Genomic DNA, 56,983 nt, shown 5'->3' on the forward strand with positions numbered 1-56,983 from the left:
CCCCATTTTGTTCCCCAGATTTACCCGGCGGGGGGTGGGGGGGCCCCGGGGGGGCGGTTTCGGGCCCCCCCCCGGGGGGGGGCGGGGCGGGGGCCCCCCCCCACGCCCCTGGGCGGAGACGGACCGGATCAGCCGTACTGCGCACGCAGCCTCTCGTGCACCGAGGCGCCCGCCCCGGTGTGGTCCAGGCCGAGCAGCGCGGCCCCGAGCACCGGTGGCTCCGTCACCACCCGGATCACCGCCTTCGGGGCACGTACCGCGAGGAGTTCGGCGATCCGGTCGTCCAGCTGCGGGTGACGGGCCGCCAGCACCCCGCCGCCCAGCACCACCGGCGCCTCCTCGTCCAGCAGACCGAGCCTGCCCAGCGCGACCGACGCCATCGCGACGACCTCCTGCGCCAGCCGGTCCACCAGCGCGCCCGCCACCGGGTCACCGGCCGCCGAGGTCGCGAAGAGCACCGGAGCCAGCTCGTGCCGCCGTTCGAACTCGACATGCCCCAGATGCAGCGCCTCGATCAGCGCGTACATCGAGCCGAGACCGAAGTGTCCGGGCAGCGTCCGGGCCAGCTCGGTCGGCTCACCGCGGCCGTCCTCGGCCCGCGCGGCGAACCACATCGCCTCCTCGGCCAGCCCCGCACCGCCGCCCCAGTCACCGGATATCCGGCCGATGGCCGGGAAGCGCGCGGTCCGCCCGTCCGGCACCATGCCGACACAGTTGATCCCCGCGCCGCAGACCACGGCCACCCCCCGGGGCTCGTCCACCCCCGCGCGCAGGATCGCGAAGGTGTCGTTGCGTACCTCGACCGTGGCACCCCAGCCACGCGCGGCCAGCGCCCGGGCCAACTGCTCCTCCTCCACCGGGAGGTCGGCGTTGGCGAGACAGGCCGACACATGTGTGACGGCACCGGCCGGCACGCCGGACAGCTCCAGCGCCTGCCCGACGGCCGCGCCGAGAACGTCGACGGCCGCCTCGATCCCGACGGCCGGCGGCTGGAAGCCACCGCCGCGTCCCGTCGACAGAATCGTTCCGTCCGCACCGATCAGGGCCACATCGGTCTTGCTGTTCCCCGCATCGATCGCGAGGACCGAAGCGTTCACGCCCACGCCAGGTGCTCCCGGTTGTGCGCGACGAGCTTGTCCGTGAGCGCCTCGGCGTACTCGAACTGACCGATCAGCGGGTGCGCGAGCAGTGCCTTGAACACCCGGTCCCTTCCTCCACGCAGCGCCGCCTCCAGGGCGAGGTCCTCGTACGCCGTCACGTTGGCGATCAGGCCGGCGTACAGCGGGTCCAGCTCCGGCACGGCGAGCGGCGTGGCACCCGTCCCGTCGACCCGGGCCTGCACCTCGATCACGGCGTCGTCCGGCAGGAAGGGCAGCGTCCCCTTGTTGTACGTGTTGACCACCTGCACCGGGCTGCCGCCCGAGCCGAGCAGTGAGGACGCCAGGTCGACGGCCGCCTCCGAGTAGAAGGCGCCGCCGCGCTTGGCGAGCAGCGCGGGCTTCTCGTCCAGCGCCGGGTCGCCGTACATGGCGAGGAGTTCCTTCTCCATCGCGGCCACCTCGGCCGCCCGGGACGGCTTGGTGCCGAGCTCCCGTACGACCTCGTCGTGCGCGTAGAAGTAGCGCAGGTAGTACGAGGGGACGACGCCGAGCCGGTCGACGATCGCGCGCGGCATGCGCAGATCGCCCGCGATGGTGTCGCCGTGCTCGGCGAGCAGCCTCGGCAGGACGTTCTCGCCGTCCGGGCCGCCGAGGCGGACACCGAGCTCCCAGGTCAGATGGTTGAGCCCGACGTGGTCGAGATGCACCTCGGCGGGCGTGACGTCGAGGAGCCGGGCGAACTTCCGCTGGAAGCCGATCGCCACGTTGCACAGGCCGACGGTCTTGTGCCCGGCCTGGAGCAGCGCCCGGGTGACGATGCCGACCGGGTTGGTGAAGTCGATGATCCAGGCGTTCGGATTGGTGCGGCGGACCCGCTCGGCGATGTCCAGGACGACCGGGACGGTGCGCAGCGCCTTGGCGAGGCCGCCGGCCCCGGTGGTCTCCTGGCCGACGCAGCCGCACTCCAGCGGCCAGGTCTCGTCCTGGTTGCGGGCGGCCTGGCCGCCGACGCGCAGCTGGAGCAGGACGGCGTCGGCGTCGGCGACGCCCGCGTCGAGGTCCGAGGTGGTGACGATCCGCCCCGGGTGGCCCTGCTTGGCGAAGATCCGCCGGGCGAGGCCGCCGACGAGTTCGAGGCGGTCGGCCGCCGGATCGACGAGCACGAGCTCCTCGATCGGCAGCGTGTCCCGCAGCCGGGCGAAGCCGTCGATCAGTTCAGGTGTGTAGGTGGACCCGCCACCAACTACTGCGAGCTTCATAGGTCAGCCCTTTACTCCGGTCAGTGTGACGCCCTCGACGAAAGCCTTCTGGGCGAAGAAGAAGACGAGGATCACGGGGGCCATGACCAGTACGGTCGCGGCCATGGTCAGGTTCCAGTCGGTGTGGTGTGCGCCCTTGAAGGATTCCAGGCCGTAACTGAGCGTCCAGGCGGCCGGGTTCTCGGAGGCGTAGATCTGTGGGCCGAAGTAGTCGTTCCAGGCGTAGAAGAACTGGAAGAGGGCGACAGCGGCGATGCCCGGCCTGGCCATCGGCACGACGACCTTCATCAGCGTGCGGAACTCACCGCAGCCGTCGACCTTCGCCGCGTCGAGGTACTCGTTCGGGATGGTCAGCAGGAACTGCCGCAGCAGGAAGATGGAGAACGCGTCGCCGAAGGCCATCGGGATGATCAGCGGCCAGAGCGTGCCGGACATGTCCAGCTGCTTCGCCCAGAACAGATACATCGGGATGACGACGACCTGCGGCGGCAGCATCATCATCGAGATGACGAGCATCAGCGACAGATGCCGCCCCCGGAAGCGGAACTTGGCCAGCGCGTACGCCACGGGCAGCGACGACACGACGGTGAGCACCGTGCCGAGCCCCGCGTACAGCAGGGTGTTCTTCCACCAGGTCAGAAAGCCCGGAGTGTCGAACACCTTCTTGTAGTTGCTCCACTCGAAGGGGTGCGGCCACAGATCGCGGGTCAGCGCCTGCTGGTCGCTCATCAGCGAGGTGAGCAGCAGGAAGACGAACGGCAGCACGAAGAAGAGTGCGGCGGCGACGCCGAGCGCGTGCACGGCGATCCAGTTCAGCAGCGCCTTGCGGCGTGCCGTGCGCTCGGCCGGGGTGGCCGGTTCGGTCGCCGGGTCGGCCGCCTTCAGGGTGTCGAGAGCCTGCGCCACGTCACTCACCTGCCTGGATCAGCCCGCTGCGGCGCCGCATCAGCAGTGCGGTGAACGCCATGGCGAGTACGAAGAGAACGAGCGCGACCACGCAGGCGGAGCCGTAGTCGAAGCGCTGGAAGCCGAGGTTGTAGACGAGCTGCGGAAGCGTCAGTGTCGACTTGTCGGGGTAACCCGGCTCGAACTGCTGCCCGGATCCGCCCATCACACCCGAGGCGACCTTCCCCGCCACGAGTGGCTGGGTGTAGTACTGCATCGTCTGGATGATCCCGGTGACCACGGCGAACATCACGATCGGCGAGATGTTCGGCAGGGTGACGAAGCGGAACCGCTGGAACGAGGACGCCCCGTCCAGCTCCGCCGCCTCGTACTGCTCCTTCGGTACGTCCAGCAGCGCGGCCATGAAGATCACCATCAGGTCCCCCACGCCCCACACCGCGAGCGCGGTCAGCGCCGGCTTGGACCAGGTGGCGTCGGTGAACCAGCCCGGCGTGGGCAGCCCCAGATCGCCGAGGATCGAATTGACCGGCCCCGTTCCCGGGTTGAGCAGGAAGACGAAGCCGAGGGTCGCCGCGACCGGCGGGGCGAGATACGGCAGGTAGAACAGGGTGCGGAAGACCCCGGTACCCGTCTTGATCCTGGTGATCAGCAGCCCGACACCGAGGCCGAACACCACCCGGCAGGTCACCATGACCACGACCAGCCAGAGCGTGTTGCGCAGGGCGGGCCAGAACAGCGGATAGTCGTTGAAGACGAACGACCAGTTCTTCAGCCCGCTGAATTCAGGGGCCGCGAAACCGTCGTAGCTGGTGAAGGAGAAATAGAGCGTGGAGATCAGCGGGTAGGCGAAGAAGACGCCGAACCCGATCAGCCACGGCGACATGAAGGCCGCCGTCCGCAGCGCCGACCGGCGGCGCTTCGAGCGGAGTGTGTATGTGCTCATCGCTGGTCTACTTCGCCTGGGCGATGGCCGCGTCGATTTCCTTGGCGGTCTTCTCCAGACCCGCCTTGATGTCCGTCTGCTTGCCCTTCTCGATGTCGAATCCGAGGTTCTGCAGGGACACCAGGTACGCGCCGCCGTTCACCGAGGGCGGGGTGGTGGTGCTGTTCGGGTCCGCGGCGATGTCCAGGAACGTCTTGAACCGCGGGTCGTACTTCAGCTTCGGCGACTTCAACGCCTCCAGCGTGGACGGCACATTGTGAATGGCGTTGGCGAAGCCGACCACCGCGTCGGTGTCGGTCGTCATGAACTTCACCAGCTCCCACGCCGCGTTCTGCTTCTGCGAGGTGGTGGCGATGCCGGCGATGGTGCCGGTCAGATAACCCTTGCCGTAGGTGTCGGCCTGGTCGTCGGCGACGGGCATCGGGGCGACCCCGATCTCGAACTTCGGCTTGGTCTCCTCGGCCATCCCGAGCCGCCACTCGCCGTCCAGCTGCATGGCCACCTGGCCGGTGTGGAACGGGTGCTTGGCGCCCCACTCGTCACCGAACGCCGTGCGGTAGGTCTCCAGCTTCTCGTAGCCGCCCAGGTCGTCGACCAGCTTCTTCTGGGCGGCGAGCATGGTGGCGAACGCCGGGTCCTCGGTGATGTTCGACTTGCCGTCCGCGTCGAAGTACTTCGGGTCCCAGCTGCCGAGGTAGTGCTCGGTCGTCGACTCGTAGCCGTGGTAGTTCGGCATGAAGCCGAGCTGCTCGTACGAGTCGCCCTTGGTCTTCGTCAGCTTCTTGGCGTCCCTGGCGAACTCCGACCAGGTCTTCGGCGGACCGCTGATGCCGGCGGCCTCGAACGCGTCCTTGTTGTAATAGAGGCCGTACGCGTCACCGAGCAACGGCACGGTGCAGCGCACCCCGTCGAACTGCGTGTACTCGTTCATCGCCTTCGGGAAGGTCTTGTCCGGGTCGATCCCGTCCTTCTTCAGGAAGGGGTTCAGATCGACGAACGCCTTCGACGAGCAGAACTTGCCGACATTGTTCGTGGTGAACGACGAGACGACGTCCGGGGCGTTCGAACCGCCCGCCCGCAGTGCCTGGTTGATCTTGTCGTCGGTCATGTTTCCGACGATCTTCACATGGATGTTGGGGTGCGCCTCGGTGAAGGCGTCGACCGTGGCCTTGATTCCCGCGACCTCGTTCGGGGCACTCCAGCCGTGCCAGAAATTGATGGTCGTCTCCTTGGACGCGTCATCATTGGCACCGGAGTTGCTCTGACCTGTACAGGCGGAGGCGAACAGCGATAGCGCGGCGGTCGCGGCGAGCGCGGCGGCCGACTTCCGGCGGTTTCCGGACATGGCGGTGTCTCCCGATGAAGGTGGGGAAGGAGCAGGGCGAGAGGGAAGGAAGCGGTGGAAGGGGGGTCAGCGCGACGTGTCGAAGACTTCGTCACGGGTGGTGGCGAGCGCGCTCTCCAGCGCGCCGCGCAGTACAGGGCGGTGCGTCACCTCACCGGTGATCAGCCGGGGCCGGGAGGCGGCCAGCTCGACGAGTTCCGACTCGACCCGCCCACGCAGCTGTTCCCCGCCGGCCGCGAGCAACTCACCCGACAGCACGACGAGTTCCGGGTCCAGCACGGCGATCATGGAGGCGAGGCCGGTCGCGAGTCCGGTGGCGAACAGATCCAGCAGCCGGGGGTACGGGCCGTCCTCGCCCGACTCCGCGGCCTCGGCGGCCCGGGTGACGAGCCGGGCCGCGACCTCGTGATGCGTGCCCGAGGCCCGGCTCAGCTCGTCGTCGATGCCGAGCTCCCTGGCCAGCCGGGACAGCACCTGGGCGCCCGCCAGCTCCTGGAACCCGCCCGCGTTCACCTTGGTGACCTGGCGGACCAGCGGGGCTCCCGGCACCGGGAGGAAACCGACCTCGCCGGCGCCACCGGTGAAGCCGCGGTGCAGCCGCCCGTTGATGACGAGGGCGGCACCGAGCCCCTCCTCGTTCCACAGCAGGACGAAGTCGTCGTGCCCGCGCGCCGCGCCGCGCCGTTGTTCGGCCACCGCGACCAGGTTCACGTCGTTCTCGTACTCGACCGGCATCGGCAGGAAGGCCGCCAGCTCGTTCAGCAGCGCGGGGGAGTGCCAGCCGGGCAGGTGCGAGGCGTAGCGCAGCCGCCCGGTACCGGGGTCGAAGGCGCCCGGAGTGCCGATGACGACCCGGTGCACATCGGAGCGGGTGAGCCCGGCGTCCTTGACCGCCCCGTCCAGCGCGTCCGCCACCTGCCGCACCACGGAGTCGGCGCGCCGCCCCGGGGTGCGCAGCTCGAACTCCCCGACCGTCTCTCCGGTCACATCGGCGACGGCGGCCACGATCCGGTGGGCGCTGACATCCAGCCCCGCGACATGGGCGGCCCGCGCGTTCACCGCGTACAGCTGGGCATTGGGCCCCGGCCGCCCCGCCACGGTCCCGGTCGCGACGACCAGGCCGGCCGCCTCCAGTCGCGCCAGCAGCTGCGACGCGGTGGGCTTGGAGAGCCCCGTCAGCTTCCCGATCCTGGTCCGGGACAGGGGCCCGTGCTCCAGCAGCAGATCGAGGGCGGCCCGGTCGTTCATGGCGCGCAGAACGCGAGGGGTACCCGGTGTGGTTCCGGCCATGAGCACTGCACCCGCCCTCTGTTAGGAAAGTTTCCTATTCGGTGAGAGGACGGTATGCGCACGTCACCGGGCCGTCAATGGGCAGCGCTCCGGTGGCTACCAAAGCGTTACCTGGGGCGCGTACGGAATGCGGGGGTTCTTGCCGATGCCTTCCCAAGCAGGGTGTGGGGGAACCGAGTTGCGGTCACGCCGCCTCGCTCACGGGCATACGGGCGAGGGGCGCTCCGCGCGAGGGGCGCCCCTCACTCGCCCGGCCGAACGCGCACGGCCCGGCCGGTCCTACTTCGAGAGGTTCGGCGGGGGGATCGGAGTCGCGGCCAGGGACTGCGGGGAGGTCGCCGAGGCGTACGCCGACGGGGCCGCCATCGCGGCCGTCGGATCGGCCGCCGAAGGCTCGTCCGCCGGGGCCGGGACGCCGCCGACCATCCGGATGCCCGCCTCGTCGAAGGCACGCTTGATCCGCCAGCGCAACTCGCGCTCCACGCCCAGCGCCTTGCCCGGCATTGTCTTCGCGGTCAGCCGGACCGTCATCGAGTCCAGGAGCACGGAGTCCAGGCCCAGGATCTCCACGGGGCCCCACAGCCGCTCGTTCCACGGGTCCTCCTTGGCCATCGCCGCAGCGGCCTCGTCGATGACCGTACGGACCTTGTCGAGGTCCTCCGTGGGGCGCACCGTCACATCGACGCCCGCCGTCGACCAGCCCTGGCTGAGGTTGCCGATCCGCTTCACCTCGCCGTTGCGGACGTACCAGATCTCGCCGTTGTCGCCGCGCAGCTTGGTGACCCGCAGACCGACCTCGATGACCTCGCCGGCGGCGACGCCCGCGTCGACGGTGTCGCCCACGCCGTACTGGTCCTCCAGGATCATGAAGACACCGGAGAGGAAGTCGGTGACCAGATTGCGGGCACCGAAACCGAGCGCCACACCGGCCACACCGGCGGAGGCGAGCAGCGGGGCCAGATTGATCTGGAACGCGCCGAGGATCATCAGGGCGGCCGTGCCGAGGATCAGGAACGACGCGACGGAGCGGAGTACCGAACCGATCGCCTCGGAGCGCTGACGACGACGTTCCGCATTGACCAGCAGCCCGCCCAGCGCGGTGCCCTCCACCGCCTGGGCGCTGCGGTTCATCCGGTCGATGAGCTTGGTGAGGGCACGGCGGATCGCGATGCGCAACACGACCGCGACCGCGGCGATGAGCACGATGCGCAGACCGGTGCTCAGCCAGGTGGACCAGTTCTCCTCCACCCAGCCCGCGGCGTTGCCGGCCTGCTCGGCGGCCTCGTCCAACGAGGTCCCGGCCCCGGGTGACGGAGTTGCGGCCAACAGGGCGGACAGGGACACGGTGGAACCTCCAGGTGGGCGACGGCGGACCAACCACACTAACGGGGCATCGGGAGTGCTCCGTTGCCGTGAGCAAGGGGGACACACGTCCAGGAAGGGTGAAACGGGAGCGGGGAAGAGGTAGGGGGCGGGGCCCGTACGGGTGGCGTGTGGCCGATCGCACACCGGGCCGGGCCGCCCCGGCCTGGGCCCCGAAGCGCCTGTTCCGCCGGGCAGGGACGGTGCCGGCCCCGGCGAGCGGGGAAAAATCCTCCCGGCCCGTTACCTGCACGTGGTGGCGCTTCGACCAGGCGTGAGGAGAAACTGAGATCGGATCGTCCCGGCGCGAGCCACGCGCCGCCGGCGTACAAGGAGGCATCCACCGTGCCGCATGTCCTGGTTCTCAACGCGTCGTACGAGCCGCTCGGCGTCGTACCGCTCCGCCGCGCGCTCGTCCTCGTGCTCGAAAACAAGGCCGTCTGTCTTGAGGAGTCGGGCGCCTTCATGCACAGTGCCACCCGGGCCGTTCCGGCCCCCAGCGTCGTCCGCCTGAAGCGGTTCGTACGGGTTCCCTACCGGGGGCCCGTCCCACTGACCCGCAGGGCGCTGTTCGCCCGGGACGGGGGGCGCTGCATGTACTGCGGTGCCACCGCGACCAGTGTCGACCACGTCATTCCGCGCAGTCGCGGCGGACAGCACGCCTGGGACAACGTGGTGGCGGCCTGCCGCCGCTGCAATCACGTCAAGGCGGACCGGCACCTGCCGGAGCTCGGCTGGCGGCTGCACCAGCAGCCCGCCCCGCCGACGGGCCTCGCCTGGCGCATCATCGGGACGGGACATCGCGACCCGCGCTGGTTGCCGTACTTGCAACCCTTCGGCGCGGACGACGCCATGGCCCGGATCGACGGCATATCAGCCTGAGGATCCGGGCCTCTGTCGTCCCCGGGGCCGTACCGGGGCCTTCGGGGACGACAGAGGGGCGCCGCCGGGGCGGTCCGTCCCGGCGGCGCCCCAGCGAGCGGGCTTTCGACGCCCTGCGGCCCCGCCTCGGACGCCGCGTGAGGCCGCTCGCCGGTCCGCCCTCCGTCGTGCGCCGGGGCGTTACTCCGTCGCGGCGACGGCGTACGCCTGGACCGACCAGAGGGAGTAGCCGAACTCGGTGGCCCGGCCGTCGCCCTGGATCCTGAGGTAGCGGGTGTCCTTCGCGTCCATCCGGACCGACTCGCGCCCGCCCCGTCCGTCGCGCACGGTCGCCGCCGTGCGCCAGTTGCGGCCGTCCGCGGAGACCTGGACGCGGTAGCGGGAGGCGTACGCGTCCTGCCAGTGCAGCACCACCTGGCCGAGCCGGGCCGGCCGCGGCAGTTCCGCCTGCCACCAGGCGCCGTCCTCGACCGGTGAGGACCAGCGGGTCGCCGGATCACCGTCGGAGGCGGCCGACGCCGGGAAGTCCGGGGTCTCGTCGCCGGACGAGGAGGCGGTGGCGGTGCGCACCAGGTCGGGGCCCGCCGTGCGCGGGTACGCCCGGACGGTGAGTGTGCTGCGCTCTTCACCGAAGCTGAACGGCACCTCGTACTCACCGGCCGGGGTGTCCGCGGGGACCGTGATCTCGACGGGAACGTCCGTGCGGGAGCCACGCGGCACCCGCGTCTGCTTCGGCACGCTCACCTCGATGCCCTCGGGCGCCCGCGCGGTGAGCGCGCCGCGCACCTCGGCGGGGCGCCGGGCGGCCAGCCGCGCCTCGACCCGCTGCGGTGCGCCACCGATCTCGACGTCCGTCTCGTCGCGTGCCAGGTCGAGCCGGGCGGCGGGCTCGTCGCCGAACCACGGCACGAGCGCGCGCACCTGCGGGGGCCGGGCCGACGCGTTGCCGGGAGTGCCGGTTCCCGTCCGGCCGCCCGGGACGAACGGCGACCTCGGGCCCGTGACCACCGACGGCACGGACGGGCCGCCCACGGGCCAGCTGATCCGGATCGCGTCGGCCCGCAGCCCCCTGGCCGGCGTCTGGGTCCAGCCGGTCGCCGACAGGTCGCCGAGGCGGCGCCAGCCCTCGCCGGGCACATGGGCCTCCAGCGTGGCACCGGCCACCGAGCCGCCGGGCACGGTCATCGCCGTCACGGTCTCCACCGGGCGCGAGCGGTTCAGCCGGACCGTATGGCTGCCCGGGGCCTCGGTCACCGTACCGACGCCGCGGTCCGCGCCCGTCCAGGCATCCGCCTCCTTGCGCACCCGGTCCAGGAACGGGCCCAGCACGCCCTCGCCGACCGTCGCACCGCTCGCCTTCGTGGCCCCGCGCACCGGCTCCAGCGCCAGCGAGGCCCGCCAGGCGGCGGCACCGTCACCGCGCGACTGGGCCTCCAGCAGATCGACGGCCAGTCCGCCCGCCCGGCCGTACCGGGACAACTGCTCCGTCCACGGCCGCACCTCGTCGTCGAGGCGGCCGTCGCCCACCGCCTTCAGACGCTGCGGGGTCTCCCGCATCACGGTGAAGGCCTCGCGCAGCGCGCGCGCCGCACCGGCCCGCGCCGTGGCGTCGGTCGTCGCACGGGACTTCCAGAACGCGGCCAGCAGCGGCCGCAGATACGCCGACTCGTCGCCGCCCAGGACGGACGCCGCGCTGTTCCCGGCCAGCGCGCGCAGCGCGTCCCCGGTGCGGGCGTCACCGCCCGCCAGATCGTCGATCGCCGCCTGCCAGGATTCCCGCGGCCGGTAGCCCTGAGGGTTCCAGGCGAAGTCGGCGGCGGTGAACAGCGGAATGCGGGACGCGGACGACTGCTCCATCGCGTTGGCCAGCAGCGCCGCGGAACCCGCCGCCACCGCCGGGTCGCGGCCGGTGTACGGGCCGAGGAAGATGCGGTCCTGCGCGTAGTCGTTGACCGGGTAGTTGTCCATCGTGACCAGCGGATGCCGGAACGCGGCACGGGCACCGCCCAGTTCCTCGCCGGTGATGGTCCGCGGCACGACCCCGACACCGGTCCAGGCGATCTGGACCCGGTCGTCCAGTTCCTCGGCCAGCGCCGTGCGGTAGTCGGTCGCCCCGTCCTGGTAGAACTCCGTCGGCATCACCGACAGCGGCTCCGCCCCCGGATGACGGTCCGCGAGATGCCGCGCCACCTCGCTCGCCACCCGTGCCTGCGCGCGGGCCGCCGCCTCGGGGCCGCTGCCGAAGGCGTCGGCGTCGCCGCCGCAGTGCCACTCGCTGTAGCTGACGTCCTGGAACTGCAGCTGGAAGGCGCGCACCCCCAGTGCCCACATCGCGTCGAGCTTTCGCGTCAGCGCCTTCACGTCGGAGGCGGACGACATGCACATGGCCTGTCCGAGGGCGACGGCCCAGCCGAGCGTCACGTGCTCGGCGCGGGCCCGCTCGGCCAGCGCCCGGAAGTCGGCGCGCCGGTCGGCGGGGTACGGGTCGCGCCAGCGGGCCTGCCGGTACGGGTCGTCGCCCGCCGCGTACAGATACCTGTTCTGCTTCGTACGCCCCATGAAGCCGATCTGCGCCAGCCGTTCCGCCCGGGTCCACGGCTGCCCGTAGAAGCCCTCGGTCATCCCGCGGACGGCGGTGCCGGGCCAGTCCCTGACGGTGACCCCGGCGACGCCTCCGTCCCGGATCAGCTGACGCAGCGTCTGTACACCGTGGAAGAGGCCGTCCTCGCCGACGCCCTCCACGGCGACGGTGTCCCGGCCCGCGAACCGGCCGACCGCGAGGCGGTAGCCGCCGGGGGGCAGATCCCCGCGCGCGGGGGCGCGCAGTGTGCGCAGGGCGTCCCGGGCGCCGTCGCCGTCGAGCCGGATGACGGGGCCGCGGCCCGGCAACGCCTCGTGGACGGTCCGTACGCCCGCGTCCCGCAGGACCTGCCGCAACGCGTCCACGGCGTACGGATCGACGTGCGCGTCGGCCACGAGCGTGACCTCGCCGGCGAGCGGCACGGACGGCCCGGACGCCTTGATGGACCGGGGGCGGGGCCACACCGGGGGCACGGCGCCGTCGTCGGCGCGGTCGGGCGTGGTGACGGTGGGGGAGCCGGGCGCCGACGGGGCCGCGACGGCGGCCGGGGTGCCCGTGGAGAGCAGACCGCCGAGTACGGCGACCGCGACGGCCGTTGCCTGCTTTCCGCGCCTGAGCCGCATCGCTCTTCTCCCTCGCTTCCCTCGCACGGGCTCCGAGCCCACCACCCGCGCGCGAGGGTGTCAATGCGGGTGGTTGTTGTGCCGCAAATGCCCGATGCGGCAGATGGGGTGAGGGATGACCGGGAGTCGGCGGCGACGCCAAGGATGACGCCGAATGGCCGAAAAGAGCGGACAACTTACGGAGAACCGGCCGCCGGGGAACGGAATGTGACCCAGAGCACGTTGAACTCGTTGTGGTAACGCCTACGTCTGCGGTCGAGCCCGCCGGGTAGGCGCCCTGTGTCCTGTTCCGCCACGGCCAGGAGGCCGCCATGCCCGCTGCCGCGCAGCTCCTGCTCTCCGCCCTCTCCCGACAGGTGTCCGCTCCCGCCCCGCCGCCCGCCGCCTTCCCGGGCCCCGCGACCGGCCCCGGCCCGCTGACGAGCGAGCCGCCGCTCGCCGACGCGATACCTCTCACCAGCGAGCCGCCGCTCGCCGACGCCACCCCGCTGACCAGCGAACCTCCTCTCGCCGTCAACGCCCCGCTGACCAGCGAACCGGCCTTGTCCGGCAACGCGTGGGGCATGGAGTCCCCAGGAGTCTGAATGGGCCTGTCCCGGCTCGCCGCACTGCACGGCGTCGCCACTTCCTACTCCCCGTCCGCCGATGCCACGGTGGCCGTTGCCGACGACACGGTCGTCGCCGTGCTCGCCGCGCTCGGGGTGGACGCCGCCACGCCCGAAGCCGTACGGGAATCACTCGCCGCCGCCGAGTCCTCGGCCGCGGCCCGGCTGCTCCCGCCGACGCTGGTGGTGTGGGCGGGGGAGCCGCTGCCCCGGGCCCTGACCGCCCTGCCGTCCGGCACCGTGCTGCACATCGGACTGGAGGACGCCGGATCGCCCCCGCTCCCGCGGATGAGTGTCCGGCCCGACCGGCCGGAACCGGCCGTTTCGGGACGAGCCGCCGTCGACGCGGGTGCGGGCATGGGCACGGGCGGGAACACGGCCGCGGACGTGGGCGCCGGGGCAGGTGCGGGTGTGTCCCCGGCCCCCGCCTGGTGGGTCGAACCGCCGCTCGGGGTGCACCGGTTGAGCGTGCGCGTCCCGGACGGCCGGGACGCGAGCTGCACGCTCGTCGTCGCCCCGACCCGGGTGCCGCAGCCGCCCGCCCGCACCCATGGTTTCCTAGTCCAGCTCTACTCCCTGCTCTCCGCCCGCTCCTGGGGCATGGGAGACCTCGGGGACCTCGCGGATCTCGCCGCCTGGTCCGGGCGGACCCTGGGTACCGGATTCGTCCAGGTCAACCCGCTCCACGCCGCCGTGCTCGGCGACCCCACCGACCCGTCCCCGTACCGCCCGTCGTCGCGGCGCTTCCCCGACCCCGTCCATCTGCACGTCGAGTCCGTCCCCGAGTACGGGCACGTGCCGGACCGGGGCGCGCTCGACGATCTGCGGCAGGACGCGGCGACCCTCGGCGACACCGTCCTGAACAAGGGCGCCCTGATCGACCGGGACGCCGTCTGGGAACTCAAGCGCCAGGCCCTCGAACTCGTGGTGGACGTGCCCCTCACACCCGGCCGCCGCGCCGCGTACTGCGACTTCCTGGCCGAGCAGGGACAGGCCCTGGAGGACCACGCCCTGTGGTGCGCCCTCGCGGAGCTGCACGGCTCCGACTGGCACAGCTGGCCGGCCGCGCTCCGCGACCCCCGCTCCCAGGCGACCGCCCACGCCCGCCGCGAGCTGATGGACCGGGTCGACTTCCACTGCCGGCTCGCCTGGCTGACCGACAGCCAGCTGGCCGCCGCCCAGCGCGCCGCCCTGGACGCCGGAATGGCCGTCGGCATCGTCCACGACCTCGCCGTCGGAGTGCACCCCGGCGGCGCCGACGCCTGGGCCGAGCAGGACGCCCTCGCGCACGGCATGTCCATCGGCGCACCCCCGGACGCCTTCAACGCCCGCGGTCAGGACTGGGGCCTGCCGCCCTGGCGCCCCGACGCCCTCGCCGCGTCCGGCTACGCCCCGTTCCGCGGGCTGCTGCGCGGACTCCTCGCCCACGCGGGCGCCCTGCGCATCGACCACGTCATGGGGCTGTTCCGGCTCTGGTGGGTGCCCGAGGGGCGTCCGCCCACCGAGGGCACCTACGTCGGTCACGACGCCGAGGCGATGCTCGCCGTCCTCGTCCTGGAGGCGCACCGGGCCGGCGCGGTCGTCATGGGGGAGGACCTCGGCACCGTCGAACCGGGGGTGCGCGAGGCGCTGGCGCGGCGCGGCGTGCTCGGCACCTCCGTGCTCTGGTTCGAACGCGACTGGGCGGGCTCCGGGCGCCCCCTGCCTCCCGAGGAGTGGCGCGAGGGCTGCCTGGCCACCGTCACCACACACGATCTGCCGTCCACCGCCGCCCGGCTGACCGGCGACCACGTGAGACTGCGCCATCGCCTCGGCCTGCTCGCCGGCGGCCTCGCGGAGGAAGTGACGGCCGACGCGACCGACACCGCCGAGTGGCTGGGGTATCTCGCCCGGCTCGGTCTGCTGCCGGAGGGGGAGGGCGACGAGGAGGGTGCCGTCCGCGCCGTGCACCGCTTCCTGCTGCGCACCCCCGCCCGCATGGTCGGGGTCTGGCTGCCCGACGCGCTCGGCGACCGCCGCCCGCAGAATCTCCCCGGAACCTGGGACCAGTACCCCAACTGGCGTCTGCCCGTGGCCGACGCGGAAGGCCACCCCGTCGCCCTGGAGGAGCTGGCCGTCGCACCCCGTCTCCACCGGCTGATGGAGGCCCTCGCGCCCCGCGAGGCACCCCCGGAGTCCCGACCGGAACCCCGCCCATGACCTCGTACAGCACCCCCGGGCGCGCGCCCGTTCCCGGCGTTCGCTACGTTTGCACCGTGGACAAGAAGAACGCTATGCGCGCCGGCGCCGTCGCGGCCGGAACGACGCTGATGATGCTGCTCATGTCGTCCCCCGCGCTCGCGCTCACCCGCGACGCCGGTGACGACCCCGGTCCGGGCCTGAGCGCGATGGAGACCATCGGTCTGTACGTCGTGGCCCCGATCGCCCTGTTCGTGGTCATCGCGGGCCTGGTCATGATCTTCGACAAGTCCAAGAAGCAGGCCTGAGGGCAGTCCCTCAGGGAGAAGCCGGAGATCCCGGCCGGGCTCGCGCCACACTCTGCGGCACGCCCCCGGCACCGGGGCCCGCACCGCGTGCGCCGCAGGTACCCCGTACCGTGCGGCGCACAGGCGTGTCCGGGCCCGGGTGCCCCGTCCCGGGGCCCGGGTAGGTTGCGGCCATGATCGAGTGGGACGTCAAGAAGCTCCGCATCCTCCGCACCCTGCGTGACCGGGGCACGGTCACCGCGACCGCCGAGGCCCTGCTGATGACCCCGTCCGCGGTCTCGCAGCAGCTGTCCAACCTGTCGGGACAGCTCGGCGTACCGCTGCTGGAGGCGCAGGGCCGACGGGTCCGTCTCACCGACGCCGCGCATCTCGTGCTGCGTCACGCCGAAGCCGTCTTCGCCCAGCTGGAGCGCGCCGACGCGGAACTGACCGGCTACCTGCGCGGCGAGGCCGGAGAGGTGCGGATCGGGGCGTTCTCCACGGCGGTACCCGCCCTCGTCGTGCCCGCGATCCAGCGGCTGCGCGCCGAGGAACGCCCGGGACCGGACGTACGGGTGCGGGAGGCGGAGGCCGCACAGGCGTACGAACTCCTGGTCGCCGGTGAGGTGGATCTCGCGCTGTCCCTCGCCGCGCACGCCCCGACGGCCCGCGATCCCCGGTTCGCCGTGCTGCCCCTGCTGGCGGATCCGCTGGACGTGGCGCTGCCCGCGGATCACCACCTCGCCGCGGCCCCCGCCCTCCGGCTGGCGGACCTGTCCGGCGACCCCTGGATCTACGGCGGCTCCGGCCCCTGGTCGCAGATCACGACGGCCGCCTGCGAGGCCGCCGGATTCGTACCCGAGCAGGCGCACAGCGCCTCCGGCTGGACGGCGATCCTGGCCATGGTCGAGGCGGGCATGGGGGTCGCCCTGATCCCGCGCATGGCGTCGGCGGAACGGCACAGCCGGGGTGGCGTGGTGATGCGCGCCCTCGAAGCCGATCAGCCGCGACGCCATGTGGTGGCGGCCGTACGGCAGGGGGCCGAGCAGGGGCCGGCGGTGGCCCGAGTCCTGGCGGCGCTCACCGAAACAGCCAAAACGTTCAGCTCGGCTGAATAAATGATGCAAAAACTTTCGATGGACCTAATGGGTTGTTCGCCGCGACAGTGGGCCCATGACCTTCGACGAGAACGAGAACGAGAACGAGAACGAGAACGAGAACGAGAACGAGAACGAGAACGAGAACCAGCAGGAGAACCCCCACGCCAACGACGCGGCCCCGTACGGCGGTGGTGACCCGTACGCCGACTACCGCGCCACCGACCTCCCCTTCACCGAACTCGTCGACCTCGCCGACCGCCGGCTCGGCGCGGGCGTGATCGCCGCCAACGACGAGTTTTTCGCCGAGCGCGAGAACCTTCTCGTCCGGGAGCGCGCGGTCTTCGACCCCGACCACTTCGGTCACAAGGGCAAGATCATGGACGGCTGGGAGACCCGTCGCCGACGCGGGGCGGACGCGGCCCACCCGTTCCCGGCCCCCGAGGAGCACGACTGGGCCCTGATCCGCCTCGGCGCCCCCGGCATCATCCGCGGCATCGTCGTCGACACCGCCCACTTCCGCGGCAACTACCCGCAGCGCGTCTCGATCCAGGCCACGGCCGTCGAGGGTTCGCCGAGCCCCGCCGAACTCCTCGCGGACGACGTGAAGTGGGAGGAGATCGTCCCGCCGACCCCGGTACGCGGCCACGCCGCCAACGGCTTCGAGATCACCGGCGGGCGCCGCTGCACCCACGTCCGCCTCTGCCAGCACCCCGACGGCGGCATCGCCCGCCTCCGCGTCCACGGCGAGGTCCTCCCCGACCCGTCCTGGCTCGCCGCCCTCGGCACGTTCGACCTGATCTCGGTCCTGAACGGCGGCAGTTACGAGGACGCCTCCGACCGCTTCTACTCCTCGCCGACCCAGATCATCCTGCCCGGCACCTCCCGAAAGATGGACGACGGCTGGGAGAACCGTCGCCGCCGGGTCCGTGACACGAACGACTGGGTCCGTTTCCACCTCCCCGCCCAGGGCGCGGTCCGCGCGGTCGAGATCGACACGGCCTACCTCAAGGGCAACGCGGCCGGCTGGATCGCCCTCCAGGGCCGCAACGGCGAGACCGGCGAGTGGTTCGAGATCATCCCCCGCACCAGGCTCCAGCCCGACACCCTCCACCGCTTCCCCCTGCGTGCCCGGGCGATCGTCACCCACGTCCGCCTCGACGCCTTCCCGGACGGCGGAGTCGCCCGGATGCGCCTGCACGGAAGCCTGACGGAGACCGGCGCCGCCGAGCTGACCCGGCGCTACGAGGAGTCGGGCGCGTAACGGCCCGGTGCCCGTCTCCTCCCCGCATCCCCTTCTGCCCCCGCCCGTCGGACGGTTGCGCATCGGTGCCCGCCCGACGGGCGGATTCCATGCGTGCGCACGCGGCGACGGACGAAAAAAGGGGCGGGTACGGTGCCCGGCCCCGCAGGCCGCGCACCGTACCCGCCCCGGCAGTCCGGAGCCCCGGCCTACGAGGCCGCCGCCGCGTCCGCCGCCTGGGCCTTCAGGGCACGCTCCACGCCCGCGCGCGACTCGGACATCAGGCGGCGCAGGGCCGCGGTCGGCCCGGCCGAGGACAGCCAGGCGTCCGTGGCGTCCAGGGTGGCCTGCGAGACCTGGAGGGCCGGGTACAGGCCCACGGCGATCTGCTGCGCCATCTCGTGGCTGCGGGACTCCCAGACGCCCTTGACCGCCGCGAAGAACTTCTCCGTGTACGGGGCCAGCAGCTCGCGCTGGTCGGTCTGGACGAAGCCGGCGATGACCGCCTCCTGGAGGGAGTTCGGCAGCTTGTCGGACTCGACGACCGAGGCCCACGCCTCCGCCTTCGCCTCCTCCGTGGGACGGGCCGCTCGGGCGGTCGCCGCGTGGCGCTCGCCCGCCGCCGTCCTGTCGCGCTCGTACTCGGCGGCGATCTCGTCCTCTTCGAGGAGACCGGCCGCGGCGAGCCGCTCCACGAACGCCCAGCGCAGCTCCGTGTCGACGGCCAGGCCCTCGACCGTCTCCTTGCCGTCGAGCAACGACTGCAGCAGGTCCGTCTGCTGCGGGGTGCGGGCCGTCGCCGCGAAGGCGCGGGCCCAGGCCAGCTGGTGGTCGCTGCCCGGCTCCGCCGCGCGCAGGTGCGCGAGCGTGGCCTCGGTCCACTGCGTCAGCCCGGCCTCGCGCCACTCCGGCGCCGCGTACAGGTCCAGCGCCAGCTTCACCTGGCGGTGCAGCGACTGGACGACGCCGATGTCCGACTCCTTGCCGATGCCGGAGAGCACCAGGGCGAGGTACTCGCGGGTCGCCAGTTCGCCGTCGCGGGTCATGTCCCAGGCGGAGGCCCAGCACAGGGCGCGCGGCAGGGACTCGGTGAAGTCACCGAGGTGCTCGGTGACGACACGCAGCGACTCCTCGTCGAGGCGGACCTTCGCGTACGAGAGGTCGTCGTCGTTGAGCAGGATCACGGCGGGGCGGGCGGTGCCGGCCGGGAACGGCACGGTCGTGCGCGCGCCGTCGACGTCCAGCTCGATGCGGTTCGTACGGACCAGCTTGCCGTTCGCGTCGAGGTCGTAGCAGCCGATCGCGATGCGGTGGGGCCGCAGCGTCGGCTCGCCCTTCGCGCCGGCGGGGAGGGCCGGGGCCTCCTGGAGGACGGTGAAGGACGTGACGTGGCCGTTCTCGTCCGTCTCGACCTCCGGGCGCAGGATGTTGATGCCCGCCGTCTCCAGCCACGCCTTCGACCAGGTCTTCAGGTCGCGGCCGGAGGTCTCCTCCAGCGCGCCCAGCAGATCGGACAGCCGGGTGTTGCCGAACGCGTGCGCCTTGAAGTACGCCTGGACGCCCTTGAAGAACTCGTCCATGCCGACGTACGCCACCAGCTGCTTCAGGACCGAGGCGCCCTTGGCGTAGGTGATCCCGTCGAAGTTGACCAGCACGTCGTCCAGGTCACGGATGTCGGCCATGATCGGGTGCGTGGAGGGCAGCTGGTCCTGGCGGTAGGCCCAGGTCTTCTCGGTGTTGGCGAACGTCGTCCACGCGTTCGGCCACTTCGAGCCCTGTGCGTACGCCTGGCAGGCGACCGAGGTGTACGTGGCGAACGACTCGTTCAGCCACAGGTCGTTCCACCACTCCATGGTGACGAGGTCGCCGAACCACATGTGCGCCAGCTCGTGCAGGATGGTCTCCGCACGCCGCTCGTACGCCGCGTCCGTCACCTTCGAACGGAACACGTACTGGTCGCGGATGGTGACCGCGCCCGCGTTCTCCATCGCGCCGGCGTTGAACTCCGGGACGAACAGCTGGTCGTATTTGGCGAACGGGTAGTCGTAGTCGAACTTCTCCTGGAACCAGTCGAAGCCCTGCCGCGTGACGTCGAAGATCTCGTCCGCGTCGAGGTACTCGGCCAGCGACGGGCGGCAGTAGATGCCGAGCGGAACGGACTGGCCGTCCTTCTCGTAGCTGCTGTGCACCGAGTGGTACGGGCCGACGATCAGCGCCGTGATGTACGTCGAGATGCGCGGCGTCGGCTCGAAGGTCCAGACGTCGTCCTGCGGCTCGGGCGTCGGGGAGTTCGAGATGACCGTCCAGCCCCGCGGCGCCTTCACCGTGAACTGGAACGTCGCCTTCAGATCGGGCTGCTCGAAGCTCGCGAACACGCGGCGCGCGTCCGGCACCTCGAACTGGGTGTAGAGGTACGCCTGCTGGTCGACCGGATCGACGAAGCGGTGCAGGCCCTCACCCGTGTTGGTGTACGAGCAGTCGGCGACGACCTTCAGCTCGTTGGAGCCCGCGGCCAGGTGCGGGAGGGTGATGCGCGAGTCGCGGAAGACGGCCGCGACATCCAGCGCCCTGCCGTTCAGCTCGACCTCGTGCACGGCCGGGGCGACCAGGTCGATGAAGGTCTCCGCACCGGCTTCGGCGGATTCGAAGCGCACGGTGGTGACGGACCGGTAGGTGCCGCCCTCCTGCGCTCCGGAGAGGTCGAGATCGATCTCGTACGCGTCCACGGTCAGCAGGCGCGCCCGCTCCTGTGCCTCTTCGCGGGTCAGATTGGTGCCAGGCACGCGGTCATCTCCTTGGTATGTGACGTTTCCGGTCATCCTTCCATGCGACCTGTGCGCAGCGCGATGTCCGTTTTCCGCCGGACCGTTCCTGCACGGCGGGCCAGCCTGGACGCATGACCACATATGAGGCACGCCCGATCGGCCCGGACACGCTGAAGGAGCTCCGCGACACCGACGACGCGGGCCGTCCCTGCGCTCCGTACACCGCCACCGACAGCGGGCACCCGCTGCGCTGCTGCCTGCGTGGGAGCGAGGCGGGGGAGCGGATCGCCCTCGTCTCGTACGCGCCGCTGCGCCGCTGGGCGTCCGAGACGTGGGCGAGGCCGGGGGCCTACGACGAGCAGGGGCCGGTCTTCATCCACGCCGAGGAGTGCGCGGGGCCCGCGGCCGACCGGACCGGATACCCGTTCTCCCGGGCGGGAGCGCTGCGCACCGTCCGGCGCTACAACGCGGAAGGCCACATCGTCGGCGGCCGGCTGCTGGAGATCCCGGCCGACGAGGAGCGGGGGTACGACGCGGCCTTCGACGAGGCCTTCGCCGATCCGGAGGTGGCGCTGGTGCACGTCAGGGCCGTGGAGTACGGCTGCCTGCACTTCGAGGTCCGCCGCCCCTGAAAGGCTGTCGGCCGGCCTCCGAGCGGCGCCGGGGCTCGGCGGCCCCGGGCCCCGCTCCTCGGCCGCCGGAGGGGCTGAACGGGTCAGCCGTTCAGCTCGGCCGCCACCAGCTCCGCGATCTGCACCGCGTTCAGCGCCGCGCCCTTGCGCAGGTTGTCGTTGGAGACGAAGAGCGCGAGACCGTTCTCCACGGTCTCGTCGACCCGGATCCGGCCGACGAACGAGGCGTCCTTGCCGGCCGCCTGCAGCGGGGTGGGGATCTCGGAGACCTCGACGCCCGGCGCGTCCTTCAGCAGCTCGTAGGCGCGCTCGACGCTGACCGGACGGGCGAAACGGGCGTTGACCTGGAGCGAGTGGCCGGTGAAGACCGGCACTCGGACACATGTGCCGGACACCTTGAGCTCCGGGATCTCCAGGATCTTGCGGGACTCGTTGCGGAGCTTCTGCTCCTCGTCCGTCTCGAAGGAGCCGTCGTCGACGATCGAGCCGGCCAGCGGCAGCACGTTGAAGGCGATCGGACGCTTGTAGACGCCCGGCTCGGGGAAGTCGACGGCCTCGCCGTCATGGGTGAGCCTGTCAGCCTCGGCGACGACCTTGGACGCCTGGCCGTGCAGCTCGGCGACACCGGCCAGACCGGAGCCGGACACCGCCTGGTAGGTGGCGACGGTCAGCGCCTGGAGACCGGCCTCGTCGTGCAGCGGACGCAGCACGGGCATGGCGGCCATCGTGGTGCAGTTCGGGTTGGCGATGATGCCCTTGGGGCGGTTCGCGATCGCGTTCGCGTTGACTTCGGAGACGACCAGCGGGACCTCGGGGTCCTTGCGCCAGGCGGAGGAGTTGTCGATCACGACGGCGCCCTGCGAGGCGACCTTCTCGGCGAGCGCCTTCGAGGTCGCGCCACCGGCCGAGAACAGCACGATGTCCAGCCCGGTGTAATCGGCCGTCGAGGCGTCCTCGACGGTGATCTCCCGGCCCTGCCATTCGATCGTGGAGCCCGCGGAGCGCGCGGAGGCGAACAGCCGCAGTTCGTCGGCCGGGAACTTCCGCTCGGCCAGGATCCTGCGCATGACTGTGCCGACCTGACCGGTGGCGCCGACGATTCCGACCTTCACAGGGACTCCTTCGAACGTACGAACTGGCACGGTTGCCGCTCCATGATGCGTATGTCCACGGCTTCCTTGTCCAATCCATTGTCCGCGCTGCGGACACCCCCCGCGCGGCCGGGCGGACAGAGCAGTGGGGCGGGCGCTCCACTGAGCACCCGCCCCACTGTCGTACGGATCACACGGTGACCGCGGTCACCGCGGCGATCACGGGCTCCGCTACGGCGTGACCTTCTCGATCACGACGCTGCCGGTGCCCGCCGCGGTCCCGTGGCTGTTCACCAGGTGGACCTCGCCGAAGAACTGCCGGCCCTCGGGGGCCGCACCGGCGACCGAGACCTCGGCGCCGATCTGGGCGGAGGCGCCGTTGGCCAGGTTCACGGCCTTCGACTCGTCGACCTTGATCGTGCCGAGCGACGGCGCGTAATACACGTCGCGGTAGTCGTACGTGGTGGTCCCGGCCGGGACGTCGTAGCCGTCGATCACGACGGTGTACGTACCGGCGGCGGGCTTCACCAGGCTGACCGACTCCTCGGAGCCGGCCGTGGTGGACTTGCCGACCTGGGTGTTGCCCTTGAAGACGTACAGGTCCAGGTCCGCGTTGGCGTCCGACGTACCGCCGATGGCGACGTCCAGCTTCTCGACGCCCTCACCGATGGTGACCTCGAACTCCTGCTCGTCGCCCGTCTTGATCGACGGCTTGGCGACCTTGGCCGAGCCCAGCGAGCCGCCCTTGAGGGTGCCCTCCAGGTCGCCCGCGTTGTTGGTGGCCTTCCAGCTCACCGGGGCGGGCGTGCCGATCTTCGCCTCGGCGATGGTCTGCACCGCCGGGTCGAAGGTCGCGCCGAGCAGCGAGACATCCAGCTTGTACGGGTTGTCCAGCAGCGGCGACGTACGCCGTGCCTCGACCTCGATCTCCCAGACGCCCGGCTGCGGGTCCTTGTAGGAGCGCACGTCGGGGCGGCAGGTGTTGTTCGGGTTGTCGTAGTTCGGGTAGCAGAACGGCGTTCCGCTGTCCTCCATCTGCACCCCGTACGGGTGGATGGAGATGAAGCGGGTCTGGCTGCCCGAGCGCAGCGCGCCGAGGGAGACCTCAAGGGTCTTGGCGCCCTCCGGAACGGTCACGAAGTACGACGTGGTGCTGTTGCGCTGCACCGAGCCGGACGCCTTGAACGCGTAGGCGGGCTTCGCGAGCTCCTTGGAGACGATCACCGTGGTGAGGATCTGCTGGTCCACACCGACGGTCTTGCTGTCGTCCACCTTCAGGATCGCGCTGTGCACGCCCGCGCTGCCCGGCTTCGCCTCGACCTTGACGGTGACCGGCTTGCCCAGCGGCAGGGAGACCGTGCCCGGACCGGCCAGCTTGAAGGTGCCGTCGTTGTTCTTCCACGACAGCTGGTGCTTGACGGCCCTGTCCGGTCCCGTGGTGCGGGTGATCGTGACGTCGTACGACTTCTTCTGGCCGACCTTCAGACCGCCCTCGCGGTCGTACAGACCGGTGCCGAAGCCAGGGGTCTTGAGCGCGAAGTCGATCGCGGTGTCGACCGGAGCCTTCACCGAGTACTCGTGCGCCGGGGCGCCCTGCTTCTCGATCTGCTTCCAGGCGCCGACGATGTTGATCAGACCGGAGCCCTGGGCGTGCGCGGGCACGTCCTTGATGTGGGTGGCGGTGCTGGTCAGTGCGGTGCGCAGATCGGCGGGGGGCAGCTCGATGTGCTTCTGCTTCGCTGCGGACAGCAGCAGCGCGGTCGCACCGGCGGCCTGCGGCGAGGCCATCGAGGTGCCCTGCAGCATGGAGTAACCGGCCGGCAGGGTGTAACCCGACTCCTTGACCGGGCTGCCGGGCAGCCAGGTCTGGGTGGTGTTGATCGCGGCACCCGGGGCCGACAGGGTCGGCGTGAAGCCGCCGTCCTCACGCGGGCCGCGCGAGGAGAACGGCATCATGTCGTACTTCTTGGTGACGTTCGAGCCGTAGTTGGCGGCCCACGTCTCCTTGGAGATCGACGCGCCGACGGAGATGACGTGGTCGGCGAGGCCGGGGTCACCGATCGTGTTGACACCCGGGCCGTCGTTTCCGGCCGAGATGACCAGCTGGACGCCGTAGATGTCGATGAGCCGCTTGTAGAGCTCGGCGCGGGCGTTGTTGCCGTCGTTGAGCGGCGGCAGGCCACCGATCGACATGTTGACGACATCGACACCGCGGTTCACGACGAGGTCGATCATGCCCTCGGTGAGCGCGATGTTGGTGCAGCCGCCCGACCAGGTGCAGGCACGCGAGGAGACGATCTTCGCACCCGGCGCGGCACCGTTCATCTTGCCGCCGAACAGGCCGTTCGCGGAGGTGATGCCCGCGACGTGGGTGCCGTGCTCGCTCTCGATGACGCCGATGTTCACGTAGTCGGACGTGTCGCCGGCCGCGTTGTAGACGACGTTCTTGCGCGTCTCCACGGTGAACGGGATGCGCTCGACGACATCCGTCCGCGGGTCGTCCTCGCCGAAGTAGGAGACCTGGTGCTTCTCCTTGTACGGCTTCATGGCGGTCTCGTCGGTGAAGTCGCCGTCGTTGTCCAGGTCGACGCGCACGGTGCCGGTGACCGGGTCGTAGAGCACGGCCCAGACGTCGGTGGTGTCACCGTCGCGGTTCAGGTCGCCCTTCATGTCGCCGCCCTTGGTGGCGGCCTCGGCGAACAGCTTGATCTTGTACGAACCCTCGGGCGCCTTGTAGGTGCGGCCCTGGTAGGTGAACGTCGGGCCGGACACGGCGTCCGTCATCCGCAGCCAGGTGCCGTCGCCGTCGCTGACCGGGTCGGTGGCGGTCACCCAGTCGACGATCTTGCGCTCGCCCGTGGTGGTCTTCTGCAGCGCCGGGTGGCCGAGGTCGACACCCGAGTCGAGGATGCCGATGGTCACCCCCCGCCCGTCGGCCTTCGGGTGCTGCTGGACGAAGTCGACCGCACCCGTCTCGAAGGACGGGTTGTACGGGTTCTTCGCCGGGGTCTTCGCGCCCGGCGCCGGGTAGGAGCCGGTGGACTTCGTCTTCGCCGTGGTCCCGGCCGCGCGGTCGGCCGCGGGCGTCGGGTCGTCCAGCTTGATCTCCTGCTTGAGATCGATGCCGTGGACGGACGACAGCTTGGAGGCCGCCTTGATGGTCGCCTCGGCGGACGCGGTGGGCACGGTGGCCCGTACGTAGCCGAGCTTGTCGTACGCACGTCCCAGCACGGACCCCTTGACGGCGTCCAGCTGCTTGGCGACCTGCGCGGTCTCACCGGGAGCGGTGGCGACCATCATGGTGATGTTCTTCTCGCCCTCGGCCTTGGCCTTGGCCAGGAGATCGGCGTCGGCCGTGCCGAGCTTGTCGGCCGTGGTGTCCTTGGCGGCGGACTTGACGGGAGCGGGGGCGGGGTCGTCGGCGGCGAAGACCGGGGCGGCGCCGGTGGCGGCCAGCGCGGCCACCAGGCCGGCGGCAGCCGCGACTCGGGCCGCGCGTCTCGCCCCGGGTATGGAACTGGGGGACTCGGTGGTCATCTGCATCCCTGAAGTGAAAGAGAGAGTCCGGAAATCGGTACCGGATGACCGCTCACCCTTTCGTAAATGACAGGGGTTTGTGGAGAGTTGTAGGGGGCGAGATGTGGACATGGCGGGCTTCCGCCAGTGCGGCTGATGTGCCATCAGGAACAAAGCGGGAGATAAGTGGTCCCTGAGGCGAGTTCAGCGGGGCAGGATCATCACGTACGCGGCCGGCTCGCGAGTGGCCGCCGCCATCAGCGCCGTACGCACCACGACCGCCTGCTCCTCCCGCGCGTCCCGCAGCTTCGTCGGCGAGAGGTGGACGACGGTGACGCCGAGCCGCTCCAGGTGCTCCCGCTCCGCGACGTACGAGGACCACTGCGCGTCGTGCTCCTCCTGACGCAGGTCGTGGTCGAGCCTGCTGTGCCGGGGCGCCCTGGTGTCGAGCACCACGGCGACCGCCTGCTCGGGCCAGTAGGCGTCCACCCCGCCGAGATGCGGGCCGCCGGGCAGTCGCAGATCCACGTTCCACAGCGGCTCCGACAGGCCGTGCGACCGCACCATGTCGTACAGCCGGCTCTCCGCCAGCGCCCGGCCCTCGGCGAGCAGCGAGTCGACGGCGTTCACCACCTGGGGGAGGGCGAGCAGCCCGGCCCGGCTCAGCTCGCGCACGACGGCGGCCGGCTCGCAATGCCCGCCGCGGACCGCCTCGGTGAGCAGACGGCGTACGCCCGGGGTGTCCCCCAGCCCCGCCACCGCGTCCACGAGCGCCCGCTCCGCCGGCGCCACGGGCAGACCCTCCACCTGCTCGGGCAGGGGCGGCTCGGCGGCCCGTACGAGATGGACGTACCGGACCGACCGCAGTCGCCGGGTGCGCGGCACCAGCACATCGATCCGGGCCGACGGGGCGGGCGGTGGCGTGAGTGCGAACCCGTGCAGGGCGAGCGCGGCAAGCCCGGTGATCATGGCCTCGCCGTACCCGGACTCCGTGCCCGGCCCCGGCTGCGCGGGCAGGTCCCGACGGCCCGACGCCGATGGCCGACCGGCATACAGCAGGGCGGAACGCAGTCGTTCCTCGGCGGTGGGCGGCCCCGGGTGCAGGACATACACACCGGGCAGCGGCTGCTGCCACGGCCCGCCGGCCCTGCACTGGGCGGCGGCCTCCGCCGCGGACACGCCGTGCGCCCTCAACTGGGCGGCGGACAGCACATGTTGACGGGCGTCACCGGCGACGGGGAGGTGACAGGGGGAGAGCGGGGAGTTCTGGGTCATGCTCCGGGGTATCCCGCACACGACCCCGCCGCTAACCCCTGTTACACGCCCGTCGACAATTCAGGACAACGCCGACCTAAAGTACGCACGTTCGACAACCGAAAAAGCTCGTCCCGCCGGCGGTCGCCCGCCGGCGGTCGCCCGCCGTCTCGCCCGACGGAGCGCCGGTACGGCAGGCCCGGCCGGGCGCCCCGCGAGGCCCCGGCCCGGACGGTGTGAGGATCGAGCCCGTCCGGGGCGGGGGCGAGGCCGGGGAGCATCCGGCCGGGGAGTATCCGTCAGACCGCGGCGCCCATGGCCGCCGCCGCGTCGCACTCCTGCGCCCGCAGGGCCCGGGCCAGATCGTCCCGGGCCTCCAGCACCAGCCTCCGCAGCGCTGGCGCCGCGTCCTCGTGCGCGGTCAGCCACGCGTCCGTCGCCGCGAGCGTCGACGGATCGTCCTGGAGCGCCGGGAACAGACCCTTGACCACGATCACGCCGATCTGGATCGACCGCTCGGCCCACACCCGCTCGATCGCGGCGAAGTACTTGTCCGTGTACGGCGCGAGCAGCTCTCGCTGCGACGGCTGCGCGAAGCCCGTGATCGTCGCCTCCACCAGCGCGTTGGACAGCGCGTCCGACTCCACGACGCCCGCCCACGCCTGCGCCTTGACCGCCTCCGACGGCCGCGAGGCCAGGCACCGGACCTGGTGCCGCTTCCCGGACGCCGTGTCGTCGCGGGCCAGTTCGGCGTCGATCGCCGACTCGTCGGCCACACCGTGCGCGGCCAGCGGCGACAGGAGTGCCCAGCGCAGCTCCTGGTCGATGTCGAGGCCGTCGATCCGTGCCGAGCCGTCGAGCAGCCCGGACAGCAGCTGGAAGTCCGTGTCCGAGTCGGCCACCGACGCGAAGAACCGCGCCCACGCCAGCTGGTGCTCGCTGCCGGGCTCGGCGATCCGCAGCTCCCGCAACGCGGCCTCGGCCAGCGCCCGGCCACCCTCCTCGCGCCACCCCGGCGCCGCGTAGTGCGTGAGTGCGGTACGGGTCCAGGTGTGCAGCATCTGCAGCACACCGATGTCGGACTCCCGACCGGAGAAGGCCAGCACGAGGGAGACGAAGTCGCGGGCCGGCATCAGCCCGTCCCGGGTCAGGTTCCACAGCGCGGACCAGCACAGCGCCCGCGCCAGCGGGTCGGTCATGTCACCGAGGTGCGCCCGCAGCGTGGCCAGCGACACCTCGTCGAAGCGGACCTTGCAGTACGTGAGGTCGTCGTCGTTGACCAGGATCAGCTCCGGCCGCTCGGCACCGGCCAGCTCCGTGACCACCGTGCGCGGCCCCGCCACGTCCACCTCGGCGCGCGCGTACCGCACCAGGTCGCCATCGGCGGCGCGCCGGTACAGTCCGACCGCGACCCGGTGCGGCCGCAGCTCCGGATGGGAGTCGGCCGCCTCCTGGAGGACCGCCAGCTCCGTGATCCGGTCCGCCGAGTCGTACGTCGCCACCGGCGTCAGCGAGTTGACGCCCGCGGTCTGCAGCCACGAGCGCGACCAGGCGGTCATGTCCCGCCCGGACGTCTCCGCCAGGACGGAGAGCAGATCGCCCAGCTGCGTATTGCCGTAGGCGTGCTTCTTGAAATAGCGCCGGGCGCCCTCCAGGAACGCGTCCCGCCCCACGTACGCCACCAGCTGCTTCAGCACCGAGGCGCCCTTGGCGTAGGTGATGCCGTCGAAGTTGAGCTTGGCGTCCTCCAGGTCACGGATGTCGGCCGTGATCGGGTGCGTGGACGGCAGCTGGTCGGCGCGGTACGCCCAGGACTTGCGGTTGTTGGCGAAGGTGATCCAGCCGTCCTTGAACCGGGTCGACTCGACCATGGCGAAGACGCCCATGAAGTCGGCGAACGACTCCTTCAGCCACAGGTCGTCCCACCACTGCATGGTGACGAGGTCGCCGAACCACATGTGCGCCATCTCGTGCAGGATGACGTTGGCGCGGCTCTCGTACGACGCCTGCGTCACCTTGCCGCGGAAGATGTACTCCTCGCGGAACGTGACACAGCCCGGGTTCTCCATCGCGCCGAGGTTGTACTCGGGCACGAACGCCTGGTCGTACTTCCCGAACGGGTACGGGTAGTCGAAGTTGTCGTGGAAGAAGTCCAGGCCCTGCTTGGTGACGAGGAAGACGTCGTCCGCGTCGAAGTGCCGGGCGAGCCCCTTGCGGCACAGCGCGCCGAGCGGGATCTCCAGCTTCGTGCCGTCGTCGAACGTACGGCTGTAGGAGTCGGTGACGTAGTGGTACGGACCGGCCACGATCGCCGTGATGTACGTCGAGATCGGCTTCGTCTCGGCGAACCGCCGCACCTCGCCGTCCCGGGACTCCTCGGCCCCGTTGCTCCAGACCGTCCAGCCCTCGGGCGCCGTCACCTCGAAGCGGAACGGAGCCTTCAGGTCGGGCTGCTCGAAGTTCGCGAAGACCCGCCGCGAGTCGGCCGGCTCGTACTGCGTGTAGAGGTAGACCTCGCCGTCCTCCGGGTCGACGAACCGGTGCATGCCCTCGCCGGTCCGGCTGTACGCGCACTGCGCGTCGACCACGAGAACGTTCTCGCCCTCCGGCAGCTCCTCCAGTGCCACCCGCGTCCCGTCGAAGACGACGGCCGGGTCGAGCGGCTGCCCGTTCAGCGTCACCGCGTTCACGCCCGGCGCCACCAGATCCGCGAAGGTCGACGCCCCCGCCCGCGCCGTGCGGAACCGGATCGTGGTCACCGAGCGGAAGGTCCGCGGGCCCGAGGAGGTCCCGTCGCCGTCCCCGTCGGGCCCGCCGACGGCGGAACGCAGATCGAGAGCGACCTCGTAGCCGTCGACGCTCAGCAGCTCGGCCCGTACACGGGCCTCGTCGCGGGACAGGTTCTCACCGGGCACGGCACACTCCTTTGTGTCACGTTCGAATGGTTTGATCCTCCCATGTCGCCGCTCGGCCCGGCATTCGGGAATGGCCGGTGCGCCCGGAGGCGTTCTCGCCGACAGGCGCGAACGCCCTCATGAGGAGAGACATGTCTGAGAACAGCACGGCGACCGGCAAGACCCCTGCCGATTTCTGGTTCGACCCGCTCTGCCCCTGGGCGTGGATGACCTCCCGCTGGATGCTGGAGGTGGAGAAGGTCCGTGACGTCGAGGTCCGCTGGCACGTGATGAGCTTGTCCGTCCTCAACGAGGACAGGCTCGACGAGCTGCCCGAGGAGTACCGCGAGCTGCTGGAGAAGGGGTGGGGCCCGGTCCGCGTCGTCGTCGCCGCCCAGCAGAAGCATGGCGACGAGATCGTCGGCCCGCTCTACACCGCGCTCGGCACCCGCTTCCACAACCGGGGCGAGGGCCCCACCCGCGAGGCGATCGTGGGCGCGCTTCAGGACGTCGGCTTGCCGGCCGAGCTGGCGGACTTCGCGGACTCGGACGTGTACGACGCCGAGCTGCGCGCCTCCCACAAGGAGGGCATCGACAAGGTCGGCCAGGACGTCGGCACCCCGGTCATCGCCGTCCCGGGCGCGGACGGCGAGCAGATCGCCTTCTTCGGCCCGGTCGTCACCCCCGCCCCCAAGGGCGAGGAGGCGGCGAAGCTGTGGGACGGCACGCTGCTGGTGGCGTCGATCCCCGGCTTCTACGAGATCAAGCGGACCCGCACGCAGGGCCCGGTCTTCGACTGACCGCCCACGGTGCCGCCCGGGGTCCGGCCGCCGTCCGGACCCCGCTCGGCACCGCCTCTCACGCGTACAGCGCGGCCAGCTTCGGCAGCCGCAGCGCCACGCGCTGCGCGTCGTCGAAGTCGAAGTCCCACTCCGGGTCCAGCGCGGGGTATCCGATCGAGAACGAGCCACCGGGCAGGTTCTCACCGGTCGCTGCCCGGTGCGCCCCCCAGGCCACCGCGAGCATCGACTCGCACTCCACCTCCTCCCTCTCCGCCGCCGCGGCCCTGATCACCGGCAGCTCGGCCAACGCGTCCGGATCGGCGACGACCCGCTCGAACACCTCACGCCCCTGCGCGATCAGCCAGCCCCGGAAGTAGTCGAAGCCGTCGTCGGAACAGCCCCCGTTGATCGTGTACGCCGCCGCCCAGAGCGGAGCCCGGTAGGAAGTGGCCATCAGGTCCCAGAACAGCTGCTGCGCGGCGACGATCTCCTCCACGGGCCGGGCGGCGAGCAGTTCACAGGCCCGCTCGACGACGGCCTCGGCGTCCGCCGGGTCGGTGACCCGGGCGCGGGCGGCGTCGATCAGATTCCAGAAGTCCGTGGTGTCCATGGGATGCAGCATGCCGGAGGGGTCTGACAGCCGGGCGAACGCCCGGTCGTACGGAACCCGAGGCGGGCGAGGCCGCGGGCCACCCTAGAAGCCGGGACCCCGAAGAAGCCGGGTCGATTCCCGTCACGGCTTGCGCAACTCGGCGAACCAGCGCACGATCGCCGACGTGGCCGCGACATTGGACCCCAGGTGACGGGATTTCTGGTAGTCGACAGCGCCGAGATCGACGACCGGGGCGTTCACACCATTCCTGAGCAGAGCCGCTCGGCAGTGCTCGGTGTTGGCGGTGTCGGCCTGCTCGTCCCCGGTCGCCATGTAGAGCCGGACCGGGGCACGGGGGGCCCAATCGGTGCACACGGCGTCGGTTGTGCGCAGCGCGGCTGCCAGCGGCCCCGTCGGATGCGCGAGCAATTCGCGGCCGTGCTCGGTCAGCAGCTCGTCCAGAGTGCCCGGGGTGCCCTGCATCAGCTGCTCCCCCGTGTGTGTGCCGTCGAAGAGCCCCTCGACGGTGCCGGCATACGGATCCGAGAAGACCTCGCCAGGGCTGTCGTAGACGTGGTGGAGACGGTTGAACGCCACAAAGGTGTACGCCGCGTACAGCACACCGGACTTGGTATCAAGCCTGCCCTGGAACAGCGCGGGCAGCTCGACGCCACCGAAGTCGTACGCGCCACTGACCGGTGCCAGCGCACCCAGCCTGAACCAGCTGTCCTCACCCGCCTGAAGAGCCCTGCCGAGCCCCAGCGCCGCCGAGGCGCCCTGCGAGAAGCCGGTGACCATGACCTCGCGCTCCAGTACCTGTCCGATGCGGGGCGCGAAGGCGCGGGCCGCCCGCAGCATGTCCAGGGATGCCGTGGTCTCGGAGCCGATGTCCATCCAGGGGTGCAGACCGGGTCCCTTGCCCATCCCCAGATAGTCGGGCGCGACCCCCGCGGCACCGGCCGACGCGTGCGCGATCACCGACGCGGACACGAACGCGCCGCGCCGCATGGACGGGGAATCGTTCTTGTGGCTGCCGGTGCCGTGCGCGAAGGAAACGGCCCGCAACCGTCCCTTGTTGTTGAGCGGCAGCACGAACAGTCCGCTTGCCGTGGTGGGCCGCCCGTACGCATCGACGGTTCGGTAGACCAGCCGGTACGCGACCACGCCGTGCCGGACGGTGTCGGCCCCGAACCCGGCCGCGCCCAGCTCGGCGGACACGGCCTGCGGGGTCGCGAGCGTGTACAACTTCTCGGCGGAGACCAGCATGCCCCGGCCGTGCTCCTCGTGCTGCGCGTGGGCGTGGGCGGCGGGCGGAGCGGCGGTGGCGACGGCCGCCCCGCTCAGCACCAGGCCGCAGCAGAGGGCCGCCACTTTGAGACCGCTGCGGTATCGGGTTCCACCGCGCGATGATGTCGAGGCGGAGACAGCCATGATTTCCTCCAAGTATGGCTCGGCGTAGGCCCGTTCAGCCTCACGCGTTGCGATGTTCGACGCACTGGTGCGGGCCCCCGGCTTCTCCTGGAGGCTGCCCCCGTGCACGGTGTCGCCCGAAGGCGCCATCGCCACCTTGTGTGCGAAGGTGCCGCTGACCTCGTCGTGAGCGCCGTCAGCCTTCGCCGGGCCGCCCTACTTGCTCCGTACTGTGCTCCGTGCGGGCGGGGGCTGCACGAGCGGCGAACCGCGTACCGTCGTGGCGGGCTACGAGGAACGCCGCGTCACGCCGGCGGCCCGGACCTCGACAAGCACCTCCCCGGTCCTTCCCGCGGCCCGGCGCCCCGCCGCGACGAGGGCCAGGGACACGGCGAGGGAGGCCGCCGCCATCACGGTCATCGCCGTCCCCGGCGAGGTCCGTTGGGCGACGGCGCCCGCGAGCGCGGCTGCGACGCCCTGCATGGTGAGCATGCCGGAGGAATGCAGCCCGAGGGCCTGACCGGCGATCCCGTCCGGGGTCAGGGCCATCAGCCGCTCCTGGAACAGCAGACTCGCCGAGAACCCGACCGAGGCGAGCGTGGTCAGAGCGAACGCCACCGGAAGCGCCGGGTAGGCGGCGAAGAACAGATACGGGGCGGCCAGGAGCAGCTGCAGCGGGGTCGCCAGTCGCCCCCGCCGGTGCCGGGCGATGAACCGGCCCGCCACCGTGTCCCCGACGAGCATTCCCAGTGCGCCGAATGCGAAGAGAAGCCCCGCGTGCTCCGGGGAGTACGGGACGAACAGCGACTCGGAGCCCACGATCAGCCCGTTCGGCACCCAGAGTGCGAGGTAGACCCGGCGGCGCGGACCGGAGGACCACAGCACGGCGTTGGTCCGCCAGGTCTCGGCGACCGACGGCCGCCCGGTGGCGCGCGGCGGCCGGTGCGCCAGCCCGAACCGGGCGACGGCCGCACCGGTCAGATACAGGGCGGCGGCGGCCAGCAGTGTGCCGCGCGCGGACAGCGTCGCCACCAGAAGTCCGCCGAGCGCGAACCCGCCGATCTGCATCAGGCCGGAGCACATGTTCAGCACCGAACGCCCCAGCAGATAGCCGTCCTTGGGCAGCACCTCGTTGAGCAGGCCGTACCGCACCCCGCCGCCCACGGCGGCGATCACACCCTCGGCCAGGATGATCGCGAAGACCACCGGCAACGGGAGCCCGGGGACGGCGAGCACGGCGGTGGCCAGCCCGAAGGCGAGCGCCATGCCGGACATCGCGGCCCGTGGCGGCAACCGGTCCGCCGCCGACATCAGCACGGTCGCCCCGATCACCTGGGCGAGCGAGGAGCCGAACATGGAGAGCGCGGCGAGCAGCGGCGAGTCGGTCGCGGCGTAGACGAGGGTGCCGAGGGCCAGCCCGCCCATCGTCGACGCGGCGACCTGTACGGCACTGGTCGCGAAGAGTGGCCGGAACTGCGGCGCTCGGAAGAGTTCCCGGTAGGTACGCATGCGGGGAGTCTCGGAGGCCCTTCCCGCACGGCGTTATTGTTTCGCGGGGAGGCGAAACGTCATGGGCCTGTGGCAGATCAACACGGACACGCTCGCGGGGAGCCGGTTCGTCGTCTCGCCGCTCGCCGAGACCACTGCCGCCCTGAACGCCCTGGAAAGAGGGCGGGCCGAGCACCCCGGCGAACGGGCCTGGCTCGACGTCCATCTGTCCGCCTACCGGTCACGGCAGGCCGCCGACCCGGTTGCCGCCCTCCTGGTACCGGCGGCACTCGGCGGCAGCTGGAACGCGGACTTCATCACCCCCACTCCGACGGGCGAGGGCACGCCGTCCCTGGAGGAGGAGCTGGTCCCGGTCCGGGCCACCACGCCCGAGCGCGCCCGCGCCGACCTGGCCGTGGCGCTCGGCGGCCGTCCGCTCCCGGAACTCCTGGACCGCGACGACCTGGCGCAGCGCGCCGCCGACGTACTGCACTGGGTCTGGCGGCACACCGTCCTGCCGGACTGGCCGCGTCGCCGCCGGATCATCGAGGCGGACGTAGTCGCGCGCACCGGACAGCTGGGCCAGGGCGGCTGGGCCGCCGCCCTCAGCGGTCTGCGTCCGGGAATGCGGTGGCTCGGCGGGAGCCGGCTCCAGATCAACGCGCACGACCACCCGCCGAAGCAACTGGCGGGTGTGCGGCTGTTGTTCGTCCCGGTCACCCAGCGCAGTGGCTGGGTCTCCTGGGACGACGACGCCCTTCGGTACGCAGTCGTCTACCCGTGCTCGGGCACCCTGGCCGACGCGGGCCGGGAACGGGTGCCGGACGCTCTGGGCCGCCTGCTCGGCCCCGCGCGGGCGGCGGTCCTGGTCCTCCTCGCCTCCCCGAAGAGCACCATCCAACTGGTGGCCCTGACCGGCCAGGGGCTGGGGTCGGTGGGCCGCCACCTCAGAGTCCTGCTGGACTCCGGCCTGGCAGACCGCCGCAGGGCGGGGCGGTCGGTGCTGTACTTCCGTACGGACGTGGGCGACGCACTGGTGGGGGCCCAGCGGGACGGCTGAGGGGGCGCGGGCGCTCCGGCCGGCCCCGGGCGGGCATAGGCTGCGGGCAGAGCATCGGAGTCATGCGGTGACGAACGGGGAAGAGCCTGCCAACTCCCGGAGCGACACATTCGCCTGACGAATCATCAGGGAGGGGAACATGGTGGCGGATCAGGGCCGAGGGGGCGACGAACGGCGCCGGAAGGTCGATCCGGCCGAACTGGGACCGGTCCTCGCGACCTACCGGGAACGCCCGACGATGGGCAAGCTCGCCCTGGTCGTCGTCCCGGTCGCCGCGTTCCTGCTGTTCGGCGGCATACCCGACTCCATGCCGAGCATCGGGCACCTCTCATTCGACGTCATCTGCGTCCTGCTGTTCGTCTGGGGGGCTTTCGAGCTGCCCCGCTCCCTCGCCTCCTGGCTGGTCCTGCACGAGGACGGAATCGTCCACCGGGGTCGGCGCAAGGTGTGGTGGGCGCACCGCTGGGAGGACTTCCACGACGTGGTCCTGACCCGTCATGTCACCCATCTCGGATCGAGTGCCATCCGGCCGATCTCGGACCGGATCGTCGCCCGCCTGTGGACGGCGACCGGTCAGGGCGCCCGTGAACTGTCCGGCAACTACTTCCTGACCGACATCGGTGCCGGACTCCTGCGCACCTTCCTGCGCTCCCCGGGCAGCCTGACACCGATGTTCGGGGGGATCGTCGACCGGGTCGCCGCGGCGCGCGCACAGCACGACGTGCGCCAACTGGCCACCGAGGGCGGCGTGGTCCGGTACGGCCCCGTCGAGATCGGCCACACGTACCTGTACGTCAAGGGTGCCGCGGACGAGATCCCGTGGGACGAGGTCACCCGGGTGACCGTGGACGACCACCAGGTCGGCGTCACCGTTCCTCATCTGCGGCGCCGCATGGAAGGACTCAAGCTCAAGGCGGACGGCCGCCGGGAGAACTACCGCGTCGGCGGGGACAACACCCTGTACATCGAGGCGAAGGACCTGAGTCCGTGCCGGAAGGCGATCATCTGGGCCGTCATGTCCCACATCGGGGATTCCCTCGGCAAGGACACGGACAGGGAATCGTGGTGACCGCGCCCCCCGGGCAGGGCCCGCCGCACGGGGCGCACCACTCGATCACGGCCGCGCCCCGCGGTCGTGAGGACCGGGGCGACTCGGCTGTCCTTCCCGGGCTGCGCGGGCACCCTCGTGCGGGACGGGGCCTTCAGCGGCCGAGCCACTCCGCGACCTCGACCGTGTCCCCGACGGTCACCATGCCCTCGCAGACCACCGCGTTCTTCGCGCCGAAGCTCACCTTGTTCTTGTACTCCGGCTCGCGCCGGTACGTCGCAAGGGTCCGGACCGGTTCCGGGCCCGCGCGGCGGCCCGTGCGCTGGTCGACGAGCGGGACGTTGCACCGCATCGCCCTTACGGAATAGGCGAGTTCCACGGAACCGAGGGTCATCCTGCGTACCCGGTCCTCGAAGTGCGGTTCGTCGTTGCCGGTCAGGACGATGTTGGGGCGGAAACGGTCCATCGGCACCGGTTCGGCGTCGCCCCGGGCGGCGATGCGGGCGTTGAGGTCGTCCAGGGAGGCCGTCGAGGCGACCAGCACCGCGTGTGCGTCGGCGAAGTTGACCTTGCCCGGGGTGTCGCCCCAGCCGTCCCGGTCGAAGCCGGGGGCCACCCGTACCAGGCGGGACTCGGCTCCGAGCACCTCGGAGAACCATTCCGCGACCTCGTCCCCCTGGTCGGCCGCCGCGCCGAGCGGGCGGTCGAACATGCTGACCTCGCGGCGCGGGCCGTCCCGGTCGACCTTCAGGCGGAGCGGTTCGACGCCCTCGGCGGACAGGTCCAACGCCGCTCCGGCTTCCAGGACTTCGACCCTGATCGCGGCCATCGAGGCATGCGTGCGCTGGCTGCGGAACGCGCCGTCCGCAGCGTCGACCACCATGAACGTCCGGTCGTGTTCGAGGCCGGTCCCGAGGACCTGCGCGGATGCGACCACGGTTCCGGCGCAACCCTTGACCGGGTAGTAGGTCAGTTCTCGAACCGTGATCGTCATGATGTCCCCTCCGGGGCAGCCGCTTCGAGATCGTCGACGCTGCCGGACATGATGGTACGGATGTGCTGGGTGAGGTGGTCGACGGGCCAGTCCCACCAGGCGACGGCCAGGAGCCGGTCGATGGTCTCGTCGTCGTAGCGGGTGCGGATCAGCTTGGCGGGATTGCCGCCGACGATGCCGTAGTCGGGTACGTCACCGGTGACGACCGAACCGGCGCCGACGATCGCGCCGTGCCCGATCCGTACGCCCGGCATCACCATGGAGTCGTAGCCGAACCAGACGTCGTTGCCGACGACCGTGTCGCCCCGGCCCGGCAGCCCGGTGAGCAGGTCGAAGTGCTCGGCCCAGGAGCCGCCCATGGTGGGGAAGGGGAACGTGGACGGGCCGTCCATCCGGTGGTTGGCGCCGTTCATGATGAACCGCACCCCCGTTCCCAGCGCGCAGAACTTCCCGATGACGAGCTTCTCCGGACCGTAGTGGTAGAGCACGTTGCGAGTCTCGAACGCGGTCGCGTCGTCGGGGTCGTCGTAGTACGAGTAGTCACCGACCTCGATCAGTTCGGACGTGACGAGGGGCTTCAGTTGCACGACCCGGGGCTGGCCCGGCATCGGGTGAAGGACGGTGGGGTCGGCAGGGGGAGCGCTCATGGCGCCCATCATCGCATTCGCCTCGCATGAGATAGGTTCCCTTTGGGAACTCACGCGCATTCGAGAGGGGAACATGTCATGACGCAGGCGCGATGGACCGAGGTCGACGACTACTTCAACGGCCTGCTGGTGGGGTCGGACGAAGTCCTGGACGCGGCCGTCGAGGCCAGTGACGAGGCCGGACTCCCGGCCATCCAGGTCGCCGCCAACCAGGGCAAGCTGCTGCACCTGCTGGTCAGGCTCCAAGGGGCTCGCACCGTGCTGGAGATCGGCACCCTGGGCGGATACAGCACGATCTGGCTGGCCCGCGCGCTGCCCGAGGGGGGCAGGCTCGTGACGCTCGAATTCGATCCGGGGTGCGCCGAGGTCGCGCGGGCCAACATCGAGCGGGCCGGTCTCTCGGACGTCGTCGAGATCCGGGTCGGGCGGGCCCTCGACACGCTGCCGGAACTCGCGGAAGGGGGGTACGGGCCGTTCGACGTCGTGTTCATCGACGCCGACAAGCCGAGCAACCCCGACTACCTGGCCTGGTCGCTGAAGCTGACCCGGCCCGGCAGCCTCATCATCGCCGACAACGTCGTGCGCGACGGCGCGGTGGTCGACGGCGGCAGCGACGACCCGAAGGTGCAGGGCGTGCGCCGCTTCACCGAAATCGTCGCTGCCGAACCGACGTTGAGCGCGACCGCGCTGCAGACGGTCGGCACCAAGGGCTACGACGGCTTGATGATGGCTCTGGTCACCGACGGCCGGTAGGGCGCGGCGAGCGGGGCGCCGGCCGGGGACGAGGGATGCCCCGACCCGCGCGACGTGACACATGGGCCCTCGTCCGCCGTGTCCGGGGAAGGAGCCTCCTCACCCCGCCCGCCCGGTGTCCTCCTCCGGACCGGGCAGCCGCCATGTGCAGGGGAAGAGATCCCCGCTCCATCGGGACGGGTCGCCCAGCTCGCCGGCGGCGTCGGGAGCTCTCAGGAGGCAGCGGTGGCGCAGGAGTTCGCGGCGTTCGGCCGGAGTCAGCAGCTGTTCCTCTTCGCAGAGGTGCGCCGGGTCGTCGATATCCGTGCGTCCGGCCACGTTGAGACGCGTGGACGTCGGTGTCCGGTAGTCGAGACGGAGATCGGTCCTCCACTGCGAATTGCTTTCCCAGCCGCAGGACAGGTCGCGTCCGGGCCGCAGAGGTGCGCGGCCCGAAACGCGCCTCGCGCGGCAACCAGGTGTCGGCGTTCCCGCGCTGCCCGATGTGGTGGAAAGCCTCCAAGAGCGGCTGAACATTACTGTGCCTGGCGAGGCGACCGTCCGTGTTCGTGTCGTCGCAGACTTGCAGGGTGTGGTGCGGGCCTCCGCGTCGCCGCCACCTCCCGTCCGTGACGACCCGAAAGACCCGAGCCCATGAGCGAACACGTCATCGCCCCCAAGAACCGCGGCTTCCTCTTCCTCGACTCCCACCCGGTCGGCTGCGCGCGCCTGGTGAAGGACATGTGGGAGGCCGTCCCCGCGCCCTCCCGGGTGCCGGACCGGGCACCCGTGGCACTGGTCATCGGCTCCTCCGCCGGGTACGGGCTGGCCGCGACGATCGCCGGCCTCGCCCGTGCCGGCATCCGCGGGATCGGGGTCTGCTTCGAAAAGGCCCCCGGACGCCGCACCGGTACGGCCGGTTGGTACCGCACGGCCGCGACCGCCGAGCTCGCCCGGCGGCACGGTCACGACATGGTGTTCCTCAACGGAGACGCGTTCTCCGATGAGATGAAGCACCAGGTCGCCCAGGTGCTGGAGGAGCGTTTCGGCGGCCGTCTGGACCACCTGATCTACTCGGTGGCCGCCCCGCGCCGCACCGACCCCGACACCGGGACCACCTACGCGTCCGTCCTCAAGCCCGTCGGCGAGGCGTACAGCACCAAGACCCTCGTCTTCGACGACCGGGGCGCCGGCGAGGTGCGGGAGGTCGAGACGCAGCCCGCCGACGGCGACGACATCGAGCAGACCGTCGCCGTCATGGGCGGAACGGACTGGGAACGGTGGATCGACCATCTCGCCGACCGCGGGCTGCTCGCCGATGGATTCAGCACCGCCGCCCTCTCCTACATCGGCTCCCCCCTGACCGCCGCGATCTACCGGCAGGGCACCATCGGCGCCGCCAAGTCCCACCTCGAACAGACCGCCCGCACCCTCGACGAGCGGCTCGCGAAGCTGGTCGACGGGCGTGCGGTCACCTCGGTCAACGCGGCTGCCGTCACCCAGTCCTCGACCGCGATCCCCGGCATCGCCCTCTACGTCGGGCTGCTCCGCGGCGTCCTCGGCGACGCGATGGTGCCGCCGATCGGGCAGCTCACCGACCTGTGGGACCAGCTCACCGGTGTCCGCCCGCTCGACCTCGACGACGAAGGGCGCGTGCGCCTGGACACCTGGGAACTCGATCCTGCTGTCCAGGCGGCCGTCACCGAGCGGTGGAACGCCGCCGCCACCGAGAACATCACCGAACTCGCCGACCTCGACTGGTTCCACGCCGAAGTGCAGCGCCTGTACGGGTTCGCCGTGCCCGGCATCGACTATGCCGCGCCGGTCGAGACCGACATCGCCTGGCCGGGCACCACCGCCCCCTGAAGCGTTCCGTTCCGGGCGAGGTGCAAGTCCTGCGGCGGAAACCCCTTCGACACGGTCCGCGGAGCCGGTCATGATCAGATGTATGACTTTGCATGTGATCGACCCGGTTCGTAGCGGTACCGAACAGCTGCCGGGAGGGCGGCAGCTGGGCTGGGCCGAGTGGGGACCGGTGGACGGCGTGCCGGTGCTGCTGTCGCCGGGGGCGGCCACCAGCAGGCATCTGGGGTTCGGTCACGACGTGGCGGCCGGCCTCGGCGTGCGGCTGATCTCGCTCGACCGTCCGGGGCTGGGCGCCTCCTCGCCGCTGCCCGGCCGCACCTTCGGGGACTTCGCCGACGACATCCGCGCGTTCGCCGCCCTGCGCGGCCTGGACCGGCCCCTGATGGTCGGCAACTCGCAGGGGGCGCCCTTCGCCCTCGCATGCGCCGCTGCCGGGGTGGTCGGCGCGCTCGCCGTGGTCTCCGGCGCGGACGAGGTCGCCGCGCCGCGGTTCGCCGACGCACTTCCGGACGACCTGCGGGGCCTGGTCGACCTGGCGGTGTCCGACCCGGCCGCCGCCGAGAAGGTCTTCGCCGGATTCACCGCGCAGGCGATGTGGGACATGGTCATGTCCGGCAGTCCGGAGTGCGACCGCGCCGTGTATCAGCAGCCCGCGTTCGCGGCCGCCTACCGGCGCACGCTCGACGAGGCGTTCGCGCAGGGGGCCGCCGCAGGCTATGCCCGGGACACGGTTCTGGCCATGGGCCGCTGGGACATCGAACTGTCGGACATCGCCGTACCGGTCGACCTCTGGTACGGGGAGGAGGACACCAGCCACTCGCCCGACCGGGGCGCCGGTCTGACCGCGCGCATCCCGGGTGCGGTCCGGCACATGGTGCCGGACGCGGGCGGGGCGGTGCTCTGGACGCATGCCGAGCAGGTGCTGAGCACGCTGCTGAAGCACGCCCCCGTCTCCTGACCCCACCCCCGCCGCGCAACGTGACAGAAGGGCCCCCGCCTGTCACGTCCAGGCGGGGGCCCTCCCTTCATCCGCCTGCCCGGTGAAGGTTGAGAAGACGATCACGAGGCAGGACGTTCCCGTGCCTCCCGGTCAGGGGGCGAGCAGCAGCACGTCGGCGCGCTCCTTGGCGGCCGCGTAACGCTTGGCCACGTCCTGCCAGTTGACGACGGCCCACATGGCGTCGATGAAGTCGACCTTCTGGTTCTTGTACTGGAGGTAGAAGGCGTGCTCCCAGGCGTCGAAGACCAGGACCGGGACGGAGCCCTGGCCGACGTTGCCCTGGTGGTCGTAGACCTGCTCGACGATCAGCCTGCCGCTCACCGGCTCGTAGGCGAGGACGCCCCAGCCGGAGCCCTGCGTGGTGGCCGCGGCCTTCGTCAGCTGGGACTTGAAACCGGCGAACGAGCCGAACGACTCCGTGATCGCGTCGGCGAGGTCGCCGACACCGTCCGCCGCGAGGGGCTCGCCGCCGCCGTCACCGGTCATGTTGTGCCAGTAGATCGAGTGCAGGATGTGCCCGGAGAGGTGGAACGCGAGGTTCTTCTGGAGTCCGTTGATCGCTCCCCAGGCCTCCTTGTCGCGCGCCTCCGCCAGCTGCTCCAGGGTGTCGTTCGCGCCCTTCACATAGGCGGCGTGGTGCTTGTCGTGGTGGAGCTCGATGATCTGCGGATTGATGACCGGTTCGAGCGCCGCGTAGTCGTACGGGAGTTCCGGGAGCGTGTACGTGGCCATGTGGTCGAACCCTCCAGCTGCTTTCCTATTGTTATTGCAACCTCTATGCAGGAGCAGGTTAACAGCAGGAGGGGGTGATGGTGATCAGCCCTTCGACTTAGGACCGGGGGCGCGTCGTCCCGCGTGGACGCGGCCGGTACGGCGACCGAGCGTGCACCGCTCCGTCACGCGCGGGCCCGCGCACGGGCCTCGGCGAGCCGGGTCAGGTGGTCCCCGTACGCCTTCGCGTAGAACGACGCCCGCGCCGGGTCCGGTTCGACCACCGTCGTCGGGGCCGTCCAGGCGGCCGTGTCCAGCTCCGCCCCGAAGCGTCGCGCCGCCGCGAGCACCGCGCCCCGCGCACCGACCTCGCCCTCCACGATCCGGACCGGCCGGCCCAGCACATCCGCGAACAGGCACATCCACGCGGGGGAGCGGGTGCCGCCGCCGCACAGGGCGAGGGAGCCGGTGAGGCCCGCGGCCTCCAGGCAATGGCGGGCGGCGAAGCCGATGCCCTCGCAGACCGCACGGATCAGATCCGCCGAGGTGGTTTCCAGGGACACACCGGTGAACTCGGCGCGCAGACGTGGCTCGACGAACGGGGCGCGCTCGCCGGACGGGGCGAAGTAGGGGAGTACGCGGACACCGTTCGCGCCGGGCGGGGTGGCGGCGAGCAGGGAGTCGACCTCCGCGTGACGCACGCCGGTGATGCTGAGGACCCAGTCGAGGGCCGCGGTGCCGACCATCGCGGGCATGGCGCGCAGCCAGTGGCCGGGTCGGTCGGTGGAGATGTGGAGACCGGCGGGCTCGCCGTCCAGATCGAGCCGCTCGGTGGCCACCAGGGCGGCCAGGCAGGTGCCGACGATCAGCAGACCGTCACCGGGACGGGTGACGCCCGCGCCGAGGGCGCAGGCCGGCAGATCGTACGGGCCGTTGGAGATCCTTGCTCCGGAAGGGAGTTCGGCGGTGGCGACCGGGTCGCTGACCGGGGCGAGGAGCGAGGCCCGGTGGTCGAGGCCGAGCGCGGCCACGACATCGGACGAGTACGTGCGGGTCATCGGGTCCAGGAACGGCATCGACGCGTCGGAGACGTCTGTGGCCCGCACTCCGGTCAGCCGCTGGAACACCATGTCCTTGCAGTACAGCGCGGTCGTCGCCGCGTCGAGCGAGGCCGGATCGTGACGGTCGAGCCAGGCCAGCACCGGGCCCGGACAGCCCGGGAACATCGCGCTGCCGGTGCGCCGGTAGACCGCCCCGAAGACACCGGACGCCTGCCAGGCGTCGACCAGTTCATGGGCGCGGCCGTCCATCCAGGAGATCGCCGTACGGACCGGCCGGCCCGCCGCGTCGACCAGCCAGACCCCGTCGCCCTGTCCGGTGAGACCGGCGAAGGCGACCCCGTCGGAGCCCAGCGCGGCCAAGACCTCGCAGACCGCCCCGTACACCTCGTCCATGTCCTGTTCCACAAAACCGTCGTGGATCGTGAGTCCCACCGGGCGGGACTCGACCGCCAGTGTGCGGCCGCGCGGGTCGAAGGCCGCGGCCTTCACCACGGATGTGCCGACATCGATGCCGATGTATCTCGTCATGGGTCCGGCCCTCCTCACAGCGCGTGGGCGAGAGGTTCGTCCCGCACGTAGCGCGCCACCTCGGCCGCGGCGATCCGGGCCGCCTTCTGCGCGACGGCCCGGCTGGCGCCCGCCACGTGCGGGGTCATCAGCAGACGCGGGGTGCGAAAGAGCCGCGATCCGGCCGGGGGCGGTTCCTGCTCGTACGTGTCCAGCGCCGCGGCCCGCAACCGCCCCGAGTCCAGGGCGTCGCACAGCGCCTCCGTGTCCAGCAGCCCGCCCCGGGCCGCGTTGACCAGAACCGCGCCGTGCGGCAGCAGGGCCAGCTCGCGGGCGCCGACGAGATGCCGGGTCTCCGGGGTGAGCCTGGCGTGCAGGGTGAGGACACGGGAGCGGTTCAGGAGCGCCTCCAGCGAAGGCGCGCGCATGCCGTGGACGTCGCCGCGCACATACGGGTCGTACACCTCGACCTCGGCGCCGAACGCGGAGAGCACCCGGGCGACCCGGCTGCCCACCGCCCCGTAGCCGATCAGGCCGACAGGGGTGTCCTCCAGCTCCAGCCCGCAGTTCTCGTACGTGTAGTGGGAGGCGTCCCAGCGGCCGTCGACGGCGAGGGAGCGGTGGGCCTCGGGGATGCGGCGCAGGGCGCAGAGGATCAGACCCACGGTGAACTCCGCGGTCGCCGCCGCATTGCGGCCGGGCGCGAAGCAGACCCGCACCCCCCGGGCCCGTGCCGCGGCCGCGTTCACGTTGACCGGGCCGCCCCGGCAGACCACGACCAGCCGCAGATCCGGTGCGGCGGCCAGCACCCGCTCGGTGAACGGGCCCATCTGCGTCACGCACACCTCCACCCCGTCCAGCGCGGCGATCAGCGCGGCCTCGGCGTCGCTGGCCTCGTCGACCTCGGCGACCTTGCCGAAGGGCTCCAGGGGCCAGGGAAGGGTGAGTTCGGCGAGGTGGGGCTCCGTGCCGAGAGGGCCGAGGGCGTGCTGCAGGGCCTCGGCGATCAGGGAGTTGCGGACGAAATGGTCACCGGCGACCAGAATTCTCGTCGTGGGGCGGACCGTCGCGGGGCGGTTCATCGCAGAGCGTCTCCTGTCTGGGCGTCGAAGACATGGATGTGCCGGGGATCGGCGGTGATGCGTACGGTGTCGTCCCGGTCGAGCCGTACCTCCGGACCGGTCACGGCGACCAGGGGCTTTGCCACTCCGTCGAGCGAGAGCGTGGCGATGCCGCATTCCAGCAGGGGTTCATGGGCGGCGACCCGGGCCCGTGCACCAGTGTCGTCCAGGCGCAGGTCCTCCGGGCGGATGCCGAGCACCACCGCGCGTCCCGCCGCCGGGCGGTGCGGTACGGGGATGCGCACGGAGTCCGAGAGCCGCACCCCGCCCGCCCCGTCGGCCGTCCCGGGCAGCAGATTGATCGCCGGTTCCCCGACGAAGTCGGCGACGAACAGATTCACCGGCGCGTCGTAGATCTCCTCGGGGGTGCCGAGCTGCTGGATCTCGCCGTCCCGCATCACCGCGATCCGGTCGGCGAGCGACAGCGCCTCCTCCTGATCGTGCGTGACGAGGATGGTGGTGTGGCCGCTGTCCCGCTGGATGCGCTTCAACTCCCGTCGGGTGGTGTCGCGCTGGGCGGCGTCCAGATGGGACAGCGGCTCGTCGAGCAGCAGCACGTCCGGGGCACGGATCAGGGCGCGGGCGAGGGCGACCCGCTGCTTCTGGCCGCTGGAGAGCCCGGCGGGGCGGGCGTCCAGCAGTTCCGTGATCCCGATGCGTGCGGCCATGTCGGCGACCCGGCGGCGGATCTCGGCCCGTCCGTACCGGCGCCGGGCGGCGAGTCCGAACCCGAGGTTCTCCGCGACCGTCAGCGGCGGGTACAGGGCGTAGTTCTCGAACGCCACCCCGATGTTGCGCCGCCGGGCGGGGAGCCCCACCACCGACGAGCCGCCGATGAGGATGTCGCCGCCGGTGACCGCCTCCAGTCCGGCGATCATCCGCAGGGTGGTGGACTTGCCGCAGCCGGACGGGCCGAGCAGCCCCAGCAGTTCGCCGGAGCGCAGTGCGATGTCGAGGGAGCGGACCGCTTCGACGGCGGCCCGGCCACGTCCGGTGTAGGTCTTGCGCAGTGCGCGCAGGACCAGTTCAGTCATCCGTCATCGCCGCCTCCCGTTCCGGACTCCCGGCCGGTGCCGCAGACCTCGTAGGGCACCTTGTGCTCGTCGAGTTCGCGCAGGTCCCGCTCGGACGCCCCGTCGTCGACCAGCAGCAGATCGAACCGGGAGAGCGGGGCGAGCCGGTGCAGGGCGACCCGGCCCAGCTTGGAGTGGTCGAGCAGCAGCACATTGCGGCTCGCCGAGTCGAGCATCGCCCGCTTCACGGAGACGATGTGCTGCTCCTGGTGGTAGGCGTAACCGCCGGACGCCGCGGAGGTGGAGGTGAAGCAGATGTCGACCTGGAGCGACTGCACCGCCTCCACGCACGAGACGCCGAGGAAGGAGGAGTGCAGCGGATCGAAGTCGCCGCCGAGACCCATCAGATGGATGCCGCGCTCCTGCGACAGCAGGTTGATCGCCTCCAGGAAGTTGGTGACGACGGTCAGCGGGGTGATGGAGCGCAGCCTGCGTGCTATCTCCAGGGTGGACGTCGAATCGTCGAGCATCACCGCCATGCCCGGTTCTATGAGCCGCAGAGCCCGTTCGGCGACGGCGGCCTTCTCGGCGCGCATCGTCTTCAGCCGGTAGGAGACGTTCGACTCGAAGACCCCGGACGGCTGGGCGGTGACACCGCCGCGGAACTTGCGGACGATGCCCTGCCGTTCCAGCTCGTCCAGATCCCGGTGGATGGTCATCAGGCTGACGTCGAAGCGTTCCGCCAGCTCGGCGGCGCTCACCTCGCCCTGTGCGAGGACGTACTCGGCTATGGATGCCTGGCGCGGGGCGGGGCCCCGCTGCGGAACGTTGCTCACGTGCTGATCCTTCGTCCTGGACGTGCCGGCCGGTCGGCCTCGAACAGCAGCAGACTCTCAGGCGGTACGGAGAGCCGGACCGGACGGTCGGGGCTCAGGCCCACCGCGTCGGCGCGCGGGACGACGAGGGACAGCCGCCGGCCGCCGATCCGGACGGTGACCTCGGTGGCGCGGCCCAGCAGCTCGGTCACGTGGACGACTCCGGTCAGCTCCAGGCCCTCGCACGTGCCGGCCGGTACCGCACCCGGGCCCTCGCCGGGCCCCAGGAGCCGGATGTCCCGCGGTCGTACGCCCAGTTGGACCGCGGTTCCGGGCGGTGCGGGCACCCTCAGCGGCAGCTCGTACGCCCCGTCCGGCGACCGGAAGTGCCCCAAGGCCGTCACCGTGCCCGGCAGCAGATTGATCCGGGGTCTGCCGAAGGACTGGGCGACGAAGGTGTCGTACGGGCGGTGCCACAGCTCTTCGCGGGTGCCGGTCTGCACCATGCGGCCGTGGCTGATCACCCCGATCCGGTCCCCGAGCGCCAGCGCCTCCACCGAGTCATGGGTGACGTACAGCGTGGTCGTGCTCCGGACCGAGCCGATCGCCTTCAGCTCCGCGCGCATCGCCTGCCGCAGCTTCGCGTCGAGGTGCGACAGCGGCTCGTCGAGCAGGAACGCGCGGGCCGGCCGGACCAGTACCCGGCCGAGCGCCACCCGCTGCCGCTGACCGTTGGAGAGCCTGCCCACCGGACGCTCCAACAGGGCGTCGATCCCGAGGAGTTCGGCGATCTCCCCGATCCGCTCGCGCGCCTCGTGCGCGGGGAGGCGGTGGCGCGGCGAGCGGAGCGGGGAGGCGAGATTGTCGTACGCGGTGCGGTGCGGGTACAGGGCGTACGACTCGAAACACATGGCCACGCCCCGGTCGTACGGCTCCACGCCCGCCATGTCCGTACCGCCCAGCTCGACCGTCCCGGCCTGTGGCTCATCCAGGCCGGCGACCGTCTTGAGCGTGGTCGTCTTCCCGGCGCCGGACGGGCCGAGCAGGCAGAAGAACTCGCCCTCGGCCACCTCCAGATCCAGACCGTCGAGCGCGGTGTTCCGCCCGTACCGCTTGCTGACCCCGCGCAGCGTGATCGCCGCCGGGCCGGTCACGACTTCACCGCCCCGAACGACAGCCCGCGCACCAGATACCGCTGGATGGTGAGCGCCAGCAGCAGCGGCGGGACCACCGAGACCAGGGCCGCCGCAGCCGTCAGGTTGTACTTGGGCCGGTCGCCGCCGAGGAAGGACAGCGCGCCCACCGTCACCGTCTGGGCGTCCGACGAGGTGAGGATCAGCGGGAAGACGAAGTTGTTCCACGCGAAGATGAACGCCAGCAGCGAGACGGCCGCGATGCCCGGTTTCACCAGCGGCAGCGCGACCTTGAAGAACGCCTGCTTGCGGGTGTAGCCGTCCAGCAGCGCCGCCTGCTCCAGCTCGGGGGAGAGATCCGAGAAGTACGACCGCATGATCCAGACGATCAGCGGGAGGGTCACCAGTTGCAGCACCCACACCATGCCGACATACGTGTCGAAGAGCCCGAGCTTCTGGTAGAGCACGAACAGCGGGATGATGACGGTGAGTTCGGGCGCGAAGCGGAACGAGAGCAGGGTGAACATCAGGTTCTCCGAGCCGCGGAACCGCCACCGCGCGGCGGCGTACGCGGCGGGCAGCCCGATCAGCAGCGACAGCGCGACCGCGCCCAGCGACACGACCAGACTGTTCACGAAGAACCGCACGAACGGCACGCCCTGGTCGTCCCCGGCGCCGAGCACGGTGCGGTAGGAGTCGAAGGTCGGGGTGAACGAGAAGTACGTACTGAACAGCTCGTTCGTCGGCTTCAGCGACAGGATCACCATCCAGGCGACCGGGAACAGCGCGAAGACGAAGTAGAGGATCAGCGCCAGGTCGGCGGCGACGGAGAGCACCCTGCGCCTCGTCGCGGCACCTCCGCGTCCGTCCGCCGTGCGTCCGCGCCTCATCCCGGCACCTCCGCCGCCCGGTTCTGGATCCGGCCCAGATAGCGCACCAGCACCATCGTGACCAGGTACACCACGGCCCAGAGCACGATCATGTAGCTGATCCCGAACGAGTAGCGCTGGAAGCGGATCGCCTCCAGATAGGCCCGGATCTGAAGGACCATCGTGGAGTCGCCGGGGCCGCCCTCGGTCAGCGCGTAGATGATGTCGAAGACCTTCAGCGAGTCCATGAACCGGAAGATCACGGCGACCAGGACGTACGGCCACAGCATCGGCAGGGTGAGGCGTCGGAAGGTGAACCACCGGCCCGCCCCGTCGACCGCCGCCGCCTCGAACGGCGAGGCGGGCAGCGAGCGCAGTCCGGCCAGCGCGAGGATCGCGACGAACGGGGTGTAGACCCACACGTCCACGGCGATCGACGACAGCAGCGCGCCCGTCGGCGTGTCCGTCCACTGCACACCGCCGAGGCCGAACGGTTCGAGCAGATGGTTGACGACGCCGACCGACGGCTGGAGCATCAGCTTCCACGTGATCGCGGCGATCACCGGCGCGATCATGAGGGGCAGGATCAGGATCTTCTCCAGCACCCGTCCGACGAGGCTCGACCGGTGCAGCAGCAGGGCCACGGCCACCCCGAGCGCGGTCTCGACGGCCGCCGCGCCGACCGCGTACAGCGTCGTCACCCGCGCCGAGTCCCAGAACGAGGGCTGGGTGAGGATCCGCCGGTAGTTCTCGATGCCGACCAGGTCCGGCCGCGGTCTGCTCGCCGCGAAGTCGAACACCGTGTAGTAGAGGCCGAGTCCGAACGGGTAGAGGATGCCGCCGGTCAGCAGCAGTGCGGGCACGATCAGCAGATACGGCCGCAGCGAGCGGCGCCACGCCGGTACCGCCCGCTGTGCCCGCTTTCCGGCCCCCGTGCCGAAGGCCGCCGCCCCGTGGTCGGTCTCCGGCACGGGCGCCATGCGTCCGGACATCGGTCAGCCGGCCTTCGACGCCAGATCGCCGGCCAGTGAGTTCAGCACGGACGAGGCGTTCTTCCCGCCGTAGATCTCCTGGAGCGCGGCGGCCCAGCTGGTCGTCGCGTCGAAGAACTGCTCCTGCGGAGTGAACTGGATCCTCGTCTGGTCGACGACCGCCTCGAACGTCTCGATGAAGCCGGGGATGGCCCGCATCTTCTCCTTGTACGCGGGGTCCTGGCTGACCGACCTGCGTACCGGGTCGATGTGGTTGTGCTCGATCGCGCCCTTGCGCAGATGCTCCTTGCCGGTCGCCCACTGGAGGAACAGCCAGGCCGCGGACTTGTTGCGGCTCCCGGCGCTCATGCCGAGCGACCAGATCCACATGTTCGTGGCGAGTGAGCCGTCGGGGCCCTTGGGGCCGGGGTGGAAGGCGATCTTCCCGGACGCGGGGGAGGCCCCCTTCACCGCCTGGAAGTAGGCGGCGGTGTCCGCGTCGAAGAGCATCCCCGCCTTCTTGGCACCGAGGTCGCCGGAGCACTGGTACCAGGTGTACGAGGTCCAGGACGGCGGCCCGCCCTTCCTGACCATCTCCGCCCAGTCCCGGGTGAACGCGATCGCCTCCGGGGTGTTCATCGCGGGCTTCACCCCGTCGCCCTCGACGGTGAAGTCCTTCAGCCCGTTGCGGGCGTACATCGTCATGAAGCCCGGGTGGATCGTCGCCCAGCTGCGCGAGCCGCGCACCGCGACCCCGTACATCCCGTCGAAGCCCGCCCCGGGCGCCCTGCGGGTGATGGCCCCGGCCACCTCGCGCAGTTCGTCGAAGGTCTCGGCCGGCTTCAGGCCCAGCTTCTCGAACACCTCGGTGTTGTACGCGACGACATTGGTCTCCCAGCCCCACGGCAGTGCGTACTGCCCGCCCTGCCCGAGCGGAGCGCCCGCCTTCAGCGACCACTGGTCCGCCCGGAGCAGGTTGGGGAAGAAGTCCGCCTGGTCCCATTCGGCGCCGGTCGCCGAGGAGTTGCGCATCCAGGGGCCGAGATCCTCCAGCCAGCCCGGCGGGCCGTACTGCCACACCATGTACGCGCCGAGCATGAAGACGTCGTAGGAGGCGCGCCCGCTGGAGAGGTCGACGGTGAGCTTGTCGAAGTAGTTGTCCTCGGGGAAGACGTCGTACTCGACCTTGATGCCGGTCTTCTCGGTGAACGCCTTCAGATCGGCGATCAGGGCATCGGTGTACGGATGCTTGTTGAGCAGCGCCTTGACCGTCCTGCCCTTGGCCCGCTTCCAGTCGAAGGAACCGGTGACGTCGTCGGCCGCGGAGCCGCCGCCCGTGCTGTTGTCACCGCCGAAGCCCGCGCCGCAGGCGGTGAGCAGCGGGGCGGCGGACGCGGCCGCCGCCGCGCCGATGGCGAGGAACCGCCGCCGGTCGTGCGCGTGCATGTCCATCCGTGACCTCCACGGTCCGGCCGGAGATGGGTGGGGGGAGGGGAGCGATGCCGTTCACACGTCGAGTCGACTGGTTAACAGAGCTTGGAACAACAGAAGTTGGCCGTCAATCCCTCGCGCAACGGAAATTCTCGGTGCAGAGTGAGAACTTCACAAGGAGGGCCGATATGTGGATGGGCATCGATCTCGGCACGCAGAGCGTCCGCGCGGTGGTGGCGGGAGACCGTGGTGAGATCCTCGGCAGCGGCTCTGCCCCGCTCGCCGGTAGACGCGACGGGGTGCGGCACGAGCAGAGCCCCCTCGACTGGTGGACGGCCGTCTGCACGGCCAGCCGCCAGGCGCTGCGCGACTGCCCCGCGCCGCGTGCGCTCGCCGTCTGCGCCACCTCCGGCACGGTGCTGCTCGGCGACCGGACCGGCCGGCCGCTGACCCCGGGGGTGATGTACGACGACGGGCGCGCCGTGACGGAGGCGGCCACGGCCCGGACCCCGCCGAGCTGGGCGCTGCCCAAGGTGATGTGGCTGCTGAAGGAGTACGGGACAGGGGCGGGTGACGGCGTACGGGTCATGCACCAGGCCGACCTGGTGCTGGCGCGGCTCGCCGGGACTCCTCTGCCCACCGACTCCAGCCATGCCCTGAAGACCGGCTACGACCTGGAACGCGATGCCTGGCCGCACCGGAGGTTCGGCGAGCTGGGCCTGCCCGACGGGCTGTTCCCCGACGTGGTGCGGCCGGGCCGGCGGATCGGTGAGGTGGGGCGGGCGGCAGCGGCGGAGACCGGGATTCCGGCGGGCACGCTCCTGGTGTCGGGGATGACGGACGGGTGCGCGGCGCAGATCGCCTCCGGCGCACTCACCGTGGGCTCCTGGAACGCGGTGCTCGGTACGACGCTGGTCCTGAAGGGGGTGACCTCGTCGCCGGTCGCGGACGGGTCCGGGGTCGTCTACAACCACCGGGCTCCGGACGGGCTCTGGCTTCCGGGCGGGGCCTCGGGGGTGGGCGGCGGGGCGCTGACCGCCGCCTTCCCGGGCGTGGACCCGGCGCGGATGGACGCGTCGGCCCGCGAGTACGAGCCCGCGCGCGTGGTCGCGTACCCCCTCGCCGCGCCGGGCGAGCGCTTCCCCTTCGTCGCGCCGGAGGCCACCGGCTTCCTGCTCGGCGAGCCCGCCACCGAAGCCGAGCACTGGGCCGCCCTGCTGACCGGGGTGGGCCTGGTCGAACGGCTCTGCCTCGACTACCTCGACCTGCTCGGCGCCCAGCTGTACGGCCGGCTCACCCTCACCGGCGGAGCGGTCCGCAGCGGCTACTGGAGCCGGCTGCGCTCCGACATCCTGGGCCGGCCCGTGTACATCCCGCGGTACAGCGAGCCGGCGCTCGGCATGGCCGTCCTCGCCGCGTACGGGGCGCGGGCCACGACCACGCTGCAGGGGGCGGCGGGCCGGATGGTGCGGTTGCGGCACGTACTGCGCCCGCATCCGGCGCGTACGGCGTGGTACACCGAGCCGTACCTCACGCTGGTGGACGAACTGGAGCGACGGGGCTGGCTCCCGGGCCCGGTCGCCGCCCATGCCCGTACGCGGGCCCAGGCGTCGTGATCCGGCCGGACCTGATCGGAGAAGCCGTGATCCACCCCTGGTCGTTCGGCGACACCCCGGCCCGCCCGTACCCGAACGGAGAAGCCATGACCGCCCGTACCCGAACGGAGAAGCCATGACCGGGAGACCGGCCGCTCTGCTGCTCGTCCGCCACGGCCAGACCGTCTGGCACGCGGAGAACCGATACGCCGGGGTCAGCGACATCGCCCTCACCGACGAAGGGCGCCGCCAGGCCGAGCGGCTGGGCGAGTGGGCGGCCCGGCACCCGGTCGACGCGATCTGGACCTCGACGGTCACGCGCGCCATCGAGACCGCGGAGCCCGCGTGCCGGGCGCTCGGGCTCGTCCCCCGGCGCGAATACGACCTGCGCGAGTGCGATTTCGGCGAGGTGGAGGGGCGCACTCTGACGGAGTTCGCGGCCGGGGATCCGGAGCGGGCCCGGCAGTACCGCGCGGACCCGGTGGCCCACCCCTTCCCCGGGGCCGAGGACCCCCGGGCGGCGGCGGCCCGGGGGGCGATGGCGCTGCGCCGGATCGCGGACGGGCACCCGGGGCAGCGGGTCCTCGTCGTCGCGCACAACACCCTGCTCCGGCTCGCGCTGTGCGAACTGCTGTCGATCCCGCTGGGCGCCTACCGCAGGGTCTTCCCGCAATTGCGCAACGGTGCGGTCAGCGAGATCCGGATCGGGGAGCAGGGCGGTGCGCTGCTCTCCCTCAACGTGCCGTGCGCGCCCGGCGTCAGCCCTTGACGGCCGCGGACCGCCGCTGCCGTACGAGACCGATCGCCGCCAGTACGACGGTCAGGGCGCCGGACGCCAACAGCTGGTCACGCGTGCCGGGCTGGCGCAGCATCAGGACGAAGATGCCGAGCATGGCCAGGAGCGCCACGACCGTCAGGACCGGGAAGAGCCACATCCGTACGACCAGCTTCTCCGGTGCCTCGCGTTCCAGCCGGTCGCGCAGGATCAGCTGGGAGAGGGCGATGAAGATCCAGACGACCAGGATCACCGCGCCGATCATGTTGAGAAGCCACGGGAAGACGTCATCGGGCCGCCAGTAGCTGAGCAGCACGCACAGGAAGCCGAACACGGACGAGACCAGGACGGCCGCGCGCGGGACGCCCGAGGAGATCCTGCCGAGCCGCTTGGGACCCTGGCCGCGGGCGACCAGCGAACAGGCCATGCGCGAGGCGCCGTAGATGTTGGCGTTCATCGCGGAGAGCAGGGCGACCAGGATGACCACGTTCATGATCTCCGCCGCGCCGCTGATGCCGAGGTGGTTCAGAGCCGCGTAGAACGGGCCCACCTCCACGACCTTCGGGTCGTCCCACGGGACCAGGGTGACGACGACGGCCATCGAGCCGACGTAGAAGAGCGCGATCCGCCACATCGCCGTCCGCACGGCCTTCGCGACGCCCCGCACCGGGTTCTCGGACTCGGCCGCGGCGATGGTGACGGTCTCCAGACCGCCGTATGCGAAGACGGAGGCGAGCAGCCCGATCACCAGGCCCTCGGCGCCGTTCGGCATGAAGCCGCCCTCGCCCCTGAGGTTGGTGGCGCCGGGGGCGTCCGTGCCCGGCAGCACACCCAGGATCGCCAGCACGCCCAGCACCAGGAAGAGGGTGATCGCCACGACCTTGAGGGTGGCGAACCAGAACTCGAACTCGCCGAACTTCTTCACCGAGGCCAGGTTCGTGCCCAGGAAGACCACCATGAACAGCGCGACCCAGGCCCACTCCGGTGTGCCGGGCAGCCAGCCGGTGACGATCTTCGCGGCGCCGATGCCCTCCAGACCGACGGCGACACAGAGCAGCACCCAGAACGCCCAGCCCACGGTGAACCCCGCCCACGGCCCGATCGCCCGCTCCGCGTGGACGGAGAAGGAACCGGAGGCCGGGTTCGCGGCGGACATCTCGCCGAGCATCCGCATCACGAGCATGACCAGCAGCCCGGAGACGGCGTACGCGACGACGATCGACGGGCCCGCGGCGGCGATACCCGCACCCGAGCCGACGAAGAGCCCGGCGCCGATGACACCACCGAGGGCGATCATCGAGAGGTGGCGCTGCTTGAGTCCGTGGGTGAGCGCCGAATCGTCCCCGGTGCCGGAGACGGCGACCGGGGAGCCGGTGGGGGGAGACGCGGTGTTCCGAGACATGGACGAGCTCTGTTCGGTAGGGGAGGCACGGCGCACGCGGGGGCCGTGCGGGGACGTGGAGGGATGGAGCGCGGGTGGGGGGCGTGGGGGACCTGCGCGGACAGTCTGAGCACGCACTCCGCCCACGGGGAACCACTGTCCGCATTACGGGCACGATGCTCACACAAGGTGCACACCCGGGCACGCGGCGATGCCCGGGAGGGATCCCGGGCGGTTCGGACGCGTGCCCCCGGCGGGCCGGAAACGGCTCCGGGGATGCGGGAACAGTCCCCGGCGGGCGGGGATGCGGCCCGTGGGCGGCCCTCCTTTTGGCGGGAACCTACAGTCTCTCCCGGGCGTCCCCCCTCGCAGAATACGAGCCGATCCGCCCTCACCTCAGTGATGAGCATCACGCCGCCGCGTGATTGCGTGAGCTCCTTTGTCTGAATCCCACCAACGCCTCGGCCATCGCTTTGTGGGCCACTGACGGTGATCGGGCGTTGACCCGTGGGCTAACGTCGGCCTCAGTCTGTCCCCCACCTGCCCTCACCCCGCGGAGTCCCGATGAGCACTGCTGCCGCCGTCCCTGCCCGTACCGGAGCGGTCCTCGCCGACCTGCTGCCCGCCGCCCGGCACCGTTACGCCGTCGACACGGCCCTGGTCCTCGGTGGCGCCGCGCTCACCGGTATCGCCGCCCAGATCGCGGTCCCGGTCCCCGGCTCCCCGGTCCCCGTCACCGGCCAGACGTTCGCCGCGCTCCTCGTCGGCACCGCGCTGGGCGCCCGCCGCGGCTTCCTCTCGCTCGCCGTGTACGCGCTCGTCGGCATGGCGGGCATGCCCTGGTTCTCCGAGGGCACCTCCGGCGCTAGCTTCCCCTCGTTCGGCTACGTCCTCGGCATGCTGCTCGCCGCCACCGTGGTCGGCGGCCTCGCCCGCCGCGGCGGCGACCGCTCCGTGCTGCGCACGGCGGGCACGATGGTGGTCGGCTCCGCGATCATCTACGCGGTCGGCGTCCCGTACCTGGCGCTGTCCACCGGCATGTCGGCGAGCGCCGCGATCGCGGCCGGCCTGGTGCCGTTCCTGCTCGGTGACGCGCTGAAGGCGGCGCTGGCGATGGGCGCGCTGCCCGCGGCCTGGAAGCTCATCGGCCGTCGCGGCTGATGCCGTAGCTCCCTCCGAAGAGGCTCGCCGGGTCGTGTCGCGACACCAGACCGGCGAGCCTCTGCCGTGTCCGCGCGTCGTGGAATCCCTCGGTGCGGTCCCCTCCGCCGAAGGAGAAGTTCAGTGAACGGCCCAGGGCGAGCGGGGCGAGCGCCCCGGCCACCTCCGCGTACAGGGCCCGTACCGACGCCACGTCCGTACCGTCGAGCGGCGACAGCAGCCGCAGCAGGAATCCGGCCTCCCGGTACGGCACCGCGTTGTCGACGGCCGGCCGCGCGGCCAGCGCGCCGCCCAGGTGGTTGAGCTGGACCACGGTCATCATCGGCGCCTTCGGTCCGGTCAGCTCCAGCGTGCGCACGGCACGCCCCGCGTCCAGATCGCCGAGCACCACGGCGTCGCCGTAGTAGGCGTGCGGGAACGGTGGATCGTTGTGAATGGTGTGGCTGTCGGTGTACGGCATCTCCCGCAGCGAGTCCGTGAGCGCGGGCCCGATCGCCCGCAGCGGCGCGACCAGCCGCTCGCCCCCGGCCGTTTCGCCGGTGTACGCGACCCGCACCGAGATCACGTACCGGCCGCGCATCGGCTCCGGCAGTCGGGGGCTGTCGGGGAACCGCAGCGCGGACAGTGAGGACGTCAGCGTGTCGGGAACGGTCCGGGTCCACTCCAGATAGCGGCGGATCACGCGGTCACCGACCCCGGCCCCGGCCCCGGACCCCTCTCCGTCCCCGTCGAAGGCGATCGACCCGCCGTACAGCCGCCCGACCTCTACCAGGTCGACCTCCATGCGGGTCACGACACCGAGCCGGTGCCCGCCGCCGCGCAGCGCCCAGAAGAGTTCGGGCTCGCTGTGCGGGGAGACGTGGCGCAGTGCGCCGTCGGCGGTCACCACGTCGAGCGAGCGGACCCGGTCGGCGGCGTAGCCGAACTCCCTGGCCAGGATCGGGAGCCCGCCGCCGAGGGTGTACGA

Annotated in this window: 46 protein-coding genes (1 of these 46 cut by a window edge); 16 read left to right on the plus strand and 30 right to left on the minus strand. The window is 71.4% G+C overall.

Annotation, left to right across the window (positions count from 1 at the left end):
- Positions 1-128: 128 nt before the first annotated feature.
- The 7 genes from ACIOHC_RS01870 to ACIOHC_RS01900 all read right to left on the minus strand — a co-directional run bounded on the left by ACIOHC_RS01870 (position 129) and on the right by ACIOHC_RS01900 (position 8,187).
- The gene (locus ACIOHC_RS01870; protein WP_351087044.1) at positions 129-1,103 is read right to left on the minus strand and encodes a BadF/BadG/BcrA/BcrD ATPase family protein; all 975 of its coding nucleotides are present in this window, start codon (positions 1,101-1,103) and stop codon (positions 129-131) included.
- Positions 1,094-2,359: a 6-phospho-beta-glucosidase gene (locus ACIOHC_RS01875; protein WP_401840942.1), complete on the minus strand. Its 1,266-nt coding sequence runs from the start codon at positions 2,357-2,359 to the stop codon at positions 1,094-1,096. Before ACIOHC_RS01875 ends, ACIOHC_RS01870 begins: the two co-directional genes overlap by 10 nt.
- A gap of 3 nt (positions 2,360-2,362) precedes the next feature.
- Positions 2,363-3,265 (minus strand): carbohydrate ABC transporter permease, encoded by a 903-nt coding sequence (locus ACIOHC_RS01880; protein ID WP_351087040.1) that lies wholly within the window; start codon positions 3,263-3,265, stop codon positions 2,363-2,365.
- Position 3,266: 1 nt separating this feature from the next.
- Complete coding sequence (locus tag ACIOHC_RS01885; protein WP_351087038.1) at positions 3,267-4,208, minus strand: sugar ABC transporter permease; 942 nt, start codon at positions 4,206-4,208, stop codon at positions 3,267-3,269.
- A 7-nt stretch (positions 4,209-4,215) separates the two neighbouring features.
- Entirely contained in the window at positions 4,216-5,553 is a 1,338-nt protein-coding gene (locus tag ACIOHC_RS01890; RefSeq protein WP_401840944.1) for an ABC transporter substrate-binding protein, read from the minus strand.
- Positions 5,554-5,619: 66 nt separating this feature from the next.
- Complete coding sequence (locus tag ACIOHC_RS01895) at positions 5,620-6,843, minus strand: ROK family transcriptional regulator (RefSeq protein ID WP_351087034.1); 1,224 nt, start codon at positions 6,841-6,843, stop codon at positions 5,620-5,622.
- Between the two features lie 279 nt (positions 6,844-7,122).
- Positions 7,123-8,187, minus strand: a complete 1,065-nt coding sequence (locus ACIOHC_RS01900) for a mechanosensitive ion channel family protein (protein ID WP_351087032.1) — start codon at positions 8,185-8,187, stop codon at positions 7,123-7,125.
- A 363-nt stretch (positions 8,188-8,550) separates the two neighbouring features.
- Here ACIOHC_RS01900 and ACIOHC_RS01905 point away from each other — a divergent pair, with 363 nt between their 5' ends.
- On the plus strand, positions 8,551-9,087 hold the full coding sequence (locus ACIOHC_RS01905; RefSeq protein ID WP_351087030.1) for an HNH endonuclease: 537 nt from the start codon (positions 8,551-8,553) through the stop codon (positions 9,085-9,087).
- Between the two features lie 180 nt (positions 9,088-9,267).
- Here the strand turns inward: ACIOHC_RS01905 and ACIOHC_RS01910 are convergent, their stop codons facing one another.
- A complete protein-coding gene (locus ACIOHC_RS01910) occupies positions 9,268-12,291 on the minus strand; it encodes a beta-N-acetylglucosaminidase domain-containing protein (protein WP_401840947.1) in 3,024 nt (1,007 codons plus the stop codon).
- A 311-nt stretch (positions 12,292-12,602) separates the two neighbouring features.
- Between ACIOHC_RS01910 and ACIOHC_RS01915 the strand changes: the two genes are divergently transcribed.
- From ACIOHC_RS01915 to alc, 5 genes are all read left to right on the plus strand, one after another.
- Positions 12,603-12,875 carry a hypothetical protein gene (locus ACIOHC_RS01915; protein WP_351078302.1) on the plus strand — a complete coding sequence of 91 codons (273 nt, stop codon included), beginning with the start codon at positions 12,603-12,605 and terminating at the stop codon, positions 12,873-12,875.
- The gene (malQ, locus tag ACIOHC_RS01920; protein WP_401840949.1) at positions 12,876-15,095 is read left to right on the plus strand and encodes a 4-alpha-glucanotransferase; all 2,220 of its coding nucleotides are present in this window, start codon (positions 12,876-12,878) and stop codon (positions 15,093-15,095) included.
- A gap of 56 nt (positions 15,096-15,151) precedes the next feature.
- Entirely contained in the window at positions 15,152-15,382 is a 231-nt protein-coding gene (locus tag ACIOHC_RS01925) for a hypothetical protein (RefSeq protein WP_351078307.1), read from the plus strand.
- 173 nt (positions 15,383-15,555) lie between these two features.
- Positions 15,556-16,479: a LysR family transcriptional regulator gene (locus ACIOHC_RS01930; RefSeq protein ID WP_351078309.1), complete on the plus strand. Its 924-nt coding sequence runs from the start codon at positions 15,556-15,558 to the stop codon at positions 16,477-16,479.
- Positions 16,480-16,534: 55 nt separating this feature from the next.
- The gene (gene alc / locus ACIOHC_RS01935) at positions 16,535-17,722 is read left to right on the plus strand and encodes an allantoicase (RefSeq protein ID WP_401840951.1); all 1,188 of its coding nucleotides are present in this window, start codon (positions 16,535-16,537) and stop codon (positions 17,720-17,722) included.
- A gap of 188 nt (positions 17,723-17,910) precedes the next feature.
- Here alc and pepN (ACIOHC_RS01940) read toward each other — a convergent pair whose 3' ends face one another.
- Positions 17,911-20,484: an aminopeptidase N gene (gene pepN, locus ACIOHC_RS01940; RefSeq protein ID WP_401840953.1), complete on the minus strand. Its 2,574-nt coding sequence runs from the start codon at positions 20,482-20,484 to the stop codon at positions 17,911-17,913.
- Positions 20,485-20,597: 113 nt separating this feature from the next.
- Here pepN (ACIOHC_RS01940) and ACIOHC_RS01945 point away from each other — a divergent pair, with 113 nt between their 5' ends.
- Positions 20,598-21,098: a DUF1203 domain-containing protein gene (locus ACIOHC_RS01945; RefSeq protein WP_351078316.1), complete on the plus strand. Its 501-nt coding sequence runs from the start codon at positions 20,598-20,600 to the stop codon at positions 21,096-21,098.
- 83 nt (positions 21,099-21,181) lie between these two features.
- On the opposite strand, the gene ACIOHC_RS01950 is transcribed toward ACIOHC_RS01945, so the two are convergent.
- From ACIOHC_RS01950 to pepN (ACIOHC_RS01965), 4 genes are all read right to left on the minus strand, one after another.
- The gene (locus ACIOHC_RS01950) at positions 21,182-22,210 is read right to left on the minus strand and encodes an aspartate-semialdehyde dehydrogenase (protein ID WP_351078318.1); all 1,029 of its coding nucleotides are present in this window, start codon (positions 22,208-22,210) and stop codon (positions 21,182-21,184) included.
- 210 nt (positions 22,211-22,420) lie between these two features.
- Positions 22,421-25,732 (minus strand): S8 family serine peptidase, encoded by a 3,312-nt coding sequence (locus ACIOHC_RS01955; RefSeq protein ID WP_401840956.1) that lies wholly within the window; start codon positions 25,730-25,732, stop codon positions 22,421-22,423.
- A 177-nt stretch (positions 25,733-25,909) separates the two neighbouring features.
- Positions 25,910-26,980, minus strand: a complete 1,071-nt coding sequence (locus ACIOHC_RS01960; protein ID WP_351078323.1) for a hypothetical protein — start codon at positions 26,978-26,980, stop codon at positions 25,910-25,912.
- Positions 26,981-27,258: 278 nt separating this feature from the next.
- Positions 27,259-29,874: an aminopeptidase N gene (gene pepN, locus ACIOHC_RS01965; RefSeq protein ID WP_351078325.1), complete on the minus strand. Its 2,616-nt coding sequence runs from the start codon at positions 29,872-29,874 to the stop codon at positions 27,259-27,261.
- Positions 29,875-30,005: 131 nt separating this feature from the next.
- On the opposite strand from pepN (ACIOHC_RS01965), the gene ACIOHC_RS01970 reads away from it, so the two are divergent.
- Entirely contained in the window at positions 30,006-30,653 is a 648-nt protein-coding gene (locus ACIOHC_RS01970) for a disulfide bond formation protein DsbA (protein ID WP_351078326.1), read from the plus strand.
- Between the two features lie 58 nt (positions 30,654-30,711).
- On the opposite strand, the gene ACIOHC_RS01975 is transcribed toward ACIOHC_RS01970, so the two are convergent.
- The 3 genes from ACIOHC_RS01975 to ACIOHC_RS01985 all read right to left on the minus strand — a co-directional run bounded on the left by ACIOHC_RS01975 (position 30,712) and on the right by ACIOHC_RS01985 (position 34,146).
- Positions 30,712-31,245 (minus strand): DUF4240 domain-containing protein, encoded by a 534-nt coding sequence (locus ACIOHC_RS01975; RefSeq protein WP_351078328.1) that lies wholly within the window; start codon positions 31,243-31,245, stop codon positions 30,712-30,714.
- A gap of 123 nt (positions 31,246-31,368) precedes the next feature.
- Entirely contained in the window at positions 31,369-32,658 is a 1,290-nt protein-coding gene (locus ACIOHC_RS01980; RefSeq protein WP_365689558.1) for a lipase, read from the minus strand.
- Between the two features lie 267 nt (positions 32,659-32,925).
- A complete protein-coding gene (locus ACIOHC_RS01985; RefSeq protein ID WP_401840961.1) occupies positions 32,926-34,146 on the minus strand; it encodes an MFS transporter in 1,221 nt (406 codons plus the stop codon).
- 61 nt (positions 34,147-34,207) lie between these two features.
- Here ACIOHC_RS01985 and ACIOHC_RS01990 point away from each other — a divergent pair, with 61 nt between their 5' ends.
- Together ACIOHC_RS01990 and ACIOHC_RS01995 are read left to right on the plus strand one after the other, a co-directional pair.
- A complete protein-coding gene (locus ACIOHC_RS01990) occupies positions 34,208-35,185 on the plus strand; it encodes an ArsR/SmtB family transcription factor (protein WP_401840964.1) in 978 nt (325 codons plus the stop codon).
- 139 nt (positions 35,186-35,324) lie between these two features.
- Entirely contained in the window at positions 35,325-36,254 is a 930-nt protein-coding gene (locus tag ACIOHC_RS01995) for a hypothetical protein (protein WP_365689553.1), read from the plus strand.
- A gap of 133 nt (positions 36,255-36,387) precedes the next feature.
- Here the strand turns inward: ACIOHC_RS01995 and ACIOHC_RS02000 are convergent, their stop codons facing one another.
- Positions 36,388-37,227 carry an MOSC domain-containing protein gene (locus tag ACIOHC_RS02000; RefSeq protein ID WP_401840967.1) on the minus strand — a complete coding sequence of 280 codons (840 nt, stop codon included), beginning with the start codon at positions 37,225-37,227 and terminating at the stop codon, positions 36,388-36,390.
- Positions 37,224-37,874, minus strand: a complete 651-nt coding sequence (locus tag ACIOHC_RS02005) for a CatB-related O-acetyltransferase (protein WP_351078343.1) — start codon at positions 37,872-37,874, stop codon at positions 37,224-37,226. Before ACIOHC_RS02005 ends, ACIOHC_RS02000 begins: the two co-directional genes overlap by 4 nt.
- 78 nt (positions 37,875-37,952) lie before the next feature.
- Between ACIOHC_RS02005 and ACIOHC_RS02010 the strand changes: the two genes are divergently transcribed.
- Positions 37,953-38,627, plus strand: coding sequence for an O-methyltransferase (locus ACIOHC_RS02010; protein ID WP_351078344.1), 675 nt, complete (start codon positions 37,953-37,955; stop codon positions 38,625-38,627).
- A gap of 99 nt (positions 38,628-38,726) precedes the next feature.
- Here the strand turns inward: ACIOHC_RS02010 and ACIOHC_RS02015 are convergent, their stop codons facing one another.
- The gene (locus ACIOHC_RS02015) at positions 38,727-38,945 is read right to left on the minus strand and encodes a hypothetical protein (RefSeq protein ID WP_351078346.1); all 219 of its coding nucleotides are present in this window, start codon (positions 38,943-38,945) and stop codon (positions 38,727-38,729) included.
- A gap of 315 nt (positions 38,946-39,260) precedes the next feature.
- Between ACIOHC_RS02015 and fabV the strand changes: the two genes are divergently transcribed.
- Positions 39,261-40,472, plus strand: a complete 1,212-nt coding sequence (fabV, locus tag ACIOHC_RS02020; protein WP_351078349.1) for an enoyl-[acyl-carrier-protein] reductase FabV — start codon at positions 39,261-39,263, stop codon at positions 40,470-40,472.
- Positions 40,473-40,554: 82 nt separating this feature from the next.
- The gene (locus tag ACIOHC_RS02025) at positions 40,555-41,430 is read left to right on the plus strand and encodes an alpha/beta fold hydrolase (RefSeq protein WP_401840970.1); all 876 of its coding nucleotides are present in this window, start codon (positions 40,555-40,557) and stop codon (positions 41,428-41,430) included.
- Positions 41,431-41,562: 132 nt separating this feature from the next.
- Here the strand turns inward: ACIOHC_RS02025 and ACIOHC_RS02030 are convergent, their stop codons facing one another.
- From ACIOHC_RS02030 to ACIOHC_RS02070, 9 genes are all read right to left on the minus strand, one after another.
- Positions 41,563-42,204: a superoxide dismutase gene (locus tag ACIOHC_RS02030; protein WP_365689547.1), complete on the minus strand. Its 642-nt coding sequence runs from the start codon at positions 42,202-42,204 to the stop codon at positions 41,563-41,565.
- A gap of 164 nt (positions 42,205-42,368) precedes the next feature.
- Positions 42,369-43,772, minus strand: coding sequence for an FGGY-family carbohydrate kinase (locus tag ACIOHC_RS02035; RefSeq protein WP_351078356.1), 1,404 nt, complete (start codon positions 43,770-43,772; stop codon positions 42,369-42,371).
- Positions 43,773-43,786: 14 nt separating this feature from the next.
- Complete coding sequence (locus ACIOHC_RS02040) at positions 43,787-44,833, minus strand: NAD(P)-dependent oxidoreductase (RefSeq protein WP_365689544.1); 1,047 nt, start codon at positions 44,831-44,833, stop codon at positions 43,787-43,789.
- The gene (locus ACIOHC_RS02045) at positions 44,830-45,906 is read right to left on the minus strand and encodes an ABC transporter ATP-binding protein (protein WP_365689543.1); all 1,077 of its coding nucleotides are present in this window, start codon (positions 45,904-45,906) and stop codon (positions 44,830-44,832) included. The genes ACIOHC_RS02040 and ACIOHC_RS02045 overlap by 4 nt, the downstream gene beginning before the upstream one ends.
- Positions 45,903-46,721 carry a DeoR/GlpR family DNA-binding transcription regulator gene (locus ACIOHC_RS02050; RefSeq protein ID WP_391740864.1) on the minus strand — a complete coding sequence of 273 codons (819 nt, stop codon included), beginning with the start codon at positions 46,719-46,721 and terminating at the stop codon, positions 45,903-45,905. The genes ACIOHC_RS02045 and ACIOHC_RS02050 overlap by 4 nt, the downstream gene beginning before the upstream one ends.
- Positions 46,718-47,854 (minus strand): ABC transporter ATP-binding protein, encoded by a 1,137-nt coding sequence (locus tag ACIOHC_RS02055; protein ID WP_401840974.1) that lies wholly within the window; start codon positions 47,852-47,854, stop codon positions 46,718-46,720. Before ACIOHC_RS02055 ends, ACIOHC_RS02050 begins: the two co-directional genes overlap by 4 nt.
- Positions 47,851-48,723 carry a carbohydrate ABC transporter permease gene (locus ACIOHC_RS02060; RefSeq protein WP_351078367.1) on the minus strand — a complete coding sequence of 291 codons (873 nt, stop codon included), beginning with the start codon at positions 48,721-48,723 and terminating at the stop codon, positions 47,851-47,853. The genes ACIOHC_RS02055 and ACIOHC_RS02060 overlap by 4 nt, the downstream gene beginning before the upstream one ends.
- Positions 48,720-49,694, minus strand: a complete 975-nt coding sequence (locus ACIOHC_RS02065) for a sugar ABC transporter permease (RefSeq protein ID WP_365689539.1) — start codon at positions 49,692-49,694, stop codon at positions 48,720-48,722. Before ACIOHC_RS02065 ends, ACIOHC_RS02060 begins: the two co-directional genes overlap by 4 nt.
- A gap of 3 nt (positions 49,695-49,697) precedes the next feature.
- Positions 49,698-51,125 carry a sugar ABC transporter substrate-binding protein gene (locus ACIOHC_RS02070; protein WP_351078371.1) on the minus strand — a complete coding sequence of 476 codons (1,428 nt, stop codon included), beginning with the start codon at positions 51,123-51,125 and terminating at the stop codon, positions 49,698-49,700.
- 167 nt (positions 51,126-51,292) lie between these two features.
- On the opposite strand from ACIOHC_RS02070, the gene ACIOHC_RS02075 reads away from it, so the two are divergent.
- Both ACIOHC_RS02075 and ACIOHC_RS02080 read left to right on the plus strand, forming a co-directional pair.
- Complete coding sequence (locus tag ACIOHC_RS02075; protein WP_351078373.1) at positions 51,293-52,720, plus strand: FGGY family carbohydrate kinase; 1,428 nt, start codon at positions 51,293-51,295, stop codon at positions 52,718-52,720.
- A gap of 115 nt (positions 52,721-52,835) precedes the next feature.
- Positions 52,836-53,468, plus strand: a complete 633-nt coding sequence (locus ACIOHC_RS02080; RefSeq protein ID WP_351078375.1) for a histidine phosphatase family protein — start codon at positions 52,836-52,838, stop codon at positions 53,466-53,468.
- Here the strand turns inward: ACIOHC_RS02080 and ACIOHC_RS02085 are convergent.
- Positions 53,458-54,876, minus strand: coding sequence for an amino acid permease (locus ACIOHC_RS02085; protein ID WP_351078378.1), 1,419 nt, complete (start codon positions 54,874-54,876; stop codon positions 53,458-53,460). The genes ACIOHC_RS02080 and ACIOHC_RS02085 overlap by 11 nt on opposite strands.
- 543 nt (positions 54,877-55,419) lie before the next feature.
- Between ACIOHC_RS02085 and ACIOHC_RS02090 the strand changes: the two genes are divergently transcribed.
- Positions 55,420-56,016 carry a biotin transporter BioY gene (locus ACIOHC_RS02090; protein WP_351078380.1) on the plus strand — a complete coding sequence of 199 codons (597 nt, stop codon included), beginning with the start codon at positions 55,420-55,422 and terminating at the stop codon, positions 56,014-56,016.
- Here the strand turns inward: ACIOHC_RS02090 and ACIOHC_RS02095 are convergent.
- Positions 55,997-56,983, minus strand: the 3' portion of a protein-coding gene (locus ACIOHC_RS02095) for an FAD-binding oxidoreductase (protein WP_351078382.1). Its footprint extends 345 nt past the window's final position; 987 of the gene's 1,332 nt are visible here — the last part of the coding sequence; the start codon falls outside the window, past its right edge — the gene reads right to left on this strand; the stop codon is at positions 55,997-55,999. The two genes, ACIOHC_RS02090 and ACIOHC_RS02095, sit on opposite strands and share 20 nt — an antisense overlap.

This window comes from Streptomyces sp. NPDC088252 (assembly GCF_044740965.1).
Lineage (GTDB): Bacteria > Actinomycetota > Actinomycetes > Streptomycetales > Streptomycetaceae > Streptomyces.

What these genes read in the sequence shown, in the direction of transcription:
- ACIOHC_RS01875 (WP_401840942.1), bottom strand. Translation starts at nt 2,359, where the DNA reads ATGAAGCTCGCAGTAGTTGGTGGCGGGTCCACCTACACACCTGAACTG.
- ACIOHC_RS01885 (WP_351087038.1), bottom strand. Translation starts at nt 4,208, where the DNA reads ATGAGCACATACACACTCCGCTCGAAGCGCCGCCGGTCGGCGCTGCGG.
- ACIOHC_RS01890 (WP_401840944.1), bottom strand. Translation starts at nt 5,553, where the DNA reads ATGTCCGGAAACCGCCGGAAGTCGGCCGCCGCGCTCGCCGCGACCGCC.
- ACIOHC_RS01895 (WP_351087034.1), bottom strand. Translation starts at nt 6,843, where the DNA reads ATGGCCGGAACCACACCGGGTACCCCTCGCGTTCTGCGCGCCATGAAC.
- ACIOHC_RS01910 (WP_401840947.1), bottom strand. Translation starts at nt 12,291, where the DNA reads ATGCGGCTCAGGCGCGGAAAGCAGGCAACGGCCGTCGCGGTCGCCGTA.
- ACIOHC_RS01915 (WP_351078302.1), top strand. Translation starts at nt 12,603, where the DNA reads ATGCCCGCTGCCGCGCAGCTCCTGCTCTCCGCCCTCTCCCGACAGGTG.
- malQ (WP_401840949.1), top strand. Translation starts at nt 12,876, where the DNA reads ATGGGCCTGTCCCGGCTCGCCGCACTGCACGGCGTCGCCACTTCCTAC.
- ACIOHC_RS01930 (WP_351078309.1), top strand. Translation starts at nt 15,556, where the DNA reads ATGATCGAGTGGGACGTCAAGAAGCTCCGCATCCTCCGCACCCTGCGT.
- alc (WP_401840951.1), top strand. Translation starts at nt 16,535, where the DNA reads ATGACCTTCGACGAGAACGAGAACGAGAACGAGAACGAGAACGAGAAC.
- ACIOHC_RS01945 (WP_351078316.1), top strand. Translation starts at nt 20,598, where the DNA reads ATGACCACATATGAGGCACGCCCGATCGGCCCGGACACGCTGAAGGAG.
- ACIOHC_RS01955 (WP_401840956.1), bottom strand. Translation starts at nt 25,732, where the DNA reads ATGCAGATGACCACCGAGTCCCCCAGTTCCATACCCGGGGCGAGACGC.
- ACIOHC_RS01960 (WP_351078323.1), bottom strand. Translation starts at nt 26,980, where the DNA reads ATGACCCAGAACTCCCCGCTCTCCCCCTGTCACCTCCCCGTCGCCGGT.
- ACIOHC_RS01970 (WP_351078326.1), top strand. Translation starts at nt 30,006, where the DNA reads ATGTCTGAGAACAGCACGGCGACCGGCAAGACCCCTGCCGATTTCTGG.
- ACIOHC_RS01975 (WP_351078328.1), bottom strand. Translation starts at nt 31,245, where the DNA reads ATGGACACCACGGACTTCTGGAATCTGATCGACGCCGCCCGCGCCCGG.
- ACIOHC_RS01980 (WP_365689558.1), bottom strand. Translation starts at nt 32,658, where the DNA reads ATGGCTGTCTCCGCCTCGACATCATCGCGCGGTGGAACCCGATACCGC.
- ACIOHC_RS01985 (WP_401840961.1), bottom strand. Translation starts at nt 34,146, where the DNA reads ATGCGTACCTACCGGGAACTCTTCCGAGCGCCGCAGTTCCGGCCACTC.
- ACIOHC_RS01990 (WP_401840964.1), top strand. Translation starts at nt 34,208, where the DNA reads ATGGGCCTGTGGCAGATCAACACGGACACGCTCGCGGGGAGCCGGTTC.
- ACIOHC_RS01995 (WP_365689553.1), top strand. Translation starts at nt 35,325, where the DNA reads ATGGTGGCGGATCAGGGCCGAGGGGGCGACGAACGGCGCCGGAAGGTC.
- ACIOHC_RS02000 (WP_401840967.1), bottom strand. Translation starts at nt 37,227, where the DNA reads ATGACGATCACGGTTCGAGAACTGACCTACTACCCGGTCAAGGGTTGC.
- ACIOHC_RS02005 (WP_351078343.1), bottom strand. Translation starts at nt 37,874, where the DNA reads ATGAGCGCTCCCCCTGCCGACCCCACCGTCCTTCACCCGATGCCGGGC.
- ACIOHC_RS02010 (WP_351078344.1), top strand. Translation starts at nt 37,953, where the DNA reads ATGACGCAGGCGCGATGGACCGAGGTCGACGACTACTTCAACGGCCTG.
- fabV (WP_351078349.1), top strand. Translation starts at nt 39,261, where the DNA reads ATGAGCGAACACGTCATCGCCCCCAAGAACCGCGGCTTCCTCTTCCTC.
- ACIOHC_RS02025 (WP_401840970.1), top strand. Translation starts at nt 40,555, where the DNA reads ATGACTTTGCATGTGATCGACCCGGTTCGTAGCGGTACCGAACAGCTG.
- ACIOHC_RS02030 (WP_365689547.1), bottom strand. Translation starts at nt 42,204, where the DNA reads ATGGCCACGTACACGCTCCCGGAACTCCCGTACGACTACGCGGCGCTC.
- ACIOHC_RS02035 (WP_351078356.1), bottom strand. Translation starts at nt 43,772, where the DNA reads ATGACGAGATACATCGGCATCGATGTCGGCACATCCGTGGTGAAGGCC.
- ACIOHC_RS02040 (WP_365689544.1), bottom strand. Translation starts at nt 44,833, where the DNA reads ATGAACCGCCCCGCGACGGTCCGCCCCACGACGAGAATTCTGGTCGCC.
- ACIOHC_RS02045 (WP_365689543.1), bottom strand. Translation starts at nt 45,906, where the DNA reads ATGACTGAACTGGTCCTGCGCGCACTGCGCAAGACCTACACCGGACGT.
- ACIOHC_RS02060 (WP_351078367.1), bottom strand. Translation starts at nt 48,723, where the DNA reads ATGAGGCGCGGACGCACGGCGGACGGACGCGGAGGTGCCGCGACGAGG.
- ACIOHC_RS02065 (WP_365689539.1), bottom strand. Translation starts at nt 49,694, where the DNA reads ATGTCCGGACGCATGGCGCCCGTGCCGGAGACCGACCACGGGGCGGCG.
- ACIOHC_RS02070 (WP_351078371.1), bottom strand. Translation starts at nt 51,125, where the DNA reads ATGGACATGCACGCGCACGACCGGCGGCGGTTCCTCGCCATCGGCGCG.
- ACIOHC_RS02075 (WP_351078373.1), top strand. Translation starts at nt 51,293, where the DNA reads ATGTGGATGGGCATCGATCTCGGCACGCAGAGCGTCCGCGCGGTGGTG.
- ACIOHC_RS02080 (WP_351078375.1), top strand. Translation starts at nt 52,836, where the DNA reads ATGACCGGGAGACCGGCCGCTCTGCTGCTCGTCCGCCACGGCCAGACC.
- ACIOHC_RS02085 (WP_351078378.1), bottom strand. Translation starts at nt 54,876, where the DNA reads ATGTCTCGGAACACCGCGTCTCCCCCCACCGGCTCCCCGGTCGCCGTC.
- ACIOHC_RS02090 (WP_351078380.1), top strand. Translation starts at nt 55,420, where the DNA reads ATGAGCACTGCTGCCGCCGTCCCTGCCCGTACCGGAGCGGTCCTCGCC.